The organism is Flagellimonas sp. L-11, from assembly GCF_056857735.1.
On the sequence record NZ_JBSXNR010000042.1, the window covers coordinates 1 to 57671 of the forward strand.

38 protein-coding genes and 1 pseudogene (1 of these 39 running past the window's edge) are annotated in these 57671 nt (G+C 38.8%); 27 read left to right on the plus strand and 12 right to left on the minus strand.

What is annotated here, in order from left to right; genetic code table 11:
• Window positions 1-324 precede the first annotated feature (324 nt).
• The 9 genes from AC13CC_RS06415 to AC13CC_RS06455 all read left to right on the plus strand — a co-directional run bounded on the left by AC13CC_RS06415 (window position 325) and on the right by AC13CC_RS06455 (window position 16103).
• The gene (locus AC13CC_RS06415; protein WP_482877381.1) at window positions 325-690 is read left to right on the plus strand and encodes a hypothetical protein; all 366 of its coding nucleotides are present in this window, start codon (window positions 325-327) and stop codon (window positions 688-690) included.
• Window positions 691-1254: 564 nt separating this feature from the next.
• Window positions 1255-2553, plus strand: coding sequence for an AbiH family protein (locus AC13CC_RS06420; RefSeq protein WP_482877382.1), 1299 nt, complete (start codon window positions 1255-1257; stop codon window positions 2551-2553).
• Window positions 2554-3065: 512 nt separating this feature from the next.
• On the plus strand, window positions 3066-6344 hold the full coding sequence (locus tag AC13CC_RS06425) for a sacsin N-terminal ATP-binding-like domain-containing protein (protein ID WP_482877384.1): 3279 nt from the start codon (window positions 3066-3068) through the stop codon (window positions 6342-6344).
• Window positions 6345-6792: 448 nt separating this feature from the next.
• Window positions 6793-6993: a helix-turn-helix transcriptional regulator gene (locus AC13CC_RS06430; RefSeq protein ID WP_482877386.1), complete on the plus strand. Its 201-nt coding sequence runs from the start codon at window positions 6793-6795 to the stop codon at window positions 6991-6993.
• A gap of 3 nt (window positions 6994-6996) precedes the next feature.
• Window positions 6997-11223 (plus strand): DUF6079 family protein, encoded by a 4227-nt coding sequence (locus AC13CC_RS06435; RefSeq protein WP_482877388.1) that lies wholly within the window; start codon window positions 6997-6999, stop codon window positions 11221-11223.
• Between the two features lie 9 nt (window positions 11224-11232).
• Window positions 11233-13710 carry a DNA methyltransferase gene (locus AC13CC_RS06440; protein WP_482877390.1) on the plus strand — a complete coding sequence of 826 codons (2478 nt, stop codon included), beginning with the start codon at window positions 11233-11235 and terminating at the stop codon, window positions 13708-13710.
• Between the two features lie 5 nt (window positions 13711-13715).
• Window positions 13716-15155, plus strand: a complete 1440-nt coding sequence (locus AC13CC_RS06445; RefSeq protein ID WP_482877392.1) for a PglZ domain-containing protein — start codon at window positions 13716-13718, stop codon at window positions 15153-15155.
• Window positions 15155-15859, plus strand: a complete 705-nt coding sequence (locus tag AC13CC_RS06450) for a hypothetical protein (protein ID WP_482877394.1) — start codon at window positions 15155-15157, stop codon at window positions 15857-15859. Before AC13CC_RS06445 ends, AC13CC_RS06450 begins: the two co-directional genes overlap by 1 nt.
• Before the next feature lie 25 nt (window positions 15860-15884).
• Window positions 15885-16103: a hypothetical protein gene (locus AC13CC_RS06455; RefSeq protein ID WP_482877395.1), complete on the plus strand. Its 219-nt coding sequence runs from the start codon at window positions 15885-15887 to the stop codon at window positions 16101-16103.
• Between the two features lie 512 nt (window positions 16104-16615).
• Here AC13CC_RS06455 and AC13CC_RS06460 read toward each other — a convergent pair.
• Window positions 16616-17866, minus strand: coding sequence for a site-specific integrase (locus tag AC13CC_RS06460; RefSeq protein WP_482877397.1), 1251 nt, complete (start codon window positions 17864-17866; stop codon window positions 16616-16618).
• A gap of 430 nt (window positions 17867-18296) precedes the next feature.
• On the opposite strand from AC13CC_RS06460, the gene AC13CC_RS06465 reads away from it, so the two are divergent.
• Both AC13CC_RS06465 and AC13CC_RS06470 read left to right on the plus strand, forming a co-directional pair.
• Window positions 18297-21509 carry a hypothetical protein gene (locus AC13CC_RS06465; RefSeq protein WP_482877399.1) on the plus strand — a complete coding sequence of 1071 codons (3213 nt, stop codon included), beginning with the start codon at window positions 18297-18299 and terminating at the stop codon, window positions 21507-21509.
• Between the two features lie 91 nt (window positions 21510-21600).
• Window positions 21601-22527: a hypothetical protein gene (locus AC13CC_RS06470; protein WP_482877400.1), complete on the plus strand. Its 927-nt coding sequence runs from the start codon at window positions 21601-21603 to the stop codon at window positions 22525-22527.
• 323 nt (window positions 22528-22850) lie between these two features.
• Here the strand turns inward: AC13CC_RS06470 and AC13CC_RS06475 are convergent, their stop codons facing one another.
• Together AC13CC_RS06475 and AC13CC_RS06480 are read right to left on the minus strand one after the other, a co-directional pair.
• Complete coding sequence (locus AC13CC_RS06475) at window positions 22851-26246, minus strand: PIN domain-containing protein (RefSeq protein WP_330096633.1); 3396 nt, start codon at window positions 26244-26246, stop codon at window positions 22851-22853.
• Window positions 26236-26616 (minus strand): hypothetical protein, encoded by a 381-nt coding sequence (locus tag AC13CC_RS06480; RefSeq protein WP_330096634.1) that lies wholly within the window; start codon window positions 26614-26616, stop codon window positions 26236-26238. Before AC13CC_RS06480 ends, AC13CC_RS06475 begins: the two co-directional genes overlap by 11 nt.
• 106 nt (window positions 26617-26722) lie before the next feature.
• On the opposite strand from AC13CC_RS06480, the gene AC13CC_RS06485 reads away from it, so the two are divergent.
• Window positions 26723-27010 carry a DUF6998 domain-containing protein gene (locus tag AC13CC_RS06485; protein ID WP_417959392.1) on the plus strand — a complete coding sequence of 96 codons (288 nt, stop codon included), beginning with the start codon at window positions 26723-26725 and terminating at the stop codon, window positions 27008-27010.
• A 115-nt stretch (window positions 27011-27125) separates the two neighbouring features.
• Here AC13CC_RS06485 and AC13CC_RS06490 read toward each other — a convergent pair whose 3' ends face one another.
• Window positions 27126-28223: a nuclease/transposase family protein gene (locus AC13CC_RS06490; protein WP_482877403.1), complete on the minus strand. Its 1098-nt coding sequence runs from the start codon at window positions 28221-28223 to the stop codon at window positions 27126-27128.
• A 1-nt stretch (window position 28224) separates the two neighbouring features.
• Entirely contained in the window at window positions 28225-29016 is a 792-nt protein-coding gene (locus AC13CC_RS06495) for a sigma-70 family RNA polymerase sigma factor (RefSeq protein WP_482877405.1), read from the minus strand.
• 133 nt (window positions 29017-29149) lie between these two features.
• On the opposite strand from AC13CC_RS06495, the gene AC13CC_RS06500 reads away from it, so the two are divergent.
• From AC13CC_RS06500 to AC13CC_RS06525, 6 genes and pseudogenes are all read left to right on the plus strand, one after another.
• Window positions 29150-29413 (plus strand): hypothetical protein, encoded by a 264-nt coding sequence (locus AC13CC_RS06500; RefSeq protein ID WP_330096637.1) that lies wholly within the window; start codon window positions 29150-29152, stop codon window positions 29411-29413.
• Window positions 29414-29517: 104 nt separating this feature from the next.
• Window positions 29518-30054 (plus strand): hypothetical protein, encoded by a 537-nt coding sequence (locus tag AC13CC_RS06505; RefSeq protein WP_330096638.1) that lies wholly within the window; start codon window positions 29518-29520, stop codon window positions 30052-30054.
• Window positions 30055-30180: 126 nt separating this feature from the next.
• Window positions 30181-31131 (plus strand): hypothetical protein, encoded by a 951-nt coding sequence (locus tag AC13CC_RS06510; RefSeq protein WP_482877407.1) that lies wholly within the window; start codon window positions 30181-30183, stop codon window positions 31129-31131.
• A pseudogene (locus AC13CC_RS06515) lies at window positions 31128-31274 on the plus strand (SMR family transporter); the annotation flags it as partial. The gene AC13CC_RS06510 and the pseudogene AC13CC_RS06515, both read left to right, overlap by 4 nt.
• Window positions 31275-31808: 534 nt before the next feature.
• The gene (locus tag AC13CC_RS06520) at window positions 31809-32804 is read left to right on the plus strand and encodes an IS110 family RNA-guided transposase (protein ID WP_482877409.1); all 996 of its coding nucleotides are present in this window, start codon (window positions 31809-31811) and stop codon (window positions 32802-32804) included.
• A gap of 129 nt (window positions 32805-32933) precedes the next feature.
• A complete protein-coding gene (locus AC13CC_RS06525; protein ID WP_482877411.1) occupies window positions 32934-33212 on the plus strand; it encodes a hypothetical protein in 279 nt (92 codons plus the stop codon).
• Window positions 33213-33346: 134 nt separating this feature from the next.
• Here the strand turns inward: AC13CC_RS06525 and AC13CC_RS06530 are convergent, their stop codons facing one another.
• Window positions 33347-34105: a metallophosphoesterase gene (locus AC13CC_RS06530; protein ID WP_482877413.1), complete on the minus strand. Its 759-nt coding sequence runs from the start codon at window positions 34103-34105 to the stop codon at window positions 33347-33349.
• Between the two features lie 143 nt (window positions 34106-34248).
• Here AC13CC_RS06530 and AC13CC_RS06535 point away from each other — a divergent pair, with 143 nt between their 5' ends.
• Window positions 34249-34527, plus strand: a complete 279-nt coding sequence (locus tag AC13CC_RS06535) for a type II secretion system F family protein (protein WP_326278714.1) — start codon at window positions 34249-34251, stop codon at window positions 34525-34527.
• Window positions 34528-35184: 657 nt separating this feature from the next.
• On the opposite strand, the gene AC13CC_RS06540 is transcribed toward AC13CC_RS06535, so the two are convergent.
• Window positions 35185-36726 (minus strand): Fic family protein, encoded by a 1542-nt coding sequence (locus tag AC13CC_RS06540; protein ID WP_482877415.1) that lies wholly within the window; start codon window positions 36724-36726, stop codon window positions 35185-35187.
• A 775-nt stretch (window positions 36727-37501) separates the two neighbouring features.
• On the opposite strand from AC13CC_RS06540, the gene AC13CC_RS06545 reads away from it, so the two are divergent.
• The 4 genes from AC13CC_RS06545 (at window position 37502) to AC13CC_RS06560 (ending at window position 43844) form a co-directional block, all read left to right on the plus strand.
• Window positions 37502-37903 (plus strand): hypothetical protein, encoded by a 402-nt coding sequence (locus AC13CC_RS06545; protein ID WP_326278716.1) that lies wholly within the window; start codon window positions 37502-37504, stop codon window positions 37901-37903.
• Window positions 37904-38050: 147 nt separating this feature from the next.
• The gene (locus tag AC13CC_RS06550) at window positions 38051-39133 is read left to right on the plus strand and encodes an efflux RND transporter periplasmic adaptor subunit (RefSeq protein ID WP_482877417.1); all 1083 of its coding nucleotides are present in this window, start codon (window positions 38051-38053) and stop codon (window positions 39131-39133) included.
• A gap of 24 nt (window positions 39134-39157) precedes the next feature.
• Window positions 39158-42427: an efflux RND transporter permease subunit gene (locus AC13CC_RS06555; protein ID WP_482877419.1), complete on the plus strand. Its 3270-nt coding sequence runs from the start codon at window positions 39158-39160 to the stop codon at window positions 42425-42427.
• On the plus strand, window positions 42387-43844 hold the full coding sequence (locus AC13CC_RS06560; RefSeq protein WP_482877421.1) for a TolC family protein: 1458 nt from the start codon (window positions 42387-42389) through the stop codon (window positions 43842-43844). The genes AC13CC_RS06555 and AC13CC_RS06560 overlap by 41 nt, the downstream gene beginning before the upstream one ends.
• Before the next feature lie 203 nt (window positions 43845-44047).
• On the opposite strand, the gene AC13CC_RS06565 is transcribed toward AC13CC_RS06560, so the two are convergent.
• The 5 genes from AC13CC_RS06565 to AC13CC_RS06585 all read right to left on the minus strand — a co-directional run bounded on the left by AC13CC_RS06565 (window position 44048) and on the right by AC13CC_RS06585 (window position 51489).
• Window positions 44048-45457, minus strand: coding sequence for a purine-cytosine permease family protein (locus AC13CC_RS06565; protein ID WP_482877423.1), 1410 nt, complete (start codon window positions 45455-45457; stop codon window positions 44048-44050).
• A gap of 41 nt (window positions 45458-45498) precedes the next feature.
• A complete protein-coding gene (locus tag AC13CC_RS06570) occupies window positions 45499-46644 on the minus strand; it encodes an alpha-hydroxy acid oxidase (protein WP_482877425.1) in 1146 nt (381 codons plus the stop codon).
• Window position 46645: 1 nt separating this feature from the next.
• Complete coding sequence (locus AC13CC_RS06575) at window positions 46646-48019, minus strand: FGGY-family carbohydrate kinase (protein ID WP_326278722.1); 1374 nt, start codon at window positions 48017-48019, stop codon at window positions 46646-46648.
• A 10-nt stretch (window positions 48020-48029) separates the two neighbouring features.
• Window positions 48030-49310: a sugar isomerase gene (locus tag AC13CC_RS06580; RefSeq protein ID WP_326278723.1), complete on the minus strand. Its 1281-nt coding sequence runs from the start codon at window positions 49308-49310 to the stop codon at window positions 48030-48032.
• A gap of 79 nt (window positions 49311-49389) precedes the next feature.
• Window positions 49390-51489, minus strand: a complete 2100-nt coding sequence (locus AC13CC_RS06585) for a bifunctional aldolase/short-chain dehydrogenase (RefSeq protein WP_482877428.1) — start codon at window positions 51487-51489, stop codon at window positions 49390-49392.
• 99 nt (window positions 51490-51588) lie between these two features.
• Here AC13CC_RS06585 and AC13CC_RS06590 point away from each other — a divergent pair, with 99 nt between their 5' ends.
• The 4 genes from AC13CC_RS06590 to AC13CC_RS06605 form a co-directional block, all read left to right on the plus strand.
• Window positions 51589-52617 carry a GntR family transcriptional regulator gene (locus AC13CC_RS06590; protein ID WP_326278725.1) on the plus strand — a complete coding sequence of 343 codons (1029 nt, stop codon included), beginning with the start codon at window positions 51589-51591 and terminating at the stop codon, window positions 52615-52617.
• A gap of 197 nt (window positions 52618-52814) precedes the next feature.
• Window positions 52815-55916, plus strand: a complete 3102-nt coding sequence (locus AC13CC_RS06595; RefSeq protein ID WP_326278726.1) for a SusC/RagA family TonB-linked outer membrane protein — start codon at window positions 52815-52817, stop codon at window positions 55914-55916.
• Between the two features lie 11 nt (window positions 55917-55927).
• The gene (locus AC13CC_RS06600; RefSeq protein ID WP_482877430.1) at window positions 55928-57415 is read left to right on the plus strand and encodes a RagB/SusD family nutrient uptake outer membrane protein; all 1488 of its coding nucleotides are present in this window, start codon (window positions 55928-55930) and stop codon (window positions 57413-57415) included.
• 105 nt (window positions 57416-57520) lie between these two features.
• Window positions 57521-57671, plus strand: partial view of an alpha-L-rhamnosidase gene (locus tag AC13CC_RS06605; RefSeq protein ID WP_326278728.1) — the 5' end (the start) only. The gene runs 2846 nt beyond the window's last position; 151 of the gene's 2997 nt are visible here — the first part of the coding sequence; it begins with the start codon at window positions 57521-57523; its stop codon lies off the right edge, out of view.

Below are 57671 nucleotides of genomic sequence, written 5' to 3' on the forward strand. Positions count from 1 at the left end.
TAAAAGAAAATAATGTTGTATAATTGATTTTTATAACCGTTCCCGCGGTGGAAAAAAGTAGGTGAAACTGGTAAACTTACGTCAGGAATTTACTGGTAAACTTTAGAGCGGAACAGTGGTAAACTTTCCTCGGAATATCCAGTAAAGAAAGACAATGACAATTTTAATGAAATCAAATCTTATATCTCGAATAAGCTCGGAAGGACAGAAGTTTCAGACTTTGTTTCAACTGCTCATACTGAAACACCTAAACGGATAATTACATTTTCACCTCAAGTTTTTGATATTCCAATTAAGCCTCAAAATGACAAGCTTGTAACCGTAATGCTCCCTTTTAAGCTTCAGGACACGTTTAATTCAGTAAAAGAGGCCTGTGACAACCTGAATCTTAATTGTGCTAAAGCAGATGACATTTGGGAAAATCCAACATTTATTCAGGATATTTTTGAATTAATCTTTACATCAAGAGTTGTTGTAGCGGATTTTACAGGTAAAAATCCGAATGTATTCTATGAAGTTGGAATCGCACACACCTTAGGAAAAACAGTTGTCCCAATTACACAATCCATAAATGATGTTCCTTCGGATTTAGGACATCATAGAGCCTTGTTGTATCATCCAAATGAGCAAGGTTACAAAGATCTCACCTCAGAAATTAAAAAGAGATTAAGTACGTTATTTTCTGTGTAACCATCTTTAAAAATCGGAAGAGATTTCAAATGTAAATTTGAAGAGTAAAATAAGGGGCAATTAGGAAATCTTCTTTAAGAAAGGATATTGATAATACCTTACTGCCAAATACGGTCTAAATTATTTAGATTCGGTTTAGTCCGGCTAGAACTGTCCCAGTGAATTCTCAAGGTTTTCAGTATCTCTGAGAGCACACTGTCCCAATGACTTTCTAAAAACTCCCTCTTAAAAAACATATCCTTCTATCTATTAGACTATTAACAAAAATAACAACGCCTTAGCGTGTTGTCGTCTTGCTTTACCCCTTTTTTTTGCAAAGCAAAACAAAAACGAAAGCAATCCAAGTTTGGAATTCAAATCAAACCATTACAGAATTTCACTTTTTCCGATTTATTGAAAATCCTTACTTTTAACTTCATCCCCCAGAAATGTGCAATCCACTTAGTTAAAGCTATTATTTAAAATTTAAAAATCTGTGCATAGACTTAAAGCATATTATGCCAAATAAGTAAGCCTCCCTATAAAAATTGGCAATAAGTTGAACAAAAACAAGTGAGATAATTGATGAATAGAATAATACTTATTGGAAATGGTTTCGATTTGGCGCATGGTATGAAAACTAGCTATAATCATTTTTTTAAGGATTACTGGAAAAATATAATTGCACAATTGCAAAATGCGGCTGCAAATAATATTACAAGCCAAGGAATTCCATTTGAAAATGAAGAAATTAAAGTAGATGGAATTTATGGCCCATGGGGACCGACAACAAAGATTGACGCATCAAATTTTGAAGATTTATTAACTAATTTAAAATCACAAAATGTTGATTTTTCATTCAAGAATAAGTTTTTAGAAATACTTACAAAAAGACAAAAAGAACTGAATTGGGTAGATATTGAAATCGAATATTATGAATTACTTAAAAAATCTTTTAATGACAATGAGCAAGGGGCATTAGATTACACTATTCAGAAACTGAATAAGGATTTTGATAGAATAAAAAACTTATTAGAAGAATATTTGGTAAAAATAGAGTTAGAATTTGATAAAAGTAAAAACGCAAATTTCCCAAGAACTCGACATAATATTGGGAGAAAAATATATTCTAATTTCAATTTAAGAGATTTTTCAGAGAGTTCGTTAAATCAAAAAATTGACTTAGAATATACTGATTTTGTTAAAGACGCAAAGGCTTTAAAGGAAGGTCAAATAGATAGAACTGATTTGTCAGAAAAAAGATTCTCTCTCATATCGGCAATAGGAGTAGATGCAGACAAAGAAAAGTTCAAACAATTAATGTTATCTCAAGATGCTCAAGTTTTTTTCGATTTAATACCTAATCATACACTTTTTTTGAATTTTAATTACACATTTACCGAACTTCATTATCATATACCAGATAGATTGCCAGAATGGAGAAATGGAAAGACAGTTGAGTTCATCCATATCCATGGAAGCAACAGAAAAGAAGATAAAAACCCTATAATTTTTGGTTTTGGAGATGAACTAGATGATGACTACAAAAAAATAGAGAGACTGAACAATAACGATTATTTAGAGAACATCAAATCTATAAGATATTTAGATACTGATAATTACAAAAGACTTTTGGAATTTGTTAATAGTGGGAATTATCAAATTATGATAATGGGTCATTCTTGTGGGACTACAGATAGAACTTTGTTAAACACTATCTTTGAAAGTGATAATTGCGCATCCATTAAAGTTTTTTATCACAATAAGGGAGACGGAAAAGATAATTTTGGTGATATAATAAAAAATATTTCTAGGAATTTTAACGATAAGGCATTAATGAGAGATAGGGTTGTAAATAAAACATACTGTGAACCTCTAAATTGAAAAAGTTAGTTACTATGTGGATACCCCGATTTAGTGAAGGTTTTCTTGAAAACTATAATCTCAAGCCGGTCTTTTACATAGATTGATGGGTCAATAATTAACCTTGTCCATGCATTTTTTCGTGAAAAATTTGTCGGTTTTATTGGGCTGACGGTACTTTTCCGTGAAAAATTTCAAATATCTCTCATTAAATCATTTGCAAAAATTATATAATTAATTGAAAATGAATTTTTTGCAATAAACCTTATACCTGTAACATGGCGCTAGCCTGTTACCCTCTTGCTTTACATTTTTCTTTTTCAAAGCAAAACAAAAAAGAAAGCAATCCAACATTGGAATCTAAATCATCTATATGATAGAATTATTTAACCTTTTACGGAATCCCACATTTTTAAGTTTATTGAAAATTCTTACATTTAACACAATCCCCCCAAATTTACTGATAGCCTAGTTAAAACTATGCTTTATTTTAAATATAAAAGATTGGGCATAGCCGACCATTTTGGTTGTGTATGCCCCATAAAGTTTGGCATATAAACAAGTTGGCATTCATTGTAAAAGCCGACCGCACATTCAAGCACATTTGGTTTTTGCCGCCACACAAAGCCAAAAAGAAAAATCCAAAAGAGCTTGAATTTTTGCAAACGCACAAAAAGAATAATATGGAAATAACAAATACCGAAATTAATATTAACAGGGAGTTATCTAGACAAAGAGCTCAAGATGAAGCTAAACGTGCTGATATGAAACAGCATGCAGATAAGTTAATACAAGCCTTTGAAAAACTTGAAGAGAGTCATGCAAAAAGAGCGATTTGGGAGTTATTTCAAAATGCAATTGACTTATCAGAAAACTGTCAAATAATAATTGAACTAAAAGACGACTGCATAATCTTTAAACATAATGGTAAACCATTTACAACAAATACCCTGAGCTGCTTAATTAAGCAAGTAAGTTCAAAAAACACACAAAATGAAGAAGATGAAGTAGGTCAATATGGGACAGGGTTTATCACAACACATTCTTTCGGAAAAAAGATTTTGGTTTCAGGCTCATTGAAAGAAGATGGTTATTTCATACCAATTGAAAACTTTGAAATTGATAGAGTTGCTCAAAATGCAGACCCTGAGTTAATAGACAAATTGTTAATACAGCAAAAAAAAGTTTTTGACCTTGTTGAAAAAGGAGACCTAAAGCATGAATGCAATCAGTATACTACATTTTCTTATCAGACTGTAAGCAATTTAGAAAAATTAAATGCTGAAAATGCTATTGACAGCTTAAACCTAATTCTGCCTTACGTAATGATGATTAATAAGAAAATTCAACAAGTGAAGGTATTTGATAAAAATGGAGTTGAAACAACTTACCAAAAAGGAGAATCCACAAATGATGACGATTTAATAGTTAATCAAATTTATATAAACCAATCTGTTAAAAAAATCTACTCCCTTTACTCTGAACCAGAAGATTTAATAATAATTCTGCCACTTTCTGAAAAGGAAAAAGCATTTGTTTTTGATAAGGGACTTTCAAAACTATTTCTCTACTACCCTTTAATTGGAACAGAAGAATTTGGATTTAACTATTTGGTACACTCAAAGCAATTTGCCCCCACTGAACCACGTGATGGAATCCATTTAAAGAGTAAAAATGAACAAGTAAAAGAAAAGGAAGAACACAACCGATTCCTAATAAAAAAGGCTTCTAAACTTATAAGCGATTTTGCCCAAAAGTACTGCCTAAAAATTCAAGACCCTAAATTCTTAGCCGATATTAATTTTAACACACATATTCAAAATATACACCTTTCTGAGTACTTCACCGAATTAAAAAAATCTTGGGTTGAAAGATTTAAAACAATTCAAATTGTAGAAACCGAAAGTGATAGGCTTACTCCTGAAAACACTTTTTTCTTTAGTAATGAACTTTTACTTGATGTGAAATATTTTGACTCGATATATTCAATAGTAAACCTATATTGGAAAAACATCCCAAGAAAATGCATAACCGCAAGTTGGACTGATTACGTAATGAAATGGGAAACAGAAGATTTATCCTTCTTAAAAATCGTTGACATTGTAAAAAGGATTGAAGAAGTCGGTACGCTTAATTCATTTGCTGACCCAACAAATTTGAAGTTGTTTTATGAATACTTAATCGAATATGAATATGGTGAAATTTTTAATCAATACAAACTCCTGCCCAATATTAAAGATGAATTTAGGCTCCAATCACAGTTAAATAAAACTTTAAATATTGATGCGATTTTAATTAAAGTTGCTGATGTAATAATTCCCGATGTTCCCAAAAGATATATTAAAACAGGCTTTGAATTTAATCTAGCATTTGAGCCTTATGACAGGAAACAGTTCTCAAAAGAGATTAATTCACAAATTGCTGAATATAATAAGACTATAAAAGAAGATAACTTACTACAGAATGATATTTTACATGCCCTTATTGATTATTGCAAGATATTTCCATCTTTAGACAATACAGGAACTAGGGGACAACTAATTAACTTGATTTGTGAGTATTATGAAATCGACTCTACTCTTAAGAACCTTCCTAATATTGTAAATCAGGAAATAGATTGGTTAACTCCAATCAAGTGTTTGTTGAGAAACTTCATTTGGGAATTGAATGAAAAAGACCAAGATTGGATTGAAAACAACAAAGACTTTCTAAAAAAAGTTGTTTTCGTCATATATGACTACTATGAGTATGAAGACATTGTTCAAACTCTTCCAATATTCCCCAATCAACTTTTCGAATTATGTAAACAGAGCGAACTTAGATTGGATGGTAGTATTCCTGATGAACTTAAAAATTTATATGATGACATTGTTAAACCGTCAAAAGTAATCAGAAGTATTTTAGTTTTAGATGGGTTTGGTAGTACAATTAAAGATGGGGAAACAAAATACTCAAAGAGCCTTGGAGACTCTATTGAAAAAGTATTTCAGGAAGAAATGCCTTTAACACAAATAAATGAACATCTACATAAAAAAGACATTTTATGGATAATAAAGAAAATATCCGATGACGATAAATGGGCTAAATACTTCCCCTCTATTGAAGAAAAAAAGGCTATTATAATGATGGCAAGAATTTCTGATAATGAAACAAAAAATGACTTGTTTTCAATAATTGGTTTGGATAGAAGCAAAATAGCATTATTGGGTAAACTTTCTAGACGAAATGATTTAGAAAGACTAATTGCATTAGGTGAAGCTGCGATTGAAGAAGAAAATCGAAATAATGCAGATTTTGTTTTTAAACACACCATTGGAACACACATAGAAAGACTCATAAGAGAAAGAATAGGGACTGAATTAAATGATTTTAAAGTCGAAGTAAGTGAGCAGCAAAGTGGACAGGATATAATAGTTGAATACAACAATAGCATTATCTATTTCATTGAAGTCAAATCACGTTGGGACAGTAGGAATTCAATTACTATGAGTCCTTTACAAATGAAGAAATCAGTAATTAATCAATCAAATTATTCCCTTTGCTGCGTTGATATGACAGATTATAAAGTTGGAGAAGTTGACAGGTATAATGTGTCAGACCTAAATATAATTCTTGATAGAATAAATGTTCTAAGTGATATTGGTGGAAGAATTGAGCCTTTGTTAACAGGGGTGCTAGCTGTTAAAGACTTTGAAAATGAAATATCGTTGACAGGAGACTATCGCGGGACAATTCCTCAATCAATTGTAAAACAAGGAAAGTCAATTGACTATTTAGTAAGTCATTTAATCCATGTTATCAGAGATATTTAAGAGATAATGAAGCTAGTCCTATACAGTCATACACATTTGCAAGCCGCACAAATCCACGCTTTAACCAAAGCTTGCAAAAGAGTATGCCTGTCCCTACGCACTGACGAAAAAGAAAACAACGAAATGCCAACAATGTAAACGTAATGCGGGATGAAGTGTTAAAAATGAACAAATTAGATATTAACAAACATCAGTGCAAATTGAAAGTAAAATGCCTTGAAACCCGTACTACGCTTATACTGGACCGTTGTGCAACATGCTGAAAGAGCCAACGCACAAATAGGCACATTTGGTTTTTTGCGATTGGCCTGTGGGTCGTCAAAAACCAAATGTGCCTATTTTTTTGCCTTCGCAAGGACAGACTAATAAGGAAACGAACGAAATATATATTGTAAAATGAGATAATCGAATTATTCGAGTTATTTTAGCGACTTAAATTTATACGGACATGAACCGAATAAAGGAAGTACTTGAAGAAAAAGGAATTAAGCAAACTTGGTTGGCTGAGAAAATTGGAAAAAGTTACAACATGGTTAATGGATACGTGCAGAACCGACAACAACCAAGATTAGAAGTACTCTATGAAATAGCAAAAATTCTCGAAGTTGAAGTACGAGAATTATTGATTGAACAGAAAGACATTAAATAGGCAATGAAGGAATCAAAACACATTGATACATACCTATCTCTCGCAAACAGCCTTCGATTCAAATTGTGGGCTGTTGTAGGTAATAATAGTGCAAAACGTGAAAAAATCATCAATTACTTGGACTCTATTGGCTACACCAAAGTGGACGTGGGTGCTGAACTACAACCCATATTTGCAGAACTTGAAGCCAAAGATGAACCAAGTCACGATGTAGGGCAACACATCAAAGAGTGGTTTTCAAATAAGCCCGACAAACTCATTCTACTAAATGCAAGCATCCTTTACCATGACGCCTTCACCAAAATCTCTCCGGTAGGCGCATTCAAATACAACTCAAGGAATAAAGGAAGTGTGTTGTTTTTAGAAGATGAAAAGGTAATCAGCAACCGTATTTCCTATGGCAAGGTAGGTAGTGATGAGTACTACGATAAGGACATAAACGATATTCTTCTTACTAAGATTGAAGATGTAGAAGACAACTATACGAGCATCTTATCTGAACCTGACGGACAGTATCAAGCGCAAGAAACGTTACCCGATGGAGCCATAGGAAAGTTATTCAACTACACAGAAATTAAAGATGTGGTTGATATTGATACCGACCTAAAACATGATAACCTACAAAAGGAACTCATCTCCAGCTACATCATTTCAGAAGGACTTGAAACACAAATCAAGGATTTCATTGACAACATTAAGAAGCCGAATCACAAGGCAGTTAAAATCATCGGTAACTACGGGAGTGGTAAATCACACTTGATTGCCTTTTTGGTGAGCATCATCAACAATCCTTTGCTTCGCTCACTCATTAAAAACAATGCTGTTCGCAAAGAAGCTGAAACCATTTCCCGCAGTTTCTTCACAGTCCAATTCGAGCTGCAACCTGTAAATGTTGACCTCGCTTACTTCTTCTTTAGAGAACTTGAAAAGCAGGTAAAGAGAGAGTATGACATTGAGATTCCGATGTATGATGATGGGGTAACGCTTGACATCAAAGAACACTTATCCAACATAATTCAACTGCTAAAAGAGAAAGACCCAAGCAAAGGGCTTTTGGTAGTGGTAGATGAAGTGTCAGACTTCTTACAGGCGAAAGAAGAATACAAGATTAAAAGAGACTTTCAATTCTTGCGTGTAGTAGCACAGGTGTGTCAGGATGAAGATATTATATTGGCCATCTCCATGCAGGAAGACATCTATTCCAGCCCAAGGTTAGCCAATATCGCAGCTGATGAAGCTCGTATTAGTCAGCGTTTCCAAAACATTATCATTCGAAGAGAAGCTGTTAAAAAAGTAATTTCTCAAAGAATTGTACCAAAGAGCAAAGAGCAGAAACTCAAGATTGAAACAGAGCTAAAGCCATTCATCAAGAAGATTGAAACGGTAGCCAACAATCAGGAAGAGTATATTGACCTATTCCCTTTCACGCCTGATTTATTAGATCTTTTCCACGAGCTGCCATACTTTGAGAAAAGGGGGATTATCCAATTTGCGCAAAGTGAATTAAAGCATGTAGTGGCAAAACCTTTCCCCTACTTCTTCACATTTGACCGCATTTACGACATCCTTGCCAACAATCCGAATAATCGGAACCTTGAAGGGGTCTATGACTTGGTAAAGGTGGTGAACATCATAAAAGAGAAGATTGTAGCCAACTTGGAGCGCAAATTTCATGATGATGCTTTTAAGATTATCAAAGGGCTTGCTGTCTATTCACTTTGGAGCAAGGGAGAAAACGGAGCAACAGCCAAAGAATTGGCTCAGAAGCTCCTGATTATTCACCCCAACGATACTTTTGAAGCTCACGTTCGTGTGGCTCAAATCGTGAAGAAGGTCCGTGAAGCCACAGATGGCTTCTACTTGAAAGTGGTGAAGGATGACCAAACAGGAAATGATTACTTTAAGTTTGATCCTGCCATTGACGGACAAGACCCTGAAGAGCGAATAGATAATGAAATCAATGCGGTTGGTGGTAATGAAGACAAGCAAGAAGATGTAGTTTTTGACCAATTAAAGGAAATATTAGATCTTGTCAATTACAAGAACATCCCCAACATCTTTGAAGATGAAACCACTTGGCAATCGGTAAAATCATTCCGCAAAGGCTTTATCATTTTCAACCGTAAGGGCGAAGAAGTTGAAGAAGTAGATGCTGCTGATTATGTGATTGTATTCCAATCGCCATTTAGTAAAAAGAAAATACCCACCTTCGCACCCAACCAACTGAATATTGAAATAAAGTTTGGAAGCCAGGAGAGCATCGAACGCATTAAGCGGATTGTAGCCATTCGCTCTTTAATGAGTAAGAACATCTTATCTAGTGTAATGTCTCGAAAACTATCTGATAGCATCAATGGCTACAGAGATCCAAAAGGTATTACCGTACCGGGTGTAAAATACCAGTTGACAAAGCAGATTCAGAATTACGCCACTACCAGTATCAATGGAGATGTAATCAGCATCAAATCAACGCTTGGCAAAGAGTACAATAACCTTTCGGAAGTTGTCTCAGAACTCAAGAAGAAGGTATTTGATGAATGCTTCAACAAAGAATATCCTGAGCATCCTAAGTATGCTGAAATCCTATCATCAGGCAACATCACGCATTCCCTTTCACAGATAGCCGATGAAACCACCAATGGAAATTTCAGAAGCATTTCGCAACGAGCTAAGAACTTCCTTTCAGCACTCAATCTGATAAACGCCAATGGCGACCCGGAGCTGAATGGTAATAAAGTGGTAAGCCAAATTCAATCTATCATCAACGCCAAAAAAGGCAAGGTGGTAGATATTGAAAAAGAGATTGTTCAGCAGTTTACAGGTAAGCCCTACGGGTTAGAACCACAAGTGGTTCATTTCTTCTTGGTGGTGCTCACTGCATTGGGCAAGATTACCTTGAAAGGCCGTGGTGGCGATGAGTTGGACATCTCCAACATCAAAGAGAAGTTTAGAAGTCTCAACATGTTTGAGAACATCATCTATACTACCAAGAAAGACGACCTATCCTATGACTTTGCCCAAAACCTACTCAATGCACTTGGTCTAAACGGCAACATGATGCTTCAAGAGAAGCACCGAAACGATGCATTTGCTGATTACAAGAAAAAGATAACTGAGATTTCCAAGGATATTAAGGAACTTGATTTCCAGATTCAAAAATTAGAAGCAAAGCACACCAGCTTCCTCAATGTAGATAGCGTAAAAGCCAAGTTTGATGAAATAAAAGCCATTGATTGGGCAGGCTTAGAAATTAACAACCACGCCAAATTCAATACACTTGGCAGCTACGAAAGCAAGTTGGGTGATATATCCAGCCTGCTTGGTGAAATGTCCAACTTGAAAGATGCCTTGCACGAGTACTTTGAAAGCACTCACAAAGGCATAGAATACATGGAGCAAGCCATTGCGATTATTGAGAACAATAAAGAGTACCTAGAAGACAAAGGGTTATATGAGAAGCTCGAAACGCTGCATAACGATACCAAAGCCATTGTCAAGGATTTTAAGAAGTTCAACAATCTAAGTGAACGTTTCCCCATTAAAGGAAAGATCAGCAGCTTCAAGGACCAGTATGTGAAGGACTTCTACTATCCTGCCTTGCGCAACACCATTGGCGATAAAGTAGATTGGAAACCTTTACTTACTTTCACCTCCAACCCGAACTTCAAGCGAGCACAGATATTGGCAAGTGCCCAATGCAACGTACCGCAGAAGTTAGATGGCAAGGTACAGAAATGGACAGGCTTAACTTCTCTTAGAGCCAAGGATATAGACGTGGAAAGTCTATACGACATCCCTTTTGATGTAAATTCCAACTTCCTCAAGCAAGAACGAGACTATTCATCCATTAAAGAAGAAGCTGCAGGTGTAACTGCTGCACTGAAAACCATTGCCGATGAATATGAAATGACCATTGTGCAGGAAGTCATTAAAAAGAAGGACCAGCTTGAATTGGTAAAAATTCAACCGGAGCACAAAAAGACCATTGAGCAAATCATTGCCAAAGAAGAGCTACCGGCAGACATCAATAGCAGTTTGATTGCTTCCATCAACAAGCTCTTTGTAGATATTGAAGTGGTAAGCCTAAAACAGCAAGACTTGGTAAACCGAGTATTCAAGAAAAACGAATTAGTAACCCTAAGCAAAATACAACAAGCCTTTTTTAACCTCTTCAACGAGCTAGAGAAAGACCACAAAGGCAAAGAAGTACGCTTCAAAATTGAAGACTAAGATTATCCCATGGACTACAAAGAAGAATTAAGAGAAAAGCTTACAGAGCTTAAGAATGTTGAAGGGTTTCCCATTGGCAATGATGAAGCCATATTGAAACTTTCGCATCTACCTTATTATACGCCTTGCCCAAATCCCTTTATAAAAGATTTCATTAAAGCTAATGGTTCAGAATATTTAGAGTCATCAGACAATTACAGCAGGGAACCTTATGTCGCTGATGTGAGTGAAGGTAAAACTGATCCAATATACATGGCTCATACTTACCATACGAAAGTTCCATACAAGGCAATAATGAACTACATAGAGCACTACACTGATGAAGGTGATATTGTCCTCGATGCTTTCTCAGGTTCAGGAATGACAGGAGTTGCCGCTCAATTCTCTAACAGAAAGGCCATTTTGTCTGACCTTGCCCCAATAGGTAGCTTTATAGGTTACAATCTTAGTTCAGACATTGACATATTAGATGCCTTTAATGAAGCTCAAGAAGTTCTAAAAAAGGCCAAGTCTATACTAAAAGGGTATTATACAACTAAACATGACGACAATACCGAATGTCAAATCAATTATATTATTTGGAGTGATGTTTTGGAATGTAATTTTTGCGGTGGTGAATATGTTTTTTGGGACGAAGCTGTTGTCGACAATTCTATTGTAGGGAGTTTTCCTTGTCCTCACTGTAAGGCCGAAATCAGTAAATCTAACTCTTCCCGAGCCAAGTACACCTATTTTGACAGAGCACTGGAAAAAGACATTGAAACCGCTAAGCAGGTTCCAGTATTGATTAATTACAATTACAAAAAGAAGAGATTATCAAAACGACCAACGGAAGAAGACCTACATAAAATTGAAGATATTGATAATAGGGATGTGGAATTTTGGTTTCCTATAACTGCCATACCAGACGGAGATAAGACTACAGAACCAATTCGTACTCACAATTATCGTCATGTCCATCAATATTTTACAAGTCGAAACTTACATGCCGTAAGTGCAATATTCTCTTTAGCAGATCAAAGTAAATATCCAAACTTCATAAAGTTCCTGCTTACCTCGTTTCTAGTCAAAACAGGAAGTAAACTACATAATATTGGAATGAAGAATGGAAAAATAAATTTGGCAGGAGCAATGCCAAATACCCTTTTCATTCCTAGCGTATTTGCTGAAAGGAACATATTTACTCTAGCTGAAGGAAAACTAAAAGACATTGTAAACGCATTCTCTTCAAAAAAGAATTTTAAGGCGGGTAATGTCATTACTCAAGTCAGTTCTGTTACTGACCTAAGTACCATACCATCAAATTCAATAGATTACATTTTTACAGACCCTCCTTTTGGTGGCAATTTGATGTACTCCGAATTAAGTTTTATTTGGGAAAGTTGGCTTGGCGTCAGAACAAACAATAATCCAGAAGCAATCATCAATAATCAACAATCAAAAAAACTTGATGATTACAATGTTCTAATGCTCAATGGCTTCAAGGAGTACTATCGAGTACTTAAACCCAAGAGATGGATTACTGTAGAGTTTCACAATTCTAAATCTTCGGTTTGGAACTCCATTCAAGAAGCTCTTTCTAAGGCAGGTTTCATCGTAGCACAAGTAACAATCTTGGACAAAAAACAAGGTACTTATAACCAAATGACTGCTACCGGTTCAGTAAAAAGTGATTTAGCAATATCTGCATTCAAACCCAGCGAATCTTTTGAGAGTCAGTTTTTAAAAGAATCAGGTGAAGGATTAGAAGTTTCATTTGTTGAAGAATTTCTATCAAATCAACCAAATCGGCCTGTAATAGAACGTACAGAGAAGATGCTGTACTCAAAAATGCTAGCCTACTATATTCAGCGGAGCTATGAAATACGCTATGATGCCAAATCCTTTTATTCCTTATTGCAAAGCAACTTCATAGAAGAAGATGGTTTTTGGTTTACATCAGATCAAATCAATTCGTACATCGAGTATAAAAAGTACGCCAAGCTCAATGAGATTGAAGAAATCAAATCAGGTGGCTTATTCCTTTTTGTAACCGATGAGAAATCAGCATTGGTATGGTTGCACAACTTCTTAAGCCAACCCAAGAGCTTCTCGGATGTATCGGTGGCATTTAACCAGCTAGCCAATATTCAAGATGACCAGGTACCTGAGCTTCGAGATTTATTAGAAGAAAACTTTGTGTTTGAAGGTGGCTTGTACCGCAGACCTAAGTCAGAAGAAGAACACAATCAAATCACTGAGAAGCGTCAGAAGCACCTTTGGAAAGAGTTTGAGACCATCCTTATTCAGGCACAAACCGAACGCAAGAAAATCAAGGAAGTGCGGAAAGAAGCCCTTACCTATGGCTTTGAGCGTTGCTACAAAGACAAGCGTTTTAAGGATATACTTACCATTGCATTCAAGCTGCATCCTTCCATTTTAGAGAATAATGGGGAGTTAGCAGACTTTGTAGAAGCAGCAGAAATTCAGGTAGACGGTTTAGCTTAAGTTCTATGTTGTGGCAAGATGCAATACATACCGCTTTAAACCTTGATAATGGTCAACCAAAGGTAATATCAGACCATACAGGAGTATTGCTGCACGATAGCTTTACAAGCTACCTGCAAGAGCATGGCATCAGCTTTCAGCTTTGCCATACCGTAGCGGATATGTTGCCTTTGAGCAATAAAACTGAGCCACAAATCATACTGACCACTGTAGAGAAAGTACCTGCATTCATCTGCAACGATAGAGAGTGTAAATCCTTCCACTTTAAAGACCTGCCCATCAATGGGGATGCGTACAAGGCATTGAATCAATACGACACGGAGCAAGTCATTCAGCTTTTGGAAGTGGTTTATCTTACAGATAGACACAAACCAATCAACCAAATCCATATTGACACGCTCTTGGCTAAAGCCAATCGCTTACAAGCTGAGAAGCAGTTCAATGCCTTGTTGGAACAGCTCAATCAACTTACCAGAGAAGAACCGGGCATCAATGGTTTAACAGAAGCAAGTGCGGTATTAGGTCAACTCAGCTACTTGAGTTACGCCAGGGGCAAAGTCATTGAGCAAGAAGTTTATGAGAAGGTAGATCAGTGGAGCAAACCTTTTTTTGTGCAAAATGGCATGGAGCAGGTATTCTATGCTTCTACACCAAAATGCCCTTTATCAGTAGACAAAATCATTCCGCACCTAAAAGCCAACAAACACGAGAAAGTTGCCATTCTCTGTTTAGACTGCATGGGCTTTACAGAATGGAACCTACTCAAAGCCCATTTGGTATTGGATGAATCGACAAGTGATGAGAAAGCTGTTTTTGCCATGTTACCTTCGGTAACAAGCATTTCACGCATGGCTATATATGAAGGCAATCGTGAAGTGTACAACCAAAAAACACCGGGCAGAACAGCAGAAGCCAAAGCGTTAACCAGCAACTTTGAACCAAAACACACCACCTACTTAACTGAGAGTGATACAATCACCGCAGACAAGCTGCTTGGTTATGATGTGGTTTCTATTCTCTACAATTTCTTTGATGAATTGGCACATGCTGTTCAGTTTCCACCGGGAGTAGAGGACAAAATACCTTACCTGAATGCGGCAAAAGACTACTTACAGAAAAGCAGTATCAAGCAAGACATTCAGCTACTCAAAGAAGAAGGCTATGCCATTTACCTCTGTTCAGATCATGGATCTATAGTCGCCAAAGGCAATGGCAAACGCATAGAGAAATACCTGATAGATGGCTTTGCGAAAAGAGCAGTCATCATTCAGGCAGACAATTCCGAGCTATTGGATATGGAGCAAATCAACATTCCATTCGAGAACGATAAAAAAGTGGTCCTACCAGAAGGTAGAACTATGTTTACATATAAAGACAAAATTGAAGTGAATCACGGGGGCATCACTTTAGAAGAGATGATAGTTCCTTTTATAAAATTGAATTGATGTTAGGATACGACAGACCACTGAAGCCCGAGTGGATATATAAATCATTGCGCATGGTAGAACCGGGAAGGAAACCCGAAGAATTCTTTGAAGCCTACAATGACATTGCCACTGAATTAACAGGAAAAGACGGGAGAAGAAAAACAAGAACGGTACTGTTCAGAACCTTTATTTACAGCCTCCAAGAAAGTAAATCCACCATTGAAGACAACATACTTATACGGCTAACCAAGGAGCATGATTTTCAGTACATGAAGCCCATTTACATGGCTATGTTCATGATGCACTATGATATTTTGAAATCCTTTACCAAAACCTACTTCCAAATCTTTGATGCTTTGCAAGAAATTAGCTCTACTGCACTTACAAAGAAAATGACAGAATCCTTTGGAGACTCCGAGATAGTAAAGCGTTCCACCAGAGCGTTTCTCAAAACACTTTCAGACTTCCACATTATTGAACCAATTACCAAAACCAGCTATGAGCAATTAAATAAAGCCACCATTTCCAAAGAACAAGTGGCAGATATTCTAAAGCTCTACGCTGTGGTAAACCACACCAAACAAATCAATATTGGAGAGTTTGACAAGACAATTCTTGCCTATTATAACGCACCAACACTTTCAGAAGTAGCTCACTCTTTTCACGCAAAAGATTGGGAATATATCAAGGGACATAATCGAGAACTTTTAATGATGAATTAATGCCAACGCTCAACAGCAACACATATTGCCAGATTGGGATTCTGAAATAATTGGAATAACTGATTTCGTTGCTAAGGAGTTGGCAAAAGGTATTATACAGCCACCAGACGTTCTTATTTTAACACCAAGAAGAAAGATAGGTTATCGTTTACGAAATAGATTGCTAAATAAAGAAATCCCAGAAAAACTTATTTCCGAGAATCCATTATTGAACAGGCAAATGTTCAAAGAGCATTTTCAGTGATGAATTTTACTGCAAATCCTGAGGACAAAGTTTCTTTAAGGTTTTTATTAGGTTTTGATTCAGCAGATTACAGAAAAAATCAATATGCAAGAATAAAACAGCTAATAATTTTTATTGATAAATGTCCTAGCGTTATTCCAATGTTTTCAGTGTCCCCAAGAGGCCACTGTCCCATTAGCGTGCTAAAAATCTCCTCTGCAAAAAACGTAACATTCAATTTATCAGAAATTTAAGGCACACAACACAGCCTTGGCGTGTTGTCGTCTTGCTCTACCGCTTTTCCAAAAAGTGGAAAACCGCTACGACCTGTAGCCGTTGGCCCCAGCGTTTTAGGGCAGTCTATGAATTTTCAAATTTTTAGGAGTGACTATCTCTTGGGACATGAGGTATCCCATTGATTTTTTTAAAAGTCTCCTAGCCCTTTGTTTTTAGGCCCTTTACATTGTCCTATTCCAATGGGACATCATTAGTATGGAATGGAAATAATCAATTCTTTAGAATCAGTGCTTAACTTATTGAACCCCACTCTTGGTGTCTTGGACTGATTTCTTGGAATAAATCTGCATTACCTTCTGCATATCCTCCCCTATTTTCTCCTGTAAGACCCTTGCATAAATTTGGGTAGTTGAGAGTTTACTATGTCCCAACATTTTTGATACCGTTTCAATCGGGACACCATTGGACAATGTTACGGTTGTCGCAAATGTATGTCGGGCCATGTGAAAGGATACGTTCTTGTATATCCCGCAGGCCTTTGCTATTTCCTTTAAATAGGCATTGGTCTTTTGGTTGCTATATACCGGCAACAGACCGCTATCCTCCATTGGTGCCCCTTCATATTTTTTCATGATCTCCACAGCCTTGGGCAGCATGGGTATCTTTACAGGTTCATTGGTCTTTATCCTTTTGGTATAAATCCAATAGTTACTGTCGATACCTTTGCTGATATTGTCCTTGGTGAGAAGCTTGATGTCCATAAAGGTGAGTCCTGTATAGCAACTGAAAAGAAAGACATCCTTTACCCTTTCCCTACCTATGCTCGTGAAGGTGGTATCGTCAATCAAATCGATCTCTCTTTGGGTAAGATAGTTTCGGTCAAATTTGTTAAAACGCAGCTTGAAGTTTCTAAACGGATCTTTGTCCAGCCATTCCAACCTGACCCCCAATCGCACAACCTTCATCAAGCGTTCCAAATGCTTCATGGTGCCATTGTTGGTACAGGCCTTCCTGCTCTTCTTTGGTTTGAAAGTCCTGATATAGTTTTCGAAATCCAAAATGAACTTGTGCTTTAGATCGCTGAGCGGTACATCACTGGTCTTTAGTTTGGTAGAGATATAGCTCTTTAAATATTTTTCTGTGGAATAGTAATTCTTCATGGTCCCAGGCTTTAGGGTATTGACCATGTTTGTATTGTGGTATTCGAAAAGTTCCAAAAGGGTATGGTTCACTTCGTCCTCCCCGACATACCTAGCCTTGATCAATTTTGCCGTTATCAATGCCCTTTCCATGTGCAACTCCCTATGAACATTGAGGATTTCCCCATAAACGGTATCGAGATATGCGTTCAGATCTTCCATGGTTCTGCTGGTCGGGAACGCTTTTCCCCGCATTTTATCCCAATTGCACACCGGAATGTCCCGTTTGACACTGATTTCTGCACGCTCCTTTTTGACCGTTACACGTACATATATATCGTATATGCTCGGGTCATTGCGCTTTTTCCTGACGAAGAAATTGATTCCTAAAGTACTGTCTGTCCGCATGTTGTAATCTTTTAAGTTGAACAATTGTCATTGGTCGGACTGCCCTTTAACCTCGATAGTTCATACCTAAAACTACAACAATCTGTGTACCAGTGTGCACACCTTATTGCACACCAAAAACTTGGTTTTAAATGATATCAGATGGAATCATAAAAAATGAAAAGCACTGATAATCATACAATTAACAGTGCTTTGTTTCTGCCAAAATGGCGGTTCGTCGGGATGACTGAATCATCGACGAAATCTTATCGTATTGAAAATCATTGTTTTAACCCTGCAATCCTGAAGGTATTCCCGTTTAGAACACGGAAAGCACAAAACAACTTTTGAACACAAATTTTATGTGTTGATGATAACTTAAAGATACAATAAATTCTGTACTGAAAAGTATACCATTTAATTCTTATTTTAAGCTGACAAAAATTAAAACATGGAATTTAGCAAGGAGGAAATCAAGAATGCCTATATCAAATTAAAGTCATATGTATATTATGACAATACCGACTTACCACTTAGGTCACAACTGGTCGAATTTGAAACAAGTATCGGAAAAGATTTCCTGTTTAAAAATCCAAGCTCCCACTACAATATCGGACAGGACGTTTTCTCGTATAGGACAAGATTTACAATTGAAGAAAAATTCGAACGAATAGCCCATGAATTGAATTCATTCCATGAGAATCCTGAATTTTTCGATTCACTCCTTTCCAAGATAGGGATCAATTTTTATCCCAAAAAAATTAGGCCCGAAACCGAAGAAAAAAATTTTATAACAAATATCAAGATTAAGGACGAATATAATGTGGAGAGAGTTACCCCTTTCATTCGTGCCCCGCTTGAATTGCATATTGTTTCCGTCCTATGGATAATGAAATTTGGAGTCAGTTTAGATGCAAAATTAAAAGATGAATGCTTAGGCAATCGTTTACTACTGAATAAGGACAAGACGGAAATTGTCCAAGGATCCGGATTGTTCAAGCCATATTTTACCCAATACCAAAAATGGCGAGATGATGCTGTAGAAATCGCAGAAAACCTGATAAAAAAAGGGAAAAATGTGGCCTTTATCAATTTGGACATCAAAGATTATTTTAGCAGTGTCAGAATCGATCGAACAGAATTATTTGATGGACGTCGGTACAAACCCATGAACGAGCTTTATAATCTCAAAGAAATATTTCTAAAGATTCATGACAACTATACCGAATTACTATCTGGGAAATATCAAAGCCCATATAATTTTCATTCCCAAATGGTTGATCACAATGGCGAACTAAACAAATGTGTTCTTCCCATTGGATTAGTCTCGTCATATGTTCTTGCAAACTCATATCTAGGTGAATTTGATGAAAAGACAACAAATTTCATAAAGCCGGCCTATTATGGTAGATATGTAGATGATATGTTATTTGTTATTTCTGATCCAAAACCGGGTTTTAAAATTAATGACCCCAATGAAGCTTTAAATTTTGATATCTCCTCATATAGAGATCTTAACCCTTCTAAAATTGAGGAATTTATCCTTGAGATTTTTTATCCGATAATAGATCTCAAAAAAATTAGTGTGTCAAAAGAAAGACATGAGAATGTTTTTACGCTCACCTTATTTGATTCACTAAATTGCCAAAGTGAAAAGTCCTTGGTTCACTATTTTGATTCAAAAGAATCACATCTTGTAATCGATAGATTAAAACAGGAACTTGATGAAAGAACCAGTGAATTTAGAGATTTTCCTGAAGAAGATGAAAGTGACTTGTCATTTAAGTCAAGTGCATATCATCTCTATTATGATGGCACAGAAGGAAAAATTCGAACCTTGAAGGACTACAAGGAAAACAGGTTTGGGTTGACTGTATTTCTTTCAAACAAAATATTTAGTGCGTTGCGACATGAAAACCATCTCTCCGATGAGGAATGCGATCAGATTGTAAATTTTTTTAAGGGTGAAACCTGCCTTACATTTTACAGGCTTTGGGAGCGAATTTTAACTTTGCTACTTGTCAATAAGAAACCGAAGCACTATGTTGAATTCTTCTTGCATTGTTTTGATGAAATCGAAAAAATAAAACTTGGAAACCAAGTATCCAAGGTTCAAGAAGTAGACATACAGGATACACTTGTAAAATACTTGGATATTTCGCATGAATTATCACTTTCACTAAACCTTGATTTTTTAACAAAAACAAAGGAGATTGCCCGAAACTTTGAATTTAAACTCAATCATTTAGAAAGAAGCAATTGGTCCTTTCTGTTTGGTAGATTTGAACCCACACGTCCCGATTCCTTTTGGGTTAGAAGATTTCGTAATTCAAATATGATGCGTCATCATTATGTGATACATCCTCTATTGACTTATTCCGAAGCATCCAAAAAAGGTATGTTGAAGGATTTAACAAAGATTGGAATTGATTTCAAAACCTATAAGCTTGATAAAAGTTTACTGAAAGAATCGCCCCGCAGGGTAAAGTTTTGGGAATGCTGTATGTCGATAGCATTCGAATCCATTAGCGCCCAAGGCCGTAAAAAGGAAATAGAAATCGACAATAAGGTTGAAACTGACATCTTTGGAATTAGCCATGATAAAAAATCGAAAAGCGAACATTTTTTTTTAGATGATGCATTTATAAGGTACAAGATTATAAACGAGAGTCATATTCCTTCATATGAATTAGATGAAAAAGATTTCAAGAATAATTTTTATAAAAGGAACAATATTCGAAAAACGAATAGCCCGGTTGTAAACACACAGGAGATTATCGTCGGAAGTGATCGAAAGGGGTCAAAAAAATTCAAAATTGCCTTCGCAAATACCAAAGTAGAGGAAAGCAATATTATTGCAAGCATGCGTGGAACACCAAACATAAGTTCCTCACGATACGATAAATTGGCCAAAATTTTGAAGAAGGTAAGACTTGACGAGAGTGATATCCTATTGTTTCCAGAGTTTTTCATCCCCATTAACTTGCTTTCAAGTTTGGTTAAATATTCGGAGAAGAATCATGTTCTGACCATTACAGGGCTTGAACACGTCAAAATCAAGAACACTGTGTTCAATTTTATAGTAACGATTCTTCCTTTTGAGATAGACAATGTTAAGGATGCTGTTGTCATCTTTCGATTGAAAAATCATTATGCGCATCTCGAGGAATCTCTGATAAGGGGAAATCATCTAAAAGTTGCATCGCCAAAAGAATACAGGTATGACCTTTTTAATTGGGAGAATCTGTATTTCTGCCCCTACTACTGCTTTGAACTGGCAAATGTTTGGCATAGGATCTTGTTCAAAAGCAAACTGGATTTATTAATCGGTGTTGAGTGGAATAAAGACACCAATTACTTTTCAAATATAGTGGAGTCTTGTTCTCGTGATCTACATTGTTACATTGCACAAGTGAACACAAGCCAGTTCGGAGATTCTCGATTGACTCAACCAGTAGAATCAGCACGTCAAAATATATTAAGGTTAAAAGGGGGATTAAATGATGCTATTCTTATTTCTGAAATTGATTTGGACAAAATAAGAGAATTTCAACGGAAGACTTATGATTTAACGCATGCGGAGAAAGAATTCAAACCTTTGCCCCCCGACTATAATGTAGATGATGTATTTAAAAGGATAGATAATGAATCTCTTTTATCCTAAGAGACTCATTCCGATGGAACACTTAAAAAGTTAAGTAGTAATCTACGCCACCGCCCATTGACAGTTATGAACAATGTAAGAGAAAAAATTGATGCAAGAAGTGTTAGAACGCACACGTAAAATCAGAGACCATATCAATCATCCATGGAAGCGTGAACTCCTTTTCAGGGATAGAGTGAAATGGGACAAGGTATGCTCCTGTATGGATGTTTTGGGAGATACTCAACTTGCAATCGACAGCTATTACAATCTCCCTGAGTTTTCAGCAGAGGATGGCGGGTATCTCTATTTATATGGCTTACTCCAAGCTTTTTTTCTTCAACAGGATTCAGCAAATCATCTTTCAATGGCCTTATTCAACAAAGAAATAAATTGGAAGAAAGATTATCCAGATTTGTATTTAGTTAGAGAGCTAAGGAATGATGCCGTAGGGCATCCGACAAGCAGGAATAAAGATAAGTCGTTTCACTACATAGCAAGGTATAGCATAGGAAACAAATCATTCAAGCTCGCTTCCTATTTCCCCAAACAGCAGAAATCTGAACATCGAGATTTTGATTTGCTTGACCTAAAACAGAGGCATGAAAAAAGTATTTGTGACTTACTTGACAAAGTGGTGATGCTGCTAGAACAAGACCTATCAAACCATAAAAAGAAATTTAAGAACATGAAACTTACAGACCTTGTCCCAAATGATTTTTATTACAGTGTAGGCAAAGTGTATGAAGGAATATACAACAACTATCCCTTAGCGGAGTTGAATTTCGGATTGATTAAAAGTGCTTATGAAAACATCAAAGCAGAGATAATCAAACGATACACTTCACTTGATGCACTTTCAGGGGTTAAATTACAAGTAGTAAAACTGGATTATATCGTTTCTCGACTTGATAATTGGATTCAATCCAAAGAACTTTATCAAAATAAGGATGCTGAAGTCTTCATGGACGGATTTGACGATAGGTTTAAAGAACTTGAAGAAATGCTACAAGAAATTGATGTGGAATTTCAAAATTGATTAGCCAATGCTGCTGCGCGCATTGCAATTCTCAACCCAGTATGCGCAAAATATTCCTGATTTCACGAAGTACGACCGCACATTCGACTAGCTCCATATCTAAATCAATCAGATATGTTCATTAAATTGAAGGAATGCAAATGCCAAAGCTGAAAAAATGCTATTGGCCATGCCAAAACTATCTCCAAATTCATGTGCCGTTTTTAGGAATACCGTATCAAGACTTTAACATTTGCCAACACATGGAAAATACTAATGACACTATTAAAACCACAACGAGTATTCAGAGATAGAATTTGCTCGTATTTATTAGGATTTTCATTCTATTTTGAATTAAAAAGGGATTTGGTGCTATCAAACATTTTAAGAACTTCATCATAATAATTCCCTAGAAGTGTAAATTCCCTTACGATTGTGTTCCGATAAACCCTAATCAAACTTTCCGGCATGGAGTAAAAAGTACTTTTAAAAAGCTCAAACGAGTGCAGGTTCTTATTTTCGATTGTGACCGATTCCATAAGATACAATCCTTTAAGGAATTTAGAAGTAACATTGATAACCTCTGGATTGTTGTGTACACTATAAGAGAGATTTTCGAGGCATTTGCCGTAGTAATTCTCATTACCGGACAACAAAGCGAAGAATTCATTTTTTAATGTATCAAGATTAATATCAACACCTATATAGTTGGTCTTTAACAAAAATCTATAAAATTCGGTATCGCACTTGGTTGCATGGAAATGTAGTAAGAACTTTTCAGGACTGATTATATTATTTTTCAATTTCGATTTCGCCTGAAAAAGGTATAATGTACTATCACTAGTTATTAAATGATTATTTTCCCGTAAGGCAAAGTGCATATTGTCCACCATTAGCTTCATAGTTAAATCAGCTTCATTCATATTATCCTCTAACTGATATGCTATGTCCAATTTCTCTTCCACCAAATCCACAACACAATTTTCCTCTATCCAATTCAAAATACTTTCGAAAAAATTAATGCGATTATCTTTGTAATCTTCGGGAACCAAATACCTTTTAATACCCTTGGTATCAATATTAAGACTTGCAAAAGGCCCTCTGGAACTTTTTTCTTCCACAAGTAGTAATTTGACCCAATCTTTGATCAAATATGAAATCTTGAACTTTATTTTGAAATTAAAATCCAGATTCTGTTCGAGTTGATAAAAAAGTAAAAGCGATGTGAAATCTAGAGTAAACTCTGTTTCTTCCAATATAGTTGGGGTAATCAATAGTGGGATAGTAGTAAACTTTTTGTCTCGTTCGTAGGTCAAGGCAAGATAGGCTTCAACAGGATTATTAAAGACGGACCTACTTACTTCAGTAAATCCAATTCTATAATTGTAATAATCGTTTAGATGTTTCTCTCGAATTGCATTCTCTTGGCTTTGTTTTGGGCCGAATTGTTTAACAAGAAAATCTTCAAAATCCTCAATCTTTTCAGGAAATTGAAGTGCTGCAAATCCTAAATCGTTCATTGGGTTTTGGGCTTCCTTTTGTATATCATAATTGAGCTTTAATGCATCATTATAGATATTCAACACTTCAATCACATTTATATTTCCGGTCAACGGTTGTTCGATTGAAAATTTGTCTCCAACTTTTCTGCCTAACAGTTCCTTCTGAATACCAGTCTCCTTGGTTATTTTCACTTCCTCAACTACTCCACTATTTATTGAATATTTGACCCACATCCCTTTTTCAACAAATTCAAATTGCCGAAAAAAATCTGCATTGAACAAATGAGCAATACCAAAAAATAATTTTCTGGCCTCAGTATTGGAAGGCTCTATGGCAAGGTTGTACATTATCTGTGCTCCCTTTTCTTTATCCACCTTATTTCTCAGAAGTAACTTACTCACCTGTATTCCAACAGATACATTTTCAAAATTAGTGGGTGTGGTTTCTGAAACTTCTTTTAATTCTTCAAGTAGATTGAGTTTTTCGAGACATAGTAGGTAAAAAAGCAGATATAATTCATTGTTTGGAAAGGACTGGAACAAAATAATATCGACCTCTTTCAAATTCTCCCAATCATTTTTCGCGAGATTAAGGTTATGTTCAATACCCAACAAATACTCATCCGGCTCTTTACTGTTCAAACGATAAAAGGACAGGAGGTCAAGTAACTCCTTATATATACCCCGACCACTTTCCTTGTTCTTGGTTAGTAATTTTTCGAGCAAGACAATATAAAATCTAAGAGAAGGAGACACCTTCGTTTTATCCAAGTAGGTTTCAATAAATTTAACTGCTTCTTCCGTTCGTCCAATATTATTAAAATTCTCTGCGAGTAAATCCTTATAGTTTTGGTCTAATTCCTTTACCTTAGACAGTTTCGTTAATTTATCAAACAACTCATGCTCATTTATATCCTTAGAGTACCTTATTTCACATGTGATTTGGAATAAATTTTTCAAGTCCTCTGATTTGAAATTCTTTTTAAAGACACTATCCTGAATCTTTTTAAATTCTTGTTCACTAGTGAAAGACGAAAGTGGATTCAAAAAAGCATTTAGAATATTAAACCCTACAGGCTCGTCAATAATGTTGACCGTATTCAAATATTCATCAAAAACCTGTGGAATCCCATCTTTTTTACCTGATAAAAAAAGTAATGAGGCCTTAAACAGGAATAGTTCACTAATCTTTTCACCTCCCTTATCCTCATATTCTTGAATGACCTGAATGGATTTTTGGAAATTTCCATTATGGTTAATGGCTTGACAGTAGGTCATTGTATAAAACCAATTTAACTTTGGAAGTTTCGAATAGATTGTTTCCAATTCATCAAGAAACCTACCTTCTTTCGTACTGTAATATTGAAAGTAGTTGTAAAAAAATTTTTGATGATATATTGATTCTTGAATTTCGGATTCTTCTAAGGGAGCAATAAAGTTCTCTAAAAACTTTATTGCATCATCGATTATATATTCATCTTGAAAGACAAAGTTTTTGCCAGCAACATATCGAATCGGAAAATCATTGAAAATTTTATTGATGAATAGATCCAGTGCCACTATCCACGCGTGTTTATTTTGAAATGTAAGCTTTTTGTATTTCTCAACATCTACACTCACTTTAAGTCCTAAGCGTTCCCATTCCTCGGCAAACTCCCTTTTCGCAACCCCAAGTACCCAATAAGCTATATTCAGCTGGAAATCATAATTTTCAAAAATCACTTTTGGCACCTCTCTTATAACAGATTTCAAATTCTGAGAGGTAATGATTTTAACATACCAGGCATTCAAATTATATTCATCAATCCTAAGAATTTCATCGACGAGTTCCAAGGATTTCTTTTCATCATCAAGATTAAGATATTCAACACAGGCCTTTTCCTTAAGCCTTTTGTCTTCTTTAGCCAAAAGATAGGATTGAATAAATTCGTTAGCAGTAACTTGTATGGGATAATCAAAAAGTTCACTTTTACAAGTAGCCTTTAGGAACAATATTTTACTTTGAATCAAGTTGTCATTTATCCCGTTTTCCGTTATCCTTAATTCAATTTCTTCCAGTAATTTTAGTGCAGTTCTAGGTTTAAAATCATTTATAAGTTGTTCTATGCTCTTTAATTGTTGCTTGTATTCATGCAGTACCAAGGAAAGCCCATCAATTAGGTTTGTAATTTTATCACCAATGTGTACATCTCCGCTTTCGGTAGTTATCTCCCCTTGATTTATATTCTTATTTGTCATATTTATCACCTATGTTCACATCACCGCCTCTAGTTTTTATCTGTCCAGTATTGATATTTTTATAGTTAGTTATGTGGTTTTGGTTCACCGGTAATATTTCAATAATTTCTCTTAGATAGTTCAAATTGGTTGCATTATCCTCAATGGAATTCTCTATTATGGATTTTACAATTAGCTGCTTTTCTTCCTTTTCAGGATTTTCCTGTAATTCCTTTAAGGCTTTTTTAGGGCTGTTATCTTTATAAAGCAAGGATTTAAGCCAATTAATGGCCCCTTCAGAAATTTTTTCTCCAGCTTTTTCAAAAGCACTTTCGAAGCCCTTATGAGCAAGAGTTGTAATTAAAGCTGTTAAAGCTGCGGTTGTTATCATTGGCATATTATTATCTATTTAAATTACAGATTATCTGCAATTTAAAGAATAAACTATCAGAGTTTTCAGATAGACTTAAAATTAAATTGGATTTGACCAAGCAAAATTGCTTGATCTTACACATGCTATTATATTTTTTCAAATCAAAGCTAGCATGGCATATAACTTCAGCTATCCTTTCAATAAGGAACCTGAACATTTCATAGCTGTACATATTTTTCCTGACGGTAACCTTGAAGTGATATATAATGGCCCCGGCAAACCAATAAGTGATTTTCTTAAAGATAGAAAGCGTAAGTCCTACAGGAATATATGGTATGGAATCTCAGGGAACCACCTCAGGAATCTAGATAAATTAGTAAGTCCTTGTGAAAGGCTAAAGGAAATCAATTAATTAGTAATCATCCGTTATTTAAATAAGAGAGCCCACGCGTTGTATATGCCACAAGCATTTAGTGAGTGTCATTGACCTCACCTTACGGGTGTACAAGCACCCTCGACCATTCTATTCAATCAATAATTAATTCAAGACCTGCTTTCTTTGCCTTGTATTCTATTTTGGTAATCAAATCGCAATAGCTCCAATTTCTTAATACAAATCCCTCTTCTTTAGCAATCTCAGATTTTTCCTCCTGATTCAAAAGTATGAGGGTTCCTGCCCTATGTTTAACACAAAAATCAATCAACCTCCGACTATAGACATGCAAACGGTTATGGACATAGTTACGTTCCGTTTGACCAAGCCTGTCAACTGCCTTTAGTTTTCTTTTGATGCCTTTACCCGATTTGGAATAGGTTGCACCGATCTTTGCCCGTCTGTGTGCCGATTGTATCGCCAGTCTTCTGTATAAAAACTCTTCCTTTGTGCCAATGGTAATCCTTGTCTTACCAATCTTTACAACAATAGGATATTCAAGGGACAGAGAAGCCTCTGCAATAACCTCGGGTCTTAATTCATTCCTTTCCTTTTCAATTTCAAATACTGCCAACAAGAAAATCTTGCCATCCTTTAGCTTGATGTGTGATGTGCACAGCTTAGTCTTGCTCTCCACTACCCGCTCCAACAATGTCCGTTTATCAGTGAAATCCTTTCCCAAGTAGGTTTTAAAGGGAATCCTGAACAAACGGAAACAAAATGCTTTTTTCTCTTCATTATAGTGTAATCCACTTATACCCTCCAAATCAAAAGGGAAGGCCATATCCCTCCTGAAGTTTTTCAAAGAACGTTCACCGTTCCAATACTCCGGTCTGTTCTTTTTAAATGATGAAATCAAGGCCTGGTTCAAATTGGACAATATGTTTGTGGGGATTTCTCCTTTAAAACGATCAGATACGACCCGATAGGTTGTGTTGATCCTAGAACGGTTAAGTATTCCTTGTTTATCTTTCTTTTCATCTGCCAATTTATATTTTACTCCCTCTGATAGATAAAAGAATTCCCTTATCATTTCCTGAACATAAAGATGGGTTACTATTAGGTTGGCTGCCCTAAAGCATCTGTTCTGCCATTGGTACAGTTTATCCAAGGCCTCTTTTTTCTCCTCTTTTGTAGGAAGGTCAATAAGAAGTTGGATCTTTCGGGTTAGTTTTAGTGTTGTCTTTTCCATACTAGGCTGATTGCAATTGATGTTTTGCTTCCATTAGCCTATAGGCTATCATGAATTCCTGATGCACCTCCTTTTGGGAGATGTTAAGTTCATCCGCTATTTCGGAAAAGGAATATCTTAGTTCACAACGCATTTTAAGCACCTTTGTCTGCTCTTCTGTCATCTCACCAGTAAACTTTATCTCATCTGTATTGTTATCACCGAAATCGAGCTTATTTCCTTGATTAAGGATGGTTTTAATATCTTCAATAGCTTCCTTGATCTCTCTACAGGTTTCATTGATGCCTTTTCCTATTGCTTTGGAAATAGCTTTATACCGAAAGCCATATTTTAAACAGAGATTGATTACGTGTCTTTTGCTGTCATCCAATAACGGCAGGACGCTTATGATACTTTCGAACTTCTCTTGTTCCCCTTCCTGTAGTTTAAAATTGGTATTGTCTTCAGCAGGGTCATACCCGACCATATAGTCTTGGTAATTCTCAAAACTCTCCAACGAATGGACTTTCCTGAAAAACTTGTTCCTAGGGCGAGTATAATATGAAATACACTCCCTTTTCATGACAAACCGCAAGAAAAAATATATGTGCCTGGGTGATTCCAAGCTGTCCCTATTAACCCACAACTTCAAGAATACATCCTGTACCAAAGTTTCCACAACAAAACCATCATCGAGAAAGCTCTTTCCCAGCCAGTAAATCGGTCGATTGTATTTTGTATAGATTTCTGCAAAAGTCGAAGGGCAACCTTTCTTCAATAATTCAAGATGTTTGTTGTCGATATTTGAAATCACGAGCATAAAATTTTAATAAACACTTACCAAATGTAATCATTTATTTATTAATCGTAATTATTAACTTATTATAAGTATATTTTACAGTACTATAAATGAATTACTTGTCATTTTAGGGTTAACAAATACGCCCATGACAAAAAAAGATGATCATAAAGACCCTGCACTGGTTTCCATAGGTTCAATGTTCGAGACGGGAAAAATTCGAAAGATGTACACACTTGCAGAATTATATCCAACCCGAATTGCGAAATCCCTTGGCATAAATTATGGCAGGTATATGGTCAAGCTGAACCATCCCGATAAGTTCACTATGGGAGAAATAGTAAGGCTTGCTGAATTGTTAGATATAGAGCCTGACATGATAACCAAGGTCATATATGCGGAATTGAAGTAAAAATTGAACCTAGCTCGGGAGTACCATTTTTTTCCTGACTATTTCTTTAGAGGTTATTTTTCAAAAGCTCAATAAAATGACTCACAATCAACATTAACCAACCTATGACCAAAAGAGATTTTTTCAGGATTATTATAAGACTGTTTGCCCTTTATCTTTTATTACTGACGGTATTCAATTTTATTCCTACCAACGTGAGCTATTTAACTTATGAATTAGCAATTTGGCCAATTCTGATAATTTTCGGTTCGGCTGCATTCATGATACTTTTGTTCATCTTTTTACTTCAAAAATCAGATACCGTTATCGATGTACTTAAACTGGACAAAGGTTTTGACGATGAGAGAATAGAGTTTGGAAATTTGGGAAGTCTTGAAATTGTCAAAATAGCTTTGATCTTTATTGCAGGGTTTATGGTACTTGACCATTTACCAGAGTTCCTTCATTATTGCTACCTCGGTTTCAAAAAGGAAATTAGCTCCTCTGGTTTAAGTCCGTTTGAGGCTCCAGGACTTTCAGAGTATTATGACTATTTCAGATGGTTTGTTTCAGGGGTCAATTTGTTGGTGGGATATCTTCTACTTTCAAATTTAGGGAGGGTTGCAAGATATTTATTGAAACTCAGCACAAAACAAAGTTAAAGTTCAAATAAAATATGGCAGCTAGACCAAATTAAAAATTATGAAACTTGGGCATACCCACCCAAATGAGGTGTAAATGTTCAATAATGTTATACAAATGAACAAATTAGGTATATTCAAGAAATAATGAAGTACGGGATTTATACAATAGAAAGTCAATTCCTTTACTCTGAATATTATTCAGAAAACCCTAGCTTCTTCTTGAAAAGAAATGCAATTTTATTTGATAACTTAGTTATTGCTGATGGTAGTGAAAAATATGGTTTTGATGAACTTCATTTTTTAAATGGTGCATCCAAGGAAGAAGTAAAGAACAAGAGTGACCTTAAAAAAATATTACTTTCAATAAAAGATTTTGTAAGTGAGGATAATAACAAATTAACTTTTCCTAAGCACGAAGATTCAATGTGGGGGGGAGAAAACTCAACTGCCTACATTAATTTTGTTTGTGATTATTATTTGAAAAAAGTTGGAAAAAGTTCTATATCTGAATTAACTAGATATGAATATAAAGAGTTACAAGGATACATTGGTGGAATTTCCTATGATTTCCAACTTTTATCTTATGCTGTAGAAATTTCTAAAGATTTTTCAGCATTGTTTTCTGAAATTCATGAACAAGCATTTAGATGTACCTATCAACATCACAAGAGGCTTGACAAAGGCGATATCATTAGGGAAATAGAAAAAATTAATCTTATAGATTTTGGAGGTTTGACTTGGGACGAAATTATCATTTTGAGAAAATCAGAATTTCTTAAAGACTTCAGAACAAAAATATTTGATTGGACGACAGCTTTTCTAAAATCTAAGGATGCAGACAAATTTCAGTCTGATTTAAACAAATTCATAAATGAAGCGAAATTTGACTTCATCGATAGAAAAAAACCAAATCTAAAAATGACTTCAATTTTAGGAATCTTAGGGAATGTTCCTTTATCAATTCCAGTCAATCCAGTAAGTATAGCAAGTAGCATAAAAAGCATTCATAACGAAATTAAAATAAGAAAAGATTTTAATTGGTTATTTTTTATACAGAAAGCACATAAAATGACTATACCTAACAATGACATTTAATTAAATCCACCCAAAATTCACTCATTGGAACAGCGTGTGCAGTCTGAACGGGAATTGGTGCTGTAGAAACTGTACTGGTTGGAAAAGTATTGTTCAAAGATCCAGTTAGTTTTTGGAGAATATTTTTTATATCGACCTTTATCTGTTATTGGCAGAGTACTTTGATTATTACAACGATGAAAGAAGACACCAGTCCATCGACTATGAAAGACCCATTGATCTATTTAAAAGAGCAGCTTGATAATTATATTAGTTTTGTAGAAATCCTGTCCTAAAGATCGAGATATCTACAATTCTCTAAATACAGAGGGCCTAATATGGAACTAGATTCAGCAGAAATCACTACAATAATTACAATCTAAATAAAGGGCAAACGGAACGCAGTGAAGTGCTGCAAGCGTCCCAAATACCTTTAGATTAGATTTCCATTTAAGAACCGTCATTGTTGATTCCTAATAGTTGGTCATCGCACTAAATCTTTGTCCTTTATTTTATGGATAACTTTGGTAGTAATCAAAAAGAGAATGGGGTGAACTCGGCCCAAATCAGGGTTTATGGCCCATGGTAAGTATTAGTCCCCATTCTCTCTTAACACGGTTACAAGGACCATATAGAATTTTAGGAACCTCCTGTTAAAGGTTTTAGTCAACGTAACCATTTTAAAACATCATAAAGTTATGGAAATCAAAGAGACCATCGGCATCGATGTCAGCAAATTGACATTGGATGCCCACATCCACTCCAACAGGCAAAGTACTGTCTTTGAGAACTCGGAAAAAGGGTTCGCCAAACTTGTCAAATGGGCTTATGCCAACAGCCCACATTCCAAAGATCATATACTGTTCATCTTTGAGCACACGGGACTGTACTCGGAGAGGCTCTCGGAGCACCTTTCCAAGGAGGGGATTCCCTATTCCATAGTGTCCGGTCTTGAGATCAAGAGATCGCTCGGGATAGTCCGTGGAAAGGACGACAGGGTAGATGCCGCAAGGATTGCACTGTACGGTTACAGGCTCAGGGACGAGGTCACATTGTTCAAGTCCCCCTCAAGGACCATCAGGACATTGAAAAAACTGCTCTCCCTAAGGGAAAGGCTCATAAGACAACGGGCGGGCTACAAGGCCAGTATCAAGGAACAAAAAAAGGTACTTGGCCAAAAGGACTTCAAACTGTTGTTCAAGGTCCAGGAAAAGATGATAAGAGAGCTGACCGTGCATATAGATGCCCTGGATCTCGAAATGGAGGCCAACATCAAATCTGACAGGGAACTTGACCGCATCTTCTCCCTCTTGATGAGCATCAAATGCATCGGGAAACAGGCGGCAATGCTCCTGTTGGTGTACACCGAGGGGTTCACCAAGTTCAAGAGTGCAAGACAGTTCGCGGCCTATTGTGGGATAGCACCTTACCCGCACCAATCGGGCAGCAGCATCAGGGGAAAGTCCAGAGTGAGCCAGATGGCCAACAAGAACATCAAGAGCCTTTTGAATATGTGTGCGCTGTCGTCGATAAGGCACGATGCGGAAATAAAGGGATATTATGACAAGAGAATCGCGTCCGGGAAGAACAAGATGAGCACTGTGAACATCGTCCGCAACAAGCTCGTCTCACGGGCATTCGCCGTCGTTCATCGGGGGACACCGTACGTCAACGTGTACAAGCACGCCTCATAACCATTATTTTTTCCTTCAATATCGCCCCCCGCAAATGGACGGGGTGTATTGATAGGGAAAAATAATGCCCAAAAATTATCCAATTTAATTTGGAAAGTCCATAGAATACTTACGGACCAGCGCCATGCTATGGAAAACCATTTTGACGGAATGAGTGCTGTTCCTTTTTCTTACGAAGATTTTGAAAAGACACGGGTTGAACTTATAAAGACAGTAAACGAGAGCCTAACCGAAGAAGACAAAACATTTTTAATGAGTGTAATAGGTCTTGAACCCAATTGGGAAATCTATGATTTTGAAGAATTTCCTGCCGTTAAATGGAAATTGGAGAACCTGAAAAAGTTAAAAGAGGCCAATCCTACCAAATACAATGAATTGATTGAAGCCCTGAAGAAGGTTTTGTATTAGGATAGAAATCTGTTTTTCTTTTTATGTATAACAAGAAGGGGTTCCAGTTGATAAAATTTACAAAGATGGATGTAGCCATCTGATTCACTAAGTATGTGAACAAGTACAGCCATGTAATTGATACAATAGTGTTCTTAAAGTTCAATTATGGCATCGAAGGAAAATTGAAGGTGTTCACCCATCCGTACATAGCCCAATTGGTTGGTCACAAGCGTGGTGTCTCCCATTTGGAAAGGGGCTATATTGGAATGGTGGTGCCCATAGATCCAATAATTTGGGCAACATCTTTTCATCAGGTCGTCCAGTTCCACGGCAAAAGCCTCGTTCAAGGGATCACCTTGGTATTTTTTGGGATACTGGTAAAAAGTGGGGACATGGTGGGTGACCACCACCTTTTTTTTGGAACTCTTATTCAGGTTTTGCTCCAAAAAGAAGAGGCTTTCTTGATGTAGGGCATTATAATCGGAAGGGGACAGCAATTCCCCATTGTTATGGATGGCCCTGAAATCAGAAAGCATTCCGGTGATATGTCCTTGGTTTTTATCGGAGAGTTGGGTCCAAAGCGTGGTAAAAATCAATTCCACCTCCTGGACTTCGATGGTTTGATTGTTCACCAAAAAGATGTTATCCCTTATCCTTTCTTTAAAGGAGCCCGTCCTATGTCTAATATCCGACCGATAATATTCATGGTTTCCTGGAATCCAATATACTTGTTGGAACTTGCGGGATAGGTCATCGAAAAACCAATCAAATTTACCCAATGTGGAAAACAACACAATGTCCCCTGCCATGACCAGGGTATCCGTTTGAGGTTGGATGGGATTGTCCTGAATAAAGTATTTGTTCTCAGGAAATTCCAAATGAAGGTCCGATATGTATTGGATGGTCGCCATATTACTTTTTGTTCGGCAAAGTTCGGAAAATAATATTCCCCAAAGGGCTTAGAACTTTATCAAAGCAGGGAATCAAGTCGGAGAATCACTATCCCATAGCCTCTCTGTCCAAAAGTATTAAACTTTGGCAAAAACAGAACTTTTTGCCAAAGTTAAACCTGCAGCTTACCCTTCACCAATTGGTTTATCATGAAAATGAAGTGTACATCTCATTGGTAAAAGTGGCCGAGGAGACCAATCAGACCGAGTATATTTTTAGAAAATTGAACGAGCAATATGTCATCGAACTGCAGCAAAAGTCCAAAATGTTGTCCACTATAATGGAACCTGTGATCATTGTGTTGATCGGTTTTTTTGTAGGGGTCATATTGGTATCCATATATTTGCCGATGTTCAGGTTGAGTAGTGTTCTTGGAGGTTAATAAATTCCTATTGATTCTTTTTATAATTTTATATTATGAAATGAGCGCAAATCTTATTTCAAAAGCTCTTTTTTGGTGTTGTTGTGCAATCAGGTGTGCAAAATTTGATAAATGCATATAAATAATTGAATAACAGTGTTTTGTGGGGTTATTGCTAAGTCTGCCACCCCGACAACCATGGTTTTATTGGCAACAATGAAAACCATAATAAATTGAAAGCCAGAAAATTAATATTTTATGGCTTTTTTTGTTTTGGTCTGAAATCAAGGGTGAGGATGTCCTATTTTTGTCGGGGTAAATTCATTAACTTGTACTTCCCGATATGATTTTCGTGTGATTTGACTTTCGCTCAACGGATTGTTCCACTTAAAGCGAAAACACATGAACAGCTCTAATTCAATCATTATCAGTTTTTTGGCTAAAAAAATCAGCCAAAAAAAAGGATGGACGGATTCCCATTTACGCCCGTATCAGATTTGAGGGAAGATATTCCGACCTCAGTGTCCACAAATCGACTTTTGAAGATCTGAAGGGGTTAGTCCTCAGGATGGATAATATTAAAAGGGTTCGGGAAACCGGACTCTTTTTTTATTCCCATAAATTATAAAGGGTCAAAATGTGCTTGTTTGCAATTGCACCAAAGGCGAATTGAAAGGTTTACATAAAAATATTTTGGAACGCATCCTCTATTTCAAGTACTTCATTATGGGTCAATTCCTCAAATTCCTTGTCCCTTTTTTTCTTTGACAATTTGCCGTTGTTCTGGTCAAGGAATTTGATTAACAAATCCACTTTTGTATCAGGCAAGGTTACGCGGGCATTGATAAATTGGGTCAGTCGGTCATATTTTTCAAGGTAGTCCAATTCTTCTGGTATGATCCTTTCAATGGTTTCTTCCACACACTCGTATAGGAATTCCGCTTGCCTGGTCAAATCAAAATATTGGTACAGATCTATGGTCTCATTAAGGATCTTAACATTGTGGTCCGGTGCTTCCTCCCATTGGACCAAATCAACCCTTGGGGAAGAAAAATGCTCCAAAACATCCTGATATGCATCTATCCTTTCCAAAATGGCGGAGGATATGGGAAAAATCATCCCCCTTTTGGTGTAGCCCATCCGCGTGAGCAAATGGTGTATGATATACCGGTGGATCCTTCCATTGCCATCGGATAAGGGGTGGATAAATACAAAACCGAAAGCTATCGTGGCCGCAGCCAAAACAGGGTTATATTGCCCCTGTTGTAAAAGGGCATTGGTCTCCAGCAATCCTTGCATCAGTAAAGGTAAGTCTTTGGCACTGGCCGATATATGGTCGGGCATGGGAGCCAGTGTGTCCCTATCGTGTTCCCCGATAAAGCCTTCCCCTTTGCGTATGCCCATATACTTTAGTTTTTTGCTTCCAATCACAATGTGCTGTAGCCTTTCAATCTCTTCAACAGTAAGGGGCACTTTTCCGGATTGGCCTATGGCCTTCCCCCAGTTCCTTGCCCGCATGTTCGGAGGGTACTCCCCTTCAATGGCGAAGGATGCTTTGGAATCCTTGAGCAATAAAAAAGCAGCGGTTCTCCGTATCAGGTCCTTGTCCCTTTTTCCCAAACCCTTTTCAACGGCATCCGACAGATTTTTTTTAATATACTGTTCCAGTTTCTCTGTCTTTCGTATCATGGGACAGAAACCGGGAACCCCGGGCAAATTGTTTTTGACCCTGTGCCGGGTGGAATTTTCAGATGGACCGGTAAATTGTAGAGAAGAATCAACAACTTCCACATAATTACCTGTTTTTAGACCAGGTACTTCAAGCGTCTTCCCCGTCAACCATTCATATAAAAACCAGGCCCTTCTGGTGTATTGTCCAGTGGGCTCCTCTTCCAACATTTTTAATATGATCACTTCCCCGGTAAGTTCGAAGAATTTTTTCAGGATGTAGAGATCCAAAGGTTCATATTTTAGCGCAAAGGCCAAATGACTTTTGAGGTCATCCTTAGGTTTGTACCTAATGGTAAATACCTGCCATTGGTTTGTATTGTAGCGTTGGTGTTTTTCCGTTGCAATGGATAAAGTATCAGGCAAGGGGACCATTATACCGAGCTTGCTTTTTATTTCTGAAATCAACAGGGAATAACCGGCCAAGAAACCTTCTTCCGGTAGGGTTCGACCATGAAAAACGGTTACTTTTCGTGAAAAATGATTACTCATAATTGATTTTTATGAAATTCAATTACAAACATAATATGAAAAACGATTACTTTCCATGAATAATGATTGTTTTTATACTTGTCTCGTGAATTATGGTTACATTCTTTAGCCATCATGTCTTTTATGCCAAGTGCATCTTTTTGTAACAAATTAGGCAACGATGTTATTGGCTGCAAAACAAGGATATTCCAAAAGGGTTGCAAGGTGTGTTAATGCCAAAATTTAGGTGGGCGGATATGCTGATGTCCAAATTCCCTAAAATTAACTTCTATAGAATTAGTGATGAAACAGGCATTGTAAACATCCATATCGCCAACTATTGGTTGAAAAAAAATGGTGTCAAACAATACAATTTCCTGACAAAACCACAGAAAGATAGCTTAATAAGGTTTTTGAAAAACTATAAAAGCGGGTTGGATTTTAGAATCTATGTGGATGAAATGGATAGTCCACCAGAGCCACAGAATGATTTTTCTAAGGATAATGCTTCGGTTTATTATTGCAATAGATATAAGCTTACGAGAATAGAACATCCTACTCTATCAAATAAAATTTTTGTTTCCTCCCAAAATGTCAGAGGGAGATAGGTTAGCAGATTGGTTTCACGAAATATTCGAAGAATTAAGAAAGTGCAAAGAACTAAAGGCACCCCAAACTTTAAAACTATTGTAAATCCTTAAAGGAATCATAAAATATAACTTGAAAACTTGTTACAGCGCTATTTTCAATAAAATATTTGTGTGTAATGATAACGTAACCTAGTTTTGTTCCCCAAATGAAAAAGGCTTTTGCAAAATATTTGTTTCCTCTGTGCATTGTTTTGCTGGGAGGATTCATCAACTTGCAAGCAAATTTGCAAGAAACACCGGTTACGGATAATGCTTGCTATCTTCAAAATGTAGAAGGCCAACATTCCTCTGCTGTATTCAATGCATTACAATTAGGTCTTGAAAAAAGACATTGTGTAGAAATCGACATTGAAGAACAAGAAGAGCGCGAGGAAGAAGCAACATCACATAATTTTTCCTCAGCGTATGGCAGTTTTTTAACTGCCCATTTTTTTGCCGCCTCTTGGGGGCAATTGTTTTTGGAATCTAACACAAATCGTGGGTTTTCTATACCCAAGTCCGCTTCATCAATAAAGAAGCACGTTAGGTTTCAGGTATTCCGAATTTAGAATTTTCCTTTTGCGTTCGAAGCAGCCGCTTGTCGCGAAAACCCCTACAACCCTTTGGGTAATAATCATTAACCAAGGGTAGGTCCCTTTATGTGGATTCGGACTTCCCTTGACCATTTCTAAATCAATTTTTAAACCAATAAAACTATGAGGAGATTTTCGATCTTCATCGGCTTGTTTGTAGTAATCTGCTGCACAAGCTGCGATTCCAAAAAACATGAGAACAAGGAAGAAACCAAATATCTCGTGTCCAGCCCCATTCAAAAAGATACTTCAATTACCAAGGACTATGTGTGTCAAATCCATTCCATTAGGCATATTGAGCTAAGGGCCTTGGAAAAAGGATACCTACAGCACATTTATGTGGATGAAGGACAACATGTAAAAAAGGGGCAGCAAATGTTCCATATTATGCCCAATGTCTACCAAGCTGACCTGCAAAAGGCCAATGCAGAGGCAGAAGTGGCCGAAATAGAATACAAGAACACCAAACTATTGGCAGATGGCAATGTAGTTTCCGCCAACGAACTTGCCATGGCCAAAGCAGAGTTTGATAGAGCCAAAGCAGAAGTTAGTTTGGCCGAGACCCATTTAGGCTTTACCGATATCCGTGCACCGTTCGATGGAATAATGGACCACTTGGAAGCGAGGGAAGGTAGTCTTTTGGACGAAGGTGAACTTTTAACGACTCTATCCGATAACTCCAAGATGTGGGTGTACTTTAATGTGCCAGAAGCTGAATACCTAGATTACATAACCAGTTCCAAAAAGAACGAAAAACAGGTCGTTGAACTGTTAATGGCCAACAACAAAAAGTTCAACCAGTCGGGGGTCGTGGAGACCATCGGAGGAGAATTCAACCACGAAACGGGTAACATTGCCTTTAGGGCAACCTTTTCCAATCCCGATGGTATTTTGAGACATGGCGAGACAGGAAGCATTTTGATGAAAGTGCCCCTGGACAACGCCATGCTTATCCCTCAAAAAGCAACTTTTGAGGTATTGGACAAAAAATTTGTGTTTGTACTCGATAAGAATGATACCGTACAACAGCGGGAAATAGTTGTGGGTGCTGAATTACCACACCTATTTGTGGTGGAAAAAGGACTTTCGTTGAACGACAAAGTGCTTTTGGAAGGTATCCGGATGGTAAAAAGTGGGGAGAAAATCCACTACGATTTTGAAAAACCCGAATCCGTACTCTCCCACCTTGATTTGTACACTGAGTAACAATCCCATAATCCTTAAGTTATTATGTTTAAAAAATTCATTCACAGACCTGTGTTGGCTATTGTGGTCTCGGTCATAATTGTATTTACAGGACTGTTGGCCATAAAACAACTGCCCATATCGCAGTTCCCGCAAATCGCGCCTACCACTGTTAATATATTCATTGCCTACCCAGGTTCAAGTGCGGATGTGTTGGTGAACTCGACTCTGATTCCTTTGGAAACCTCCATCAACGGGGTACAGGGCATGCGATACATCGCTTCTGATGCCACAAGTGCAGGGGAAGGAACCTTACGTGTAATCTTTGACCCTGGGACCGACCCCAACCAAGCCGTGGTTAGGGTAAAAACACGGGTGGATCAAGTAATGCCCTTGTTGCCCGAGCTGGTGCAGCGGGAAGGAGTTGTGATTACCCCCGTGCAACCCAGTATGTTGATGTACGTAAACCTGTACAGTGACGCCAAGAACAACGATGAAAAATTCCTGTACAACTACGCATACACTAAAATGATACCTGAAATCCAGCGTATCAACGGTATTGCAAGTGCCAAGATCTTGGGTAGCCGTAAGTTTGCCATGCGTGTATGGCTCAAGCCAGACCGAATGCGCGCCTATAACGTTTCCGCAGAAGAGATCTTGGAGTCCATGGAAGAGCAAAGTATTCTTGCCAGACCTGGACGTTTAGGGCGAAGCTCAGGAAAAAAGGCGCAATCCCTGGAATATGTACTGGTCTATCAGAACCGATACAACGAACCCCAACAATACAAGGATATCATTATCAAAGCCAATGATGATGGGGAAATCCTTACACTTGGCGATGTTGCCGAGGTTGAATTGGGTAGTGAGTTCTTCGATATTTATTCCAATCTAGATGGAGACCCATCGGCATCCATTGTATTAAAACAGACTTTTGGCAGTAACGGTAGCGATGTAATCAAATCTGTTAAAGAAAAACTGAATGAACTTGAGGCCGATATGCCTCCCGGAATTGATTATAAAATCAGTTATGACGTATCCAACTTCTTGGATGCATCCATAGATCAAGTACTGCATACACTTCGTGACGCTTTTATTTTGGTTGCTATCGTGGTATTCCTCTTTTTAGGGGATTGGCGTTCTACTTTAATCCCCATCATTGCAGTTCCCGTATCGTTGATCGGGACATTCTTCGTCATGCAGCTCTTTGGACTGTCCATCAATCTGATAACGCTTTTTGCCCTGGTATTGGCCATTGGTATTGTGGTGGATAACGCCATTGTGGTTGTGGAGGCCGTTCACGTGAAGATGGAAGAGGAGAACCTTACACCCTACAAAGCATCCTACGAAGTATTGGGAGAAATCGGCGGGGCCATTATTGCCATTACCTTGGTAATGACCTCAGTGTTTATCCCTATTTCGTTTATGACTGGACCCGTTGGGGTATTCTACCGACAGTTCTCGATTACCATGGCGGGATCTATTGTGATATCCGCCATTGTAGCTCTTACATTGACACCGGTTCTCTGTGCCATGATGCTGAAAAACACCCATGGTAAACCGAGACGAAAATCGCCTGTAAACCGATTCATTGATTGGTTCAATGGTAAGTTTGAAAAGCTTACGGGACGATATGTTGGGGTATTGAACAAGATTGTAAATCGTAGAGTTGTCACTTTTGGAGTGTTACTGGCTTTCTGCGCGGGTATTTTCTTTACAAACCAAGTATTGCCTGCCGGATTTATCCCCAATGAAGACCAAGGGATGATATACGCCATTATCCAGACACCTCCAGGAGCTACTTTGGAACGGACCAACGAGGTGGCCAGAAAACTTCAGGCCATTTGCGAGGAGACCGAAGGAGTTGAATCCGTTTCATCATTAGCGGGATATGAAATCATGACCGAAGGTCGTGGATCCAATGCAGGTACCTGTCTCATCAACCTAAAACCATGGTCAGAACGGGAACATTCCGTGCACGACATTATGGAAGAACTGGAAGAAGAGACCAAGGATCTTGGTGCGGTTATCGAATATTTTGAGCCCCCGGCGGTTCCAGGTTTTGGTTCATCAGGTGGTTTTGCGATGCGTTTGTTGGATAAGACCAATAGCACGGATTACCATGAGTTCGAAAGAATCAATAATGAGTTTATGGATGCCTTGCGCGAGCGTAAGGAGTTGGCTGGTTTGTTTACGTTCTATGCTGCCAATTATCCGCAGTACGAGTTGAAAATCAACAATAAGGCCGCCATGCAAAAAGGGGTTTCCATAGGAAAAGCCATGGAGAACCTGAACATTTTGATTGGTAGTACCTATGAGCAGGGTTTCATCCGGTTCGGACGATTCTTCAAAGTGTACACCCAAGCCGCTCCCGAATATCGTGGTATGCCATCTGATTTGGAAAAGCTCTTTGTTAAGAATGAAGAGGGGGAAATGGTACCCTATTCCTCATTTATGACCATGGAGAAACGTTTGGGACCAAACGAGGTAACGCGCTATAACCTGTATAATTCGGCAGCCATCCGTGGATTGCCCGCCAAAGGGTATACCAGCGGCGATGCCATTGATGCTATCCGCGAAGTTGCAGCGCAAAATTTACCAAGAGGATACGATATAGCGTGGGAAGGTCTTTCCTATGACGAAGCCCAACGAGGAAATGAGTCCATTTATATATTCATTGTGGTGCTCATATTCGTGTATTTGGTATTGGCGGCCCAGTACGAGAGTTTCTTACTGCCATTGGCGGTTATTCTATCACTTCCGGTGGGGGTGTTTGGTTCATTCTTTCTGCTCAAGCTCATGGGATTGTCCAATGATGTGTATGCCCAGATAGGTATGATCATGTTGGTGGGGCTATTAGGTAAGAACGCCGTATTGATTGTTGAGTTCGCCGTCCAGAAACACCGACAGGGCTCAACCATTCTCGAAGCGGCCATCGAAGCTTCCAAACAACGTTTTAGGCCAATTTTGATGACCTCTTTTGCCTTTATCGCTGGTTTGATACCATTGGTGGTGGCTACTGGTGCAGGAGCCATAGGAAACCGTACCATTGGTGGTTCGGCCTTAGGAGGGATGCTTATCGGAACCATTTTCGGTGTCTTTCTGATTCCTGGTCTGTACTTCCTATTTGCTAAAATGGCAGATGGCAAGAGTCTGATCAAGGATGAGCATGATGAGCCGATTTCGGAGGAATTCTTTAAGAATGATAACAGCGAGAGCAGATTGCGCACTCGTTTGAAGGAAGGGAATAAACTTTTGAAAAAAATGACCACAAGAAATGGAAAGAAAAAGAAAAATGGTGACCAAGATGAAGCATAGAAAATCACTTTTAGTCGGAATGATAGCGATGGTGGTCCTTTATTCTTGTGTGCCCACCCGTGAGATTAGGGACGAGAACGTAGCGGTCCCAGACAACTATCAAAACCAATCAGCCGATACGGTAAATACGGGATTGGTGGAATGGAAGGAATTCTTTAAAGACCCTAATCTCATTGCCTTGATTGATTCGGCTTTGGTAAAAAACCAAGAGCTGAACATCATGTTGCAGCAAGTGGATATGGCCAAAAATAGGATTCAGGCCAAGAAAGGGGAGTATTTGCCCTTTGTCAACCTTCAGGCAGGTGCAGAGGTTGAAAAAGTGGGAGAGTACACCCGAAACGGAGCTGTGGAAAAGAACCTCGAAGTAAAGGAAGGCGAAGAGTTCCATGAGCCCCTGCCCAACTATATGGTCGGGGCCTTCGCCACTTGGGAGCTTGATGTTTGGAAAAAGCTTCGCAATGAGAAGAAAGCAGCGGTTTTTGAATACTTGTCCAGTGTGGAGGGTAAAAACTTCATGGTGACCAATTTGGTAGCGGAGATAGCTGATTCGTATTATGAGTTGATGGCCTTGGACAATCAAATGGCCATTATTGACCAGAATCTGGAGATTCAGCAGAATGCACTGCGCATGGTAAAACTGCAAAAGCAGGCTGCCCGTGCCACGGAATTGGCCGTGAAGCGGTTTCAGGCTGAAGTCATGAAAAACCAAAGCCATAAATACGAAATCCAACAGGAAATCGTGGAGATGGAGAACCGATTGAACTTTTTGATTGGTAGAACGCCTCAACATATTCAACGGGCATCCGATAATTTTATCGATACACCGATTGATACGATTTACGCAGGAATACCTTCGCAATTGTTACAGAACCGTCCCGATGTGCGCAGCGCTGAATTTGAATTGCAAGCGGCCAAGTTGGATTCGAAAGCGGCCAAAGCCAATTTTTATCCACAGTTTACGATAAAAGCAGGTCTGGGACTGGAAGCGTTCGATACCAAATACCTGACGACCACGCCAGAATCTGTTTTGTATTCAGCTATTGGTGATATGGTGGCTCCATTGATTAACAGGAATGCCATTAAGGCACAATATAAGAATGCTACGGACCGACAGTTGCAAGCGGTTTATGAATATGAAAAGGCCATTTTGAATGCTTACATCGAAGTGGCCAACCAGTTGTTCAACATCAATAACTTAAAAAAGAGCTATGAATTAAAGGATGGTCAAGTACAGGCATTGACGGAATCCATAGACCTATCTACTCGCTTGTTCCAATCCGCAAGGGTGGAATATATCGAAGTGCTTTTGGCACAACGAGAGGCCTTGGAATCCTGCATGGAGCTTGTTGAGACCAAAAAAGATCAGTTGTTGGCCCAGGTAAATATGTACCGCGCCTTAGGCGGTGGCTGGAATTAAAACCTCCAATTCATTAATATTGGCAACCTACTTAACTATCGGTTCTCAATAAAGCGAAGGCCATTCTAAAATTTAAAAGAATGGCTTTCCGTTCTTTTTGGTCTAAAAGTTTTCATAGAATTCTTTAATATACCATTAAGGTAAAATACGTCCTGATACACTAAAAAACAACGGATCATTTTTTGCTGTTGCAAAACTGTTTTTCAGTTTTGTGCCGACCCTTTTTTCGCCATTAATAGATATAACAAGCCACACAGTAACCATGCGGGCAATGTCATAAATGAAAGGAATATATCAAATGTGACCGAGACAAAATAGCACATCCCAAAACTGATGGCCCATGACCAAAACACCGCTCGGTTGAATGTCACGTTCTTTTTTTCCGCATAATCCAATATGATATTGGCCTTTTTACCATAAAAATGCTCAAATACGATAATAGCTCCCATAGGTGCCAAAATGAAACCGTACAGTGCTACAAAATCCAATAGCTTCATGGCAAAGGCAGGGAATAATCCCGCCAAGGTGGCGACACTGCCTGCAATAATGGTTACCCAAAATGTTGAGGTTTTTGGAATAATGGCCTGAAACGCCAATCCTGCACGGTAGATGGTGGGGTTGGCCGTTGTCCAACCAGCCAAAACCACGGCAATGGCACCGAATATTCCCAATGCGTTGTAAGCTAGTGGACCTGGAGCAACATTGGGGGCACTTCCACCGGACAAAGCTGCTTGTGCCTCAGGTGATTTTAGGTACACCGCATAAAGCAAGGCAGCCGCAATCCAAGCCATATAGTGGCCCACGTACATTCCCGCGGCCGTGGTCCATCCAGCACTGGCCTTTTTGGCGAATCGGAACACGGAGAGATCGGACATCCCTACGTGCATAGCGGCATTGGCGAACCAAGACCAGATCATCACATGCCAAAACGTATACTTGATCTGTCCAGGAAAAGGTTCGCCGCCTTCTCCCCAAATGTTCCAAAAATCGGAGAAACTGTTTACATCAAGGTCGCGAAGTGCAACAATTCCACTCGCTAAAAATGCCAGAACAATTATCGGTGACATATAGTTGGCTGCTTTGGAAACGGTCTCATAACCCTTTGCTGCAATCAAGGAGATAACAGCTCCGATAGCCAATACGATGATCACCCAAGTAATTCCATTGGGCATGGTATCGGTCAATTTGGGCATTTCCATATTAAAGGGAATACCGACTGCTGTAGCCGATACGGTAATCATGGCCCCGGCCAGGAAACAAAACAAAATACCATTGGCGAGATTATAGCCTATGACCAATTTTTTGCCCACTATTTTTTCCAATTGATAATACAGCGTAAGCCTGTACTTGACGGCAATTTCAGCCGTAAGAAAACGCCAGCTCAACACTGCCAAAAGGTTTCCCAAAAGAAGCCCGATGATCAAATCAAAGGCACTGACTCCCGTGGTCAAAAAAAGTGGGCCAATAACAAATTCCGTACCTGCCGCATGTTCTCCGGCGTACATGCCCAAAAAACTTTTCCAACTTTTTAATTTGGATTGGGGCACGGGTTCTCTTTCGAATTCGCCACCTGCTATTTCCTCAATTTCTTCGTCAATATTGTATTGGCTCATGTAGTTAGGTTTGTATCGTTAAATTTTAGTGTGCCGGTTTGTTAGATCAAGTGCTTGTGCAAGTCTTGGATGTTCTCGCAGCACAATTGGTCCATGATTTGTTGTAACTGTACTTTAAGGATGGTCATGGTATGATCTCCTCCCTTATTGCCCATGGCAGCGGTACCGTACATAAAGGAGCGCCCCATAAAGGTAAATTCGGCTCCCCGTGCGAGGGAACGTGCCATATCTGGACCAGAGCGCATACCACTGTCCATCATAATGGTGATTTGATCTTTGTATTTTTCAGCAATACGGGTCAATGGAGCAATGGTGGATTCCCCCGCATCCAATTGTCTACCTCCGTGATTGGAAACAATGATGCCATCGAATCCCAGTCTAATGGCCTGTTCGGTGTCTTCTTCGGATGCCACACCTTTTAGGACTAACTTTCCTTTCCATTTATCACGGATCGGTTTGATGCGTTCCTCGTTCAAACGCCCCGAAAAGGTTTTGTCCATGAACTTGCCCAGTTGCTTTAGGTTGAGACCTTCCGGGGTGTATGGTTTTAGGGTTTCAAAAGTTGGAATACCGTGTTTTAGGGTTTGAAATGCCCAATTTGGTTTGCCCAAAATTTGCAGGATGTTCGCCATTGTCATTTTTGGGGGCAAGGCCAAGCCGTTTTTAAAATCCCTTGGTCGGTATCCAAAAGTGGGCACATCGCACAGCAGTACCAAAACAGGGCAGCCTGCAGCGGCCGCCCTATCCAAAATATCATTTCTTACAGTATCTTCCACTGGATTATAAAGTTGAAACCAGGCTTTACCTTCGGTAAGTTCGCTTGCTCGTTCTATGTTCATGGTGGTCACCGTGCTCAAAATAAAGGGCACATTGTGCTTGTTGGCCGCTTTGGCCAGAATTTCGGGGGAGTTGGGCCACATCAGCCCTTGAAGACCTACAGGTGCGACACCAAATGGCGCATCGTATTCTTCTCCAAACAATGTTGTTTTTATACTGGAACCCTTAAAATCCTTGATGTAAGTTGGTTTTAGGGTGATGTCCCTTATTTCGGAAGTGTTCCTTTGAATATTGATGTCTTCGTTGCAACCGCCATCCAAATATTCAAAGGCAAATCGCGGGATTCTTTTTTTTGCTTTCTCCCTCAGATCATCAACGGAAGGATAACGGGTATCAAAACTTTGGTCCATATCAATTGGTAAATAAGGGTCTGTGCTTTTTTAAGGCGTAGTTATTTTTGAGGAACTTTTGGTCCAATTCCACGTTGGAAATGACAATGGCCGCTCCGAGTGCTGAACCTAAAGATGCATCGGTGGTCTTCACCTTCATGTTATCAAAACCATGGGCCAGCAATTCCACAAAAATTTCATTATTGGCAAAGCCACCATCAATGTACAATTGGTTGATTTCATCATTACCAATAGCTCTTTTTATACGGTCCACTTGCAATTCCACCAATTCCATCATCAATTGGTGGTAGGCTTCTTCATAAGAGTCGAAATTCATGGGGGTGAGGGTATTTGGCAATTTCACATCAATACTTGTCCATTTAAACGTGTGGGTGAAATTGCACTTTAGTTTTTGATACAACTCAGGATTAAAACCTACGGACTCGTGGTGGTCTTCGGACACATTGAAAAGTTTGGCCAGTTCCTTAATTTTTTCGTCGTACTCATTCCCCAGGAACAAACGAGCGGCTTTCACAGATTCCCCATTGATGCGCATATAGTTGATGCAATTGGAACTTGTGTCTTTATCTGTCAAAAGCTCTTTGGAAAAAGGGTTCAGCGCTATACTCCATGTTCCTGTAGAAAGCAACAGGAATTTTTTGTCAATACTTCGGATGTAGGGTAAAAGCGCCGAAGAACTATCGTGAATACCAACTCCGACTTTTATTTGATGTCCCAGAAGATTGGTGTTGATGCTGGTTCCCGTATCCACAATGGAAGGCAATACCTTATGTATTTCCTCTTGGTAGACCCAGTTGTGGTAATCCTGTTTTTCGTAGTTCCAGAGGGCGGTATGGCAACCAATGCTGGTGTATTCACTAACGGGGATTCCCGTAAACAAATAGCTTAGATATTGCGGTAGGTGCAGCGAATACTTGATGTTCGAGAAAACTTCCGGTTTTTCCTTTTTAAGCCAGTAGAGTTGTATTCCAGAGTTAAGCATCCCCTCTCTGGTTGTTCCGGTTTCCCTGCAGAATTCAATCTCGGGCCCGTATTCTCCGTAGAATTTAGCAATGACTTCTTCCGAAATGGGCTTGGTGTAATTGTACAATGGAGTAATCACGTTGCCCATGTCGTCCAAGTGAACCAAGCTAGCTCCGTAAGATGAAAAATTGACCGCTTTTACTTTGTAATCTTTGGATTTTAGAATATCATGAAAGCTGTTCTTTATCCAGTTTTGAAGTTCGGTGAGGTTTTCTGTAGGATGACCATCCTCATCTTTGATGGGTTGTAAATAGGTATAATCGCGATGCACCTCCTTGAAATCCAAATCAAAAAGGAAGAACTTTTTATTGGTCTTTCCAATATCGAAAACCGCAATTACCTCTGTTGCCATAGTATTTGTATTATAGTCCCGTAGCCATTGAATGTTTACCCCTTTGCTCCACTAATTTTTTGCGGATATTTAAATGTCGGTACGTGTCCAAGGGGTGCAAAGCTCCTCCCTTGGAAATCCTGGCACGTTCCAATAATGGTCTTACATCGGTCAGGTAAGCATCCTGTAAAATTTCTTGGCACAAGGTCACATCGTGCTTATTTTGCGCTTCACGAAGGGCCTTTTGATCTATTAAAAGTGCTTTCGTATACGAAGATCGGATGGCTTCCAGCGATTGCATCAAATCCTCCAAGGGATCTTTTAGATTATGACTGGCATCGATCATCCAGGCTGGGTAAGGGTTTTGCGGATTGTTCTCCATGCCGTGGACCAGTTCGTTGAAAATCAAAAACAATGTATATGGTTTGATGCTTCCTACAGTAAGGTCATCATCCCCATATTTACTGTCGTTAAAATGAAAACCACCCAATTTACCTTTCATCATAAGAGTGGCAACAATCTGTTCTATGTTGGTGTTGGGCAAATGGTGCCCCAAATCCACTAAGGTATAGGCTTTTGGTCCACATTCGTTGGCCAACATAAAGGAGGTGCCCCAATCCTGGATCACCGTGCTATAAAAATTGGGTTCATAAGGTTTGTATTCAATAAAAAGCTTCCAATCTTCGGGTAGGGTCTTGTAGATTATCTGTAAGCTATCCTGTGTATTTTTAAGTACAGTCTGGAAATTGTTCTGTCCAGGAAAACTGGAACCATCCGCCAACCATACCGTTAGGCTTTTGGAACCTAGTTTCTCTCCCAAGCGGATGACATCAATATTGTGCTGAACAGCTTGTTGCCGTGCCTTTTCATCGGTACTGCAAAGCGAACCGAATTTATAGGAATGTTCTTGATCGTGCTGATTTTGAAAGGTGTTGGAGTTCATAGCATCGAATTTGAGTCCAAGGGACTTGGCCAACGCCTTGATTTTTTGGACATCTTCTGGAACGTCCCATGGAATATGAAGTGAAATGGCCCCTGCGGATTGTGTCAAGGAATGGATCAATCCGACATCCTCTATTTTTTGCTCCAATGTACCTGGTTCTCCATGGTAGGAGAACCTCCCGAATCGTGTTCCCCCTGCGCCCAAGGCCCAACTGGGTATGGCGACTTGGAAGTCACATATCTTTTTTAGTAGACCTTCAACATCGTACCCTTTGTTTGTTAAGCTATTGGCCAAAAAATCAAAGCTTTGATTATGCTTGTCAAAATTGCTTTGGTTTTCGGAGTTTATTTGTTCTTTATCTAAAATCATAGGGTGTAATAATCTTTAAAAACCGCAGGCCAAAACTTGACCTGCGGAAACTTGAATAGTAAATAACTAAACTAAAAACCTATCTTGTAAATGCATTGGCCATGCCACCATCCACGTTGATAATGTTTCCAGTACTCTTATCCAGCAGACCGACAAAGGCGAACACGCCGTTGGCAATATCTTCCGGATATATAATTTTGTTGAGCAGATTTCTTTTGGCATAATGAGCGGGAAGGTCTTCCACTTTTATGCCATGCGCTTTCGCACGACCTTCGGCCCAATCCCCTTCCCAAATCTTGCTTCCTACGATTACACCATCTGGATTAACGGTGTTTACGCGGATTCCCTTGCTCCCAAGCTCTGCAGCCAATAGACGTACCATGTGCTGTTGTGCGGCTTTTGCAGTTCCATATCCGACATTGTTCGGTCCCGAGACCAATCCATTTTTACTGGCGATGCTAATGATGTCGCCACCAAGGTCTTGTTTGTCCATAATGGCAACTCCTTGCTTAAAGAGCTCGAACTGCCCTTTGACCAATACATTTTGGAGCAGGTCCCAGTCTTTGGTCGTGGTTTCTTCCAAAGGTTTTGAAATGGCCAGCCCGGCACTGTGTATTACCAAATCCACACCGCCAAATTCCAAGCAGGCATTCATATAAGCTTTGCTTATGGAATCGGTACTTGTGACGTCACAAATTGCGTAACTGGCAACATCCCTTGGATAGGTTTCCAACGCTTCTTTAAGTCGTTCCTCTGCTATATCGGTCAATACTACATTTGCTCCGTGTTCAGCAAGCTTGTCAGCAATCGCCTTTCCTATCCCTCCGCCTGCACCGGTGACCAGTGCCACTTTTCTGGATAAGGGTTTTTCTTTGGGCATACGCTGTAGTTTGGCCTCTTCGAGCAACCAGTATTCAATATTAAATGCTTCTTGCCTTGGCAAGGAGGTATAAGCTGAAATGGCCTCTGCTCCACGCATTACATTAATGGCATTGATGTAAAATTCGCTTGCCACACGGGTGGTTTGTTTGTTTTTGGAGAAACTGAACATTCCAACACCGGGATAAATGATAATGACCGGGTTGGGATCACGCATTGCCGGGCTGTTGTCGTGTTTGCAATTTTCGTAATAGGCTGCGTATTCCTGTCTATATTGTTCAAATGCGGGTTCCAGTTTTTTCAAAACTTCATCAGCATTGGATACATCTTCTTTTGGATCCAATGTCAATACCAAGGGTTGGATCTTGGTGCGCAAGAAGTGGTCTGGACACGAAGTTCCCATGGGGGCCAATTTCTCCAGATCGTTGCTGTTGATGTATTCCATTACCACATCGGCATCTGTAAAATGGCCGATCATGCGATTTTCGGAAGAACACAATCCGCGAAGGAGAGGCATCAACCGGGCCGCTTTTTCTTTTCTGTCATCTGCCGGCAATGATTCCACCTTTTGTCCGCCAAAAACTTCGCCCTGCTCTTTTATTTTTTTCTCAATAAATTCTGATGCCATTTCAATGACTTCCAGACTATTGATGTAACATTCATAAGAAGTGTCGCCCCAGGTAAACAATCCATGGCTTCCCAATACGATACCACGTATCCCAGGGTTTTCACTAAGGCACTTTTCCAATTGAAGCCCAAGGTCAAATCCCGGCCTTTGCCATGGCACCCAACCCATGGTGTTTCCCCAAATTTCTTTGGTAACTTTTTCACTGTCCTTTGCTGCCGCAACAGCAATTAAGGCATCTGGGTGAAGGTGGTCAATATGTTTAAAGGGCAGTAAACCGTGCAATGGAGTATCAATGGAAGGAGCACGACTATCTAAATCGTAAATACAGTGGTTGAAGAGGCCGACCATTCTGTCCTCATCATGCAATCCTTTGTAGACTTTTTTCAGGTTTCTTAGACGCTCCGTGTAAAGACCTGCAATCCCTGAACGGGTAAGGGTTCCAATATCACCTCCAGAACCCTTGATCCACATAACTTCAACATCTTCGTTAGTCAACGGGTCTTTTTCTATGGTTTTACAACTGGTATTGCCCCCTCCGTAGTTCGTGATCCTTAAATCGGAGCCTAAAATATTGGATCGGTACAGGAAAAGGGCCACTTGGTCATCACCAAGCTCCAACGCCTTTTTTTCGTCCCATAAATAATCCACGTGTTTAAAAGTCTTAATCCCCATCAGGTTATTTTTTTTATTATTGTTGTCGGTAAATGTACTTACCCAATTTTTAATAAGTGTTCTGTACTGTTAAGCAAACCGGTCCTAAAAGTTAGTAAAATGTTGGAATTGATCGATATAAAAGAGGAATCTAAAGTGCCTAAGTATAAGCAAATTGTGGATTCCATTTTGGCCGCCATAGAAAATGGTAAAATAAAACTGGACGATCGGTTGCCCTCAGTAAACGAGTTGTTGATCGAGTTCGATATTTCCAGGGATACCGTGGTCAGGGCTTATGATCACTTGAAAAAAAATAAAATTATTGAATCGGTGCCGGGCAAGGGGTACTACGTGAAGAAGGATGAACTGGCATTAAAGGCCAAAGTTTTTCTGTTATTCAATAAATTGAGTTCGCATAAAAAAATTATTTACGATGCATTTGCCCGCACTTTGGGCGATAGTGCCACCATAGATTTCTTTATCTATGAAAACAATTACCGACATTTTAAGGAGCTGATATTGGATTCAAAAAAACGTTCCTACACCTACACCCATTATGTAATTATCCCTCATTTTGAAGAGGGGGGAGATGATGTGCTGGACTTTGTAAAGAAGGAAATTCCATTGGAAAAACTGATTGTGCTGGACAAACGGTTGGATGGGCTATCCAATGAGGTGTCTTCCATTTACCAGGATTTTGAAACGGATATATACAAAGCATTGATAAAGTTGAACCCAAAACTTAGAAAATATCATCAGATCAAGTTGTTGCTCCGAAAGAAGACCTATCACCCTATTGAGATCAAAAAAGGCTTTATCAAGTTTTGCGGACAGTTCGCCTATGAGTTTGGTATCATCGAAGAGATAGAATCGAGCGAAATAGAAAAGGATACGGCTTACATTAACCTAAAAGAAGATGATTTGGTTGTTTTGATCAAAAAAATCAAACAAACCCAATATGTTCTCGGAAAGGATGTAGGTATTATATCCTATAATGAAACTCCATTGAAAGAGGTGCTTTTGGACGGCATTACGGTAATATCCACTGATTTTGAAAATTTAGGAAAAAAAGCCGCGGAAATCATTTTGAAGAACCAGCCCAGTTATATGGACAATCCTTTCCATGTGATACAGAGAAGTTCTTTGTAGTCTATAATTTTTACTTCTTACTATATCTTAAAACCATTCCGTATCAGAACAGTACAGAACGGAATAGTTTTCCCCTGACAATATCTTAACCTTGTGGAGAATCAGTTGCCTTACAGGTAATTGAGGGTTTATTTCGGCCAAACTCAGATACAAAAACCTTAGGTCGATTGCACAAATTAATTAACTAAAAACAAACTATGAGGACTAAAAAGACATTATGGTTAGGGGTTCTTTTTATGGTGGTTTGCTGTGGTTTTACAGCCAATGCACAGCAGCGGATTACAGTGAACGGAACTGTTACAGATGCCGAAACAGGTCAGCCCTTGCCGGGGGTTACTGTTGTTGAGCAAGGCACTACAAATGGTACAAGTGCCGATTTTGACGGGAATTATTCCATCGAAACGGCTTCGGATGGGGTGTTGACCTTTTCTTCCGTGGGGTATGCATCACAAAACATACCCGTTAACGGAAGATTGCAAATCAACTTGAGCTTATCGGTCGATAGCCAACAACTGGATGAGGTTGTAATCGTAGGATATGGTACCCAGACCAGTAGAAAGGTAACCGGTGCGGTACAGCAAATCGATTCTGAACAGTTGGCCGATATCCCAGTGCCACAGGTCACCCAAAAATTACAAGGTAGATTGGTGGGGGTACAAATCAATCAGACTACAGGTAAACCGGGTCAGGGAATACAGGTAAGGGTTCGTGGACAAGCTTCTATTTTAGCTGGAAGCGACCCGTTGTACGTAGTGGATGGTTTTCCAATTGTTGGGGACATCAGCTCCATTAATCCAGATGAGATTGAAAGTATCAGTGTATTGAAAGATGCCGCTTCAACATCCCTATATGGTTCAAGGGCGGCCAATGGGGTTGTACTTATTACGACCAAATCTGGAAAAACGGAACAGGGCGGTTTCTCCATCAGTTATTACGGAGGAGTCCAGGTAGTTCCACAAAAAGGACGGCCGGATTTGATGAACGGTCAGGAGTTTGCCCAATTCAAAAAGGAATCTTTTGAGGATTTGGGACAACCAGTACCAGAACCATTTCAAAACCCAGAACAGTACGGGGAGGGTTATGACTGGTACGATGCCATGTTCCGAACAGCACCGATACAGAGCCTTAACATTAATTGGAATGCTCGGGGAGAAAGATCTTCCGTAGCTGTTGTTGCAGGGGTTTTTCAGCAAGAGGGTGTTATGGTCAATTCGGATTTTAAAAGATATTCCTTAAGAGCAAACTCCAAATTTAAATTGAACGATGAGTTGGATCTTGGGATTTCTGTAGCGCCAACTTACTCGATTGACAACCTGCCAAGTTCCGATGGTGCATTTTATGCGACCAATGTAAACGCCGGTATACCAGGAGGTTTGGTAACCAATGCCATGCAGACCTGGCCAATTCTACCATACAAGAACGAGGATGGAACTTTGCCATTAACGGCCTGGATTCCGGGAATCAGTGCATTTCCGACTCCAAACTGGTACCGAGCGGCCAAAGAGATTACTAACGAAACAAAATCAATGAGGGTTTTGGGAAATGTGTATTTACAATATAAACCTATTGATGGTATGCAAATAAAGACCTCTATTAATGGGGATTTCGGAAATTCATCCTTCTTTAACTTTAGTCCGTCAACAGTATCGACCACATTTGCCGCATTGCCTCCGGCAATTGCAACTTCTATCAGAAGAGATAGCAATTACTTGAGCTGGTTGAATGAAAATACAATAACCTACGCAAAATCTTTTGGAGACCACAATTTCGAAATCTTGGGCGGAATCTCTTATCAAAAATATGAAGCGGACAATACGCAATTGTACTTGTCCAATTTTCCTGATGATAGGGTTCAAACGATTCAATCTGCATTAAATATTGACCGAACTCGCTCTTTCAACAATATTAATGAGTGGAGTTTGACATCATATTTCTCTCGCTTGAACTATGATTATGATGGAAAGTATTTGATTACCCTCGCCCTGCGTCGTGACGGATCCTCAAGATTTGGTTCCAATAACAGGTGGGGTAACTTCCCTTCAGTTTCTGCGGGTTGGGTGTTCTCTGATGAATCCTTCATGGAAAATACGGATTTCGTCAGCTTTGGTAAAATCAGGGCCAGTTACGGTATTATCGGTAACAACAATATTGGGAACTACACCCAATATGCCTTGGTGGACAATTCCTTGAATGCTGTTTTCGGTAATTCCGTTGTTAGTGGGGCTGGCCTTACCACCTTAGGAAACTCTAACTTGGGTTGGGAGCGTACCAAGCAATTGGATATTGGTTTGGATATGAGATTTTTTGATGACAGACTGGAGTTTATCTATGACTATTACAAAAAGAACACCACGGATTTGTTGTTCAATGTGGATATTCCACAGGAATCAGGTTTTACCAATTTTAACGATAACGTGGGAGAAATAGAATTCTGGGGGCATGAATTTGCCGTGGTAAGCAGAAACATATCCAACGAGAACATTTCATGGAATACCAACTTCAATATTGCTTTTAATCGAAATAAAGTGATCTCTTTGGCTGATGGTGTGGATAGAATCTTCAATCCCGGTGGAGCCTATACCAGTATAACACGTCCTGGAGAGCCTTTAGGTCAGTTCTGGGGATTGATCCATGATGGAGTTTATGACAACCAACAGGAGTTTGATAACTCACCACGTGCCGTGGAATCTGAAGTCGGAACCGTAAAATTTAAAGATGTAAACGGAGATGGTGTCATTACTTTTGGGAACGAGAACGATGACAGAACTGTTATCGGCAACCCATTCCCAGACTATATTTTCGGTCTCACCAACGATTTTAAATTCAAAAACTGGGATGCGAGCATCGTAATTTCAGGGTCCGTTGGTAATGATATTGCCGTAACCAATGACCAAGGGACTACCAATTTGGACGGTGTTTTCAATGTGCTTCGCGATGTGAAAGATCGTTGGAGGTCACCCGAAAATCCGGGAAGTGGGAGATATGGTAAAACCACTAGTGCCACTTTTATGGAGCGCGACTGGTTCAGTTCCCGATTTATTGAGGATGGAAGTTACCTTTCCGTAAAAAACATTACAGTCGGTTATAGCTTTCCACTAAAAGAGACCTCTTTTTTAAAGAGAGCAAGGCTTTATGGTTCAGTTCAGCAAGCCTTTGTTTTTACAAGTTATAGAGGGGTGAACCCAGAAATTAGCACAACTACCCAAGGTCAGCAGTCGAATGCATTGGCTCTGGGTTACGATTGGGGTGCATATCCGGTTCCGAGAACATTCACTTTAGGCTTCAACCTATCATTCTAAAAAATACTGTCATGAAAAAAATAATAGGAATAATAACATTAATAGCGACTGGCATATTTACGTCATGTACGGATGATTTTTTACAGCTTCCTCCGGAAGATTCATTGAGCCAGGCCGTTTTCTTTGAAACACAAAGCGATTTTGAACAGGCAGTCAATGCCGCTTATGTGCCATTGCGTGATTTGCAAGAAGTGCAGGGGCAAGGTGCCTGGGCCATGGGGGAGATGACTTCCGATAATACCTATTACAAGTATAATCCTAATTACAGGGCAGTACAGGATGGAGAAAGTATGGCCGATTTTTATGTAAACAACGGTAATGGTATTTTGACCAACAAATACACCTCCAATTATTTGATCATTGCAAGGGCCAACCAAATTCTAGCATTGATCGATGAAGTTGAGTTCGAGGATAATAATGTTAAGGACAATGTAAAGGGGCAAGCCTATTTTTTAAGGGCATTAGCCTACTTTGATTTGGTTCAGTATTTTGGTGCCGTGCCATTGCATTTAGTTCCTGTAACCGGTAGGGATGACGCTGCTCTACCTTTATCAACACAAGAAGAAATTTATACCCAGATTCTAAGCGACCTTGGCGAAGCTGTTGACTTGCTGCCCCTAAAATCTTCTCAAGAGGAAGGTAGGGCCACCCGTGGATCTGCCCAAATGTTGTTGGCAAATGTACATATGGTACAGGAAAGTTGGGGCAGCGCAGAATCTGTTTTGTCAGATTTGATAACTTCGGATGAATATGACCTTTTGGCTGATTATGCCAATGTTTTCAATCTAAACAACAAGAACAGTATAGAATCTATTTTCGAAGTGCAATTCTTGGAAGGAACCGAAGGTTTTGCCAGTTCATTTATGTACGAATGGTTGCCCATGCCTTTAACAGCTGAACAAGTAGCTTTGGTTTCAGGTGTGCCTAATTCTCAAGCATCAAACGTAGAAGGGTTTAATATACCTACTCCGGATTTATTGGAAAGCTATGAGGATGGAGATTTAAGAAAATCGGTGTCCGTGGATAGTATCGAAGTGGATGGAACCTATTTCCCCTATATCGATAAGTTTTGGCAACCACACAGCAATCCTGGACTAACAGGGGTCAATATGCCTATCTACCGTTATTCTGAGGCATTATTGTTTATGGCGGAAGCGGTTAACGAGCAAAATCGTCCCGGAGATGCTGAACCTTATTTGAATGCGGTAAGGGATAGGGCAGGTCTAGCTCCTTTGACCGGATTAAACCAAACCGAGATGAGACAGGCCATTATGGATGAGCGTAGAGTTGAATTGGCATTTGAAAACAAAAGATGGCTCGATTTGGTAAGAACAGGAACAGCCCAATCTGTAATGACGGCCTTTGGCGATCGTGTAAAGGCAAATCCGCAGGATTATTATTTCCCTGAAGGTTTTGGCCCGCCCGCTGCTGCCTTTACCACTATTTACGAGCTATTTCCATTACCGGCAAGCGAGGCCTTGTTGAACCCGAATTTTTAATGTAGAAAACAACAAATAAGGGTGAGTTAGTTGAAACAGGTCCGGTTTATGTTGGTCATGCTGGGCCTGGTTCATTTCAATGTTGTTTTAAATAATAGTATCGTTATGAAAAAAATAGTCACCTTTTTATTGGTCTTTGCTTTCCTTGCCGCCAACGCCCAGATAGAGGTATCCAAATTATACGTAGAGAACAAGGTAAACCCTATGGGAATCACCACGGACCAGCCAAGATTTAGTTGGGTCATGATTTCCAATA

Excerpts from the sequence above, each read along its gene's own strand:
- AC13CC_RS06480 (WP_330096634.1), bottom strand. The coding sequence starts at position 26,616 with ATGATAACAACCGCAGCTTTAACAGCTTTAATTACAACTCTTGCTCAT.
- AC13CC_RS06450 (WP_482877394.1), top strand. The coding sequence starts at position 15,155 with ATGTTAGGATACGACAGACCACTGAAGCCCGAGTGGATATATAAATCA.
- AC13CC_RS06470 (WP_482877400.1), top strand. The coding sequence starts at position 21,601 with ATGCAAGAAGTGTTAGAACGCACACGTAAAATCAGAGACCATATCAAT.
- AC13CC_RS06595 (WP_326278726.1), top strand. The coding sequence starts at position 52,815 with ATGAGGACTAAAAAGACATTATGGTTAGGGGTTCTTTTTATGGTGGTT.
- AC13CC_RS06580 (WP_326278723.1), bottom strand. The coding sequence starts at position 49,310 with ATGATTTTAGATAAAGAACAAATAAACTCCGAAAACCAAAGCAATTTT.
- AC13CC_RS06525 (WP_482877411.1), top strand. The coding sequence starts at position 32,934 with ATGGAAAACCATTTTGACGGAATGAGTGCTGTTCCTTTTTCTTACGAA.
- AC13CC_RS06465 (WP_482877399.1), top strand. The coding sequence starts at position 18,297 with ATGGAATTTAGCAAGGAGGAAATCAAGAATGCCTATATCAAATTAAAG.
- AC13CC_RS06590 (WP_326278725.1), top strand. The coding sequence starts at position 51,589 with ATGTTGGAATTGATCGATATAAAAGAGGAATCTAAAGTGCCTAAGTAT.
- AC13CC_RS06560 (WP_482877421.1), top strand. The coding sequence starts at position 42,387 with ATGGAAAGAAAAAGAAAAATGGTGACCAAGATGAAGCATAGAAAATCA.
- AC13CC_RS06430 (WP_482877386.1), top strand. The coding sequence starts at position 6,793 with ATGAACCGAATAAAGGAAGTACTTGAAGAAAAAGGAATTAAGCAAACT.
- AC13CC_RS06415 (WP_482877381.1), top strand. The coding sequence starts at position 325 with ATGCTCCCTTTTAAGCTTCAGGACACGTTTAATTCAGTAAAAGAGGCC.
- AC13CC_RS06600 (WP_482877430.1), top strand. The coding sequence starts at position 55,928 with ATGAAAAAAATAATAGGAATAATAACATTAATAGCGACTGGCATATTT.
- AC13CC_RS06500 (WP_330096637.1), top strand. The coding sequence starts at position 29,150 with ATGACAAAAAAAGATGATCATAAAGACCCTGCACTGGTTTCCATAGGT.
- AC13CC_RS06555 (WP_482877419.1), top strand. The coding sequence starts at position 39,158 with ATGTTTAAAAAATTCATTCACAGACCTGTGTTGGCTATTGTGGTCTCG.
- AC13CC_RS06505 (WP_330096638.1), top strand. The coding sequence starts at position 29,518 with ATGACCAAAAGAGATTTTTTCAGGATTATTATAAGACTGTTTGCCCTT.
- AC13CC_RS06540 (WP_482877415.1), bottom strand. The coding sequence starts at position 36,726 with ATGAGTAATCATTTTTCACGAAAAGTAACCGTTTTTCATGGTCGAACC.
- AC13CC_RS06545 (WP_326278716.1), top strand. The coding sequence starts at position 37,502 with ATGAAAAAGGCTTTTGCAAAATATTTGTTTCCTCTGTGCATTGTTTTG.
- AC13CC_RS06510 (WP_482877407.1), top strand. The coding sequence starts at position 30,181 with ATGAAGTACGGGATTTATACAATAGAAAGTCAATTCCTTTACTCTGAA.
- AC13CC_RS06565 (WP_482877423.1), bottom strand. The coding sequence starts at position 45,457 with ATGAGCCAATACAATATTGACGAAGAAATTGAGGAAATAGCAGGTGGC.
- AC13CC_RS06435 (WP_482877388.1), top strand. The coding sequence starts at position 6,997 with ATGAAGGAATCAAAACACATTGATACATACCTATCTCTCGCAAACAGC.
- AC13CC_RS06570 (WP_482877425.1), bottom strand. The coding sequence starts at position 46,644 with ATGGACCAAAGTTTTGATACCCGTTATCCTTCCGTTGATGATCTGAGG.
- AC13CC_RS06530 (WP_482877413.1), bottom strand. The coding sequence starts at position 34,105 with ATGGCGACCATCCAATACATATCGGACCTTCATTTGGAATTTCCTGAG.
- AC13CC_RS06490 (WP_482877403.1), bottom strand. The coding sequence starts at position 28,223 with ATGGAAAAGACAACACTAAAACTAACCCGAAAGATCCAACTTCTTATT.
- AC13CC_RS06520 (WP_482877409.1), top strand. The coding sequence starts at position 31,809 with ATGGAAATCAAAGAGACCATCGGCATCGATGTCAGCAAATTGACATTG.
- AC13CC_RS06420 (WP_482877382.1), top strand. The coding sequence starts at position 1,255 with ATGAATAGAATAATACTTATTGGAAATGGTTTCGATTTGGCGCATGGT.
- AC13CC_RS06550 (WP_482877417.1), top strand. The coding sequence starts at position 38,051 with ATGAGGAGATTTTCGATCTTCATCGGCTTGTTTGTAGTAATCTGCTGC.
- AC13CC_RS06460 (WP_482877397.1), bottom strand. The coding sequence starts at position 17,866 with ATGCGGACAGACAGTACTTTAGGAATCAATTTCTTCGTCAGGAAAAAG.
- AC13CC_RS06425 (WP_482877384.1), top strand. The coding sequence starts at position 3,066 with ATGCCCCATAAAGTTTGGCATATAAACAAGTTGGCATTCATTGTAAAA.
- AC13CC_RS06440 (WP_482877390.1), top strand. The coding sequence starts at position 11,233 with ATGGACTACAAAGAAGAATTAAGAGAAAAGCTTACAGAGCTTAAGAAT.
- AC13CC_RS06445 (WP_482877392.1), top strand. The coding sequence starts at position 13,716 with ATGTTGTGGCAAGATGCAATACATACCGCTTTAAACCTTGATAATGGT.
- AC13CC_RS06575 (WP_326278722.1), bottom strand. The coding sequence starts at position 48,019 with ATGGCAACAGAGGTAATTGCGGTTTTCGATATTGGAAAGACCAATAAA.
- AC13CC_RS06585 (WP_482877428.1), bottom strand. The coding sequence starts at position 51,489 with ATGGGGATTAAGACTTTTAAACACGTGGATTATTTATGGGACGAAAAA.
- AC13CC_RS06475 (WP_330096633.1), bottom strand. The coding sequence starts at position 26,246 with ATGACAAATAAGAATATAAATCAAGGGGAGATAACTACCGAAAGCGGA.